The organism is Flavobacterium sp. 3HN19-14 (genome assembly GCF_051373205.1).
Taxonomy (GTDB): Bacteria; Bacteroidota; Bacteroidia; order Flavobacteriales; family Flavobacteriaceae; genus Flavobacterium.
In genome coordinates this window covers 1,672,471-1,728,293 of the sequence record NZ_JBPPZT010000001.1, presented here as the reverse complement: position 1 = coordinate 1,728,293, position 55,823 = coordinate 1,672,471, and the positions used below count along the sequence as shown (strand labels likewise).

Sequence of the window (55,823 nt, the reverse complement as noted above, 5' to 3'; positions counted from 1 at the left end):
TGCTTTAATTGTTGGCCGAAATCTGCTGCTGCTGCACTTTTTTGCGCACTGTGGGACAATTCATTGAAAATGACGGCTCGTTCATTTTTGCCTTCTTTAAATTCAATATTATTTTTCAGGCAATCGGCTTTGGTGCTCAGGTAATTGTAATAAGTGAAAGTGTTGACATAGCTAATAGCGTAGCTGCCATATTGTTTTTTCATGGCGAATAGCTGAATACTTATCAGCAAAACGCTGCAAAGCATCAAAATTGCGCCTCTGTTCCAAAAAAGGTGTTTTATTTTTCTGATAAAATAAAGCAGCAACAAAATTACCAGTTCGGACGATATCGGCTTGACCAAAACCATTAAAAGCAACAACGCAATTGTGCATGACAAATAGCCGATCCTGTTCGTATTAAAATATTGCTGCACCAGATAAAAGGCGGAAATCAGCAAAAAGACAAAAATACTTTCTGACAGCAAATGAAATGCAAAAAACAAATTGCTGATGCAAAATATAAACAGCAATCCGGCGATGAATGCGTTTTTTTCGTCCGAATGCATTTTTGCAATTCTATATACAAGCAATACCGTCGAAAACCAGCAGCACAGATTTACTGCTACTGCCCATTTGAAAACAGCATCCGCAGAACCGCCAAACAATAAAGGAAATCCGTTAATCAAATTGATAAGAAACGGACGATGGTCATTGAAAATGCCTTCCTGATATAACTGCTGTGCCGCAAAAAGATACGATTTGCTGTCGTTAAAAACATATTGCTGATTCATGATTTGCATGATGCAGACAAGCGTAATCATCCAGAAAAATGCAATTCCGAAAAGCAGCCATTCGTTTTTTACAAATAATTTCATTAAATTTAATTTTGCATTTCGCATGCCTAAAGTAGCTAAATTGTCGCAGTAATTATGACAGCAGAACAAAAATTCCAAAATGTCGATGCCTACATCGATGCATTTCCTGAAAACGCAAAGGCGGCGATGGAATTACTCCGGAAAACAATCAAAAACGCAGCTCCGGATGCAGAAGAAGTAATCAGTTATGCAATGCCCGGCTATAAGCAAAATGGTGTCGCGATTTGGTTTGCGGCTTATAAAAATCATTATGCGATTTACGTCAGGCCTAAAATTCACGAGGCATTTGCTGCTGAACTCGCACCTTATAAACAAACAAAATCGGCGGTTCATTTTTTGTATGGCAAACCGCTTCCCGAAAAACTTGTTACCGATATTACCCAATTTGCGGTTGCAGAAAATCTTAAGGATTTCTTGTTGAAGAAAGCCTCAAAGGCAAAGAAAAAAATTGATAAAAAGTAAGCCGGACGCTCTTATAATATTAAATTTCAATACAACACTAAAAACAATTTCATGGAAACAGACAAAACAAAAATTACCATCAACGCAACTGTGAATGCACCTGTCGGCAAGGTTTGGGAATCCTGGACGAAACCGCAACACATCACAAAATGGTGCAACGCCTCTGACGATTGGCATGCACCGAATGCCGAAAACGATTTGCGCGCTGGCGGCAGATTCACAACGCGGATGGAAGCCAAAGACGGCAGCATGGGTTTTGATTTCGGGGGAACTTATGATGAAGTCCGCCAAAATGAGTACATCGCTTATACAATGGACGACGGGCGCACAGTAACTATCGATTTCAAAGTCGAAGACGACGCAGTTGCGATAACTGAAACTTTCGAAGCCGAAAACCAGAATCCAATTGAAATGCAGCGCGGCGGCTGGCAGAACATACTTGATAATTTTAAGAAATATACCGAAAGCATCGCTTAAATAAAATCCCTGTTCGTGCAGGGATTTTTAGTTGGCATTTGCTTAACTTCGTACAATATCCATTTCCATGAAATTACTATTGGCCATCGGAGCAGGCAGTTTTTTCGGCGGCATAATGCGCTACCTGCTCTCGCAATTCATCCAGTCGAAAATGACGACTGCTTTTCCGTCCGGAAACTTTTACTGTTAATATCATCGGTTGTTTTTGCATCGGATTGGTTTTTGCGCTTACCGATCGCGGCAGCCTTTCAGCAGAATTGAAGCTCATCATTGCCACCGGATTGATTGGCGGTTTTACGACTTTCTCAGCTTTTTCGATGGAAACAGTGAATCTGTTGCGTGACGGACAGTTTCTGGTTGCTGCAGGTTATGCTGTTTCGAGCGTATTAGTCGGGCTTCTTGCAACTTTTCTGGGAATATCAGCAGTAAAATTCTTCTGATTATGGCTTACAACGAAAATACGGTACAGCGCATCAGAACAATTCTGCAAAAAAAAGAAGTCGATTTTTTCGAGAAGAAAATGTTCGGCGGCATTTGTTTTATGGTCGATGAAAAAATTTGCTGCGCCACCCGAATCGACAAAAACAACGGCGAAGATTTATTGCTCTGCCGACTCAGCGAAACAGATTATGTGATGGCTTCAAAACGAGAAGACGCCATCCCGATGGGCAATGCCGAACGGAAAATGAGCGGTTTTATTTTCATCTCTGAAAGCGGTTTCAAAACCAATTCAGAACTCGTCAATTGGATCCGGCTTTGCCTCGACTTTAATCCTTTCGCGAAAGCGTCTAAAAGAAAAAACCAAAATCTGCCTCATGAAAATTTATATTTCGTCGCTGCTATTTTTACTTATCACTTGTTTCGAAGCTAAGGCGCAGCAGGAAATGCTGTTGTATGAAGGTAAAATTCCGAACAGCAAAGCATCGGTTGACAAAGAAAAATCAGAAATCAATAAAGACGGTTTTTTAATCCTCAGTGACGTTTCTGTGCCGACGATTACGGCTTTCGAGCCGAAAATTTCAAAACCTAACCATACAGCTGTGATTATTTGTCCGGGCGGTGCTTACGGAATTTTAGCTGCCGGGCATGAAGGCGCAGATGTAGCGCAAAAACTCAGCAATTTAGGCATCACTGCTTTTGTCCTGAAATACAGGTTGCCGAATGACAGCATCATGATTGACAAATCAATCGGCCCATTGCAGGACGCGCAAAAAGCGATTCAGATGGTACGTGAAAATGCTGCAAAATGGAATATCGATCCGGCAAAAATCGGCATCATGGGATTCTCTGCAGGCGGACACCTCGCTGCATCGGCATCGACGCATTATGAAAAGGCATTGATTGATAATCCAAAAAATACTTCGTTGCGCCCCGATTTTTCGATATTGATTTATCCGATCATCAGTTTTACAGACAAACTCGCGCACATGGGCAGCCGTGACAATCTGATTGGTGAAAAGCCTTCAGAAGAACAAATCATGTATTATTCGAATGAATTGCAGGTAACTTCACAAACACCTCCCGCATTTTTAGTGCATTGTACAGACGACAGCCTCGTTCCCGTTGGCAACAGTATTGCTTATGACAGGGCATTACGCCAAAATGAGCTCAGTCAGTGAATTATTCCTGTATCCGAAGGGCGATCACGGTTTCGGAATGCACAACAAATCTACGACTGATGAGTGGACTGATTATCTGAAAAAGTGGTTGAAAGTCAATCGTTGGCTTTGATTCTACAGAAATCCGTTGAGAAACTTTATCTTTGAAAATAAAACCATCCATTTTGCTGAAAGAAACTTTTACTGAGCTGCTTACAAAATATAATGCAACACCTGATATCATAAGCAAATTCTCAGCGGAAATCGAAGAACAATATTCGGGTAAAAAGAAATTCTACCATACGCTGGCGCATCTTCAGCATTTGTTACAGGAATTGAAAGCTGTTAAAAGTGACATCAAAAATTGGGATGTAATGTTATTTTCGTTGTATTATCACGACATTATTTACAACGCTGTAAAATCCGACAACGAAGAACAAAGTGCGGAACTTGCAGGGAAAAGAATGCAATCACTTGGCATTTCAGCCGAAATAATCCAAAAAAGCAAGTTACAAATCCTCGCAACCAAAAAGCATGCAGAAAGTGCAGATTCCGACACCAATTATTTTACTGATGCCGACCTCGCGATTTTAGGCCAGGATTGGGAAACATACGAATCTTATGCTGCCAGTGTAAGAAAAGAATATGCGATTTATCCCGATATGGTTTATAATGCCGGCCGCCGAAAAGTACTGAAGCATTTTTTGGAAATGGACAAAATTTACAAAACGAAACATTTTCAGGAAAAGTTTGAAACGCAGGCAAAACTCAATATTTTTAAGGAATTGCGATTTTTATGATATTTAATTACAACTATGAAAAATCTATTTTACATTTTATTATTGTCTGTTACGGCACTTCAACCAATTTGTGCACAGACCCAAAAAGTTGTCGTTTCACCAAAAGGCGAATATGCAAAAATTGATGTCAAACCACAATTTGAAACCATCAAAGCGCTTAATGACGACGACAACAATATCCGCAATAAAGCGATGGATGCCGTTGCCGCCAATCCGCATGGTTACAATCCGGCGGTGCTTTTTGCTTATTCTAAAATACTTTTTGACAGGGACAAAAAAGATGACGCTATGTTTTGGTTTTACACAGCGCAATTGCGGGCGCGTTATGATGCCAATCTTTGCCTTGATGAAACTGCTAAAAGTGCGGCTTCAGAATTAAGCAATGTTTACGGAACTGGAAATCAACAAATACGCCGTCGAAGATCTCCCAAAACTTGAAGCTACTATTGCGAAAGTCGTCGCTTTTGTGAAAGACAATGAAGAAAAATACGACCACCGATGGATCAATTTTCATGGCATGGACGCGTTGCTTAATGGCATGGATGAAAAAGCCGAAACTAAGAAAATGACGGAGCCGAAATCGAAATGGGCAAAAATCAAAACGAAAACTATCGCTGAATATGCAGAAGGATTTCAGGGGTTTCTGAAGCAGATGAGAAAATAAAATATTTTGCTTCTTTTCGCAATCGCATTCTTAATAACTATTGAAAAAATATTTTGTACCTCCTTTAAATAACGATTACTTTTGCGTCAGTTTTAACTCTAACACACAACATGAAGCGCAACACACAACAACTCAACAACCTGGCCATCCAGGTGCGAAGAGACATTCTTCGTATGGTACACGCCGTCAACTCGGGACATCCGGGCGGTTCTCTTGGCTGTACTGAATTTTTCGTAGCCCTTTACCAAAACCTCATGGACAGGCAAAGAAGGTTTTGATATGGACGGTATTGGCGAAGACATTTTCTTCCTTTCCAACGGTCACATTTCTCCTGTTTTTTACAGCGTTTTGGCAAGAAGCGGGTATTTTCCGGTTTCGGAATTGGCGACTTTCCGTCACATCAATTCGCGTTTGCAAGGACATCCGACAACCCACGAAGGTTTGCCGGGCGTTCGCATCGCTTCGGGTTCACTCGGACAAGGATTATCGGTAGCCATCGGCGCTGCACAGGCGAAAAAACTCAACAACTGCAACCATTTGGTGTATACCTTGCACGGTGACGGCGAACTACAGGAAGGCCAGAACTGGGAAGCCATCATGTATGCTTCTGCGAAAAAAGTCGATAACCTCATCGCGACAATCGACCTTAACGGAAAACAGATTGACGGAACTACGGATGAAGTTTTATATATGGGAAGCGTTCGCGCAAAATTTGAAGCATTCGATTGGGAAGTGCTTGATATTAAAGAAGGGAACAACATCGAAGCCATCATCGCCGGAATGACCAAAGCCAAATCGAAAACCGGAAAAGGAAAACCGGTCTGCGTTTTATTGCACACAGAAATGGGCAACGGCGTAGATTATATGATGTACAGCCACGCATGGCACGGAAAAGCGCCAAACGATGCACAACTCGAAGCGGCTTTGAGCCAGAATTATTCTGAAGGCGAAAGCGATTATTAAAAAGTGACCAGTGGTCAGAAATCAGTGGTCAGTTGCCACGATGACGCCGCTTTGAACTCTAAACTCTAAACACACAATGACAAAATACGAAAATACAGGAAGTAAAGATACCCGTTCAGGTTTCGGTGCCGGATTGACGGAACTGGGCCAAAAGAACGAAAATGTCGTAGCACTTTGCGCCGATTTGATCGGTTCGCTAAAGATGGACGACTTCAAGAAAAACCATCCGGAGCGTTTCTTCCAGATTGGGATTGCAGAAGCGAATATGATCGGAATCGCAGCCGGATTGACCATCGGCGGAAAAATTCCGTTTACGGGAACATTCGCGAACTTTTCAACCGGAAGGGTTTATGACCAAATCCGCCAGTCGGTGGCCTATTCGGATAAAAATGTGAAGATTTGTGCTTCGCATGCCGGTTTGACTTTAGGCGAAGACGGCGCAACCCACCAAATCCTTGAAGACATCGGTTTGATGAAAATGTTGCCGGGAATGACCGTCATCAATACTTGCGATTACAACCAGACAAAAGCGGCGACTTTGGCGATTGCTGATCACCACGGACAGGTTTATCTTCGTTTCGGAAGACCGGTGGTGCCGAATTTCATGCCGGCCGACCAACCTTTTGAAATCGGGAAAGCGATTCTTTTAAATGAAGGTTCAGACGTAACGATCGTTGCGACAGGTCACTTGGTATGGGAAGCGCTGATTGCTGCAGAAGCTTTGGAAGCAAAAGGCATTTCTGCTGAAGTCATCAATATCCACACCATCAAACCATTGGATGAAGCTGCGATTTTGAAATCACTCGCAAAAACAAAATGCATCGTCACTGCCGAAGAACACAATATTTTGGGCGGTTTAGGCGAAAGCGTTGCCAGGGTTTTATCATTGAATAATCCGGCGCCACAGGAATTTGTTGCGGTCAGGACAGTTTCGGCGAAAGCGGAACTCCGGAACAACTGATGGAAAAATACAAGCTCAATCACCAGGCGATTGCTGCCGCTGCTGAGAAAGTTATCCAAAGAAAATAATATTAATTTCACTTCAATAAAAAATCCCGTTTTCAAAAGAGAGCGGGATTTTTTATTGGAACAATTTATAATTTAATTGCTCGAATGGCAATTCTTATCAAGGTGTAATTTCTTACCGCCAGTGCAATTCGGAATATCTGCAAATGGGTATAGCGGACTGTTTTCATCTGCCTGATTTGTCCTGATTTCAAATTTGGTCAGGAAGCTGTCGCCGTCATCATCCATGTCAAGGAAATGCGAAATCAAATCGCCGTCTGTATCATTATTAAAAGGATCACCGTCGGCAACACCATTGGCATCCATGTCTTCATATTTGGTAAGAATTCCGTCCTGATCGTGATCCCTTTCCCTCACCCTGTCTAGCCTTATAGTGAAAGCAATCGGCGAATAGGCGGGAATTCCGGTACGCGACACATTAAAATAACCAAGTCCGGAAGGTATGAAAACCACACCTACACCTGCATCAACAAAAGTAAAAGTACCGTCGTCATGGGAAGTATAACTTGAGGCAGCTTTCAAAACCGTCGTAAATTGCCTGAATCCTGATATCAATGTAACTTCAGCTGTCGTGACCGCCGGATAAGTAGCCCAGAAAGGCACATCGTTTCTGTCGAACTGTGCATTATCTGTCAACGTCCATCCTCTGTAACTCACAAAAGTGGAGTCTGTTGTAGTTGTGCTGGCGCCACCGCCTTCATTCAGGACAACATAATATAGTGGATATATTTCTTCATCTGTTGACGGGCCATCGGTAAGATTGGTAACGCGAACGTCATTTTTAACCATCAGGGAATCAAGAGGATACTGCGTATTATCCCAAATAGAAACACCACCCGGAACCAAATCAGTAATGACCACATCAGTAAGGCCATCAACTTCAACTTTTTGAAGGGAATGCGTCTTTAAATAATCCCTGATTGAATCTAAATCTGCCAGTTTTTGAACGTGGCAGTCCCTTGGCGGAGCAACGGTAACATCGTCGTCATGCTTACAGGAAAATAAACTTACAGAGATAAAAAATAAAATAAAATAAAGCTTAAATTTGTTCATTATTGTACTGATTTTTGAGCGTGCAAGATACAATATTGATTTATTTTTGTATACAATTTAACGGCATTTTTGGAAAAATATGAGAATAGATAAATATTTGTGGTGCGTGCGGTATTACAAGACCAGAAATATGGTTACAGAGGCCTGCAAAAAGAACCAGATTACCGTGAATGGCAACGTTGCCAAGCCTTCCAAGGAGGTTTTTGCGACTGATAAAATCACTTTCCGAAAGGATCAGATTACACGAATTATTACCGTTCTTGATATTCCGCCGAATCGTGTCGGCGCTAAACTCGTTGATATTTACCGAAAGGATGAAACGCCGGCTGAATCATTCGAACATCTTGAATTACTGAAACTCTCTAAAGACCATTATCGCAAAACCGGTGACGGACGCCCGACAAAAAAAGACCGCCGTGATCTGGAAGATTACAGCACCGATTTTATTGACGAAGACGAAATATAATCCCTAAATTTACCGCATACAACACCATTATGAGCAGGAACATCATTTTGACCCATCAGGAAATCGAGCATAAAATCACACGGATTGCTTATCAGATTTACGAGACTTTTGTCGATGAAAAAGAAATTGTTTTGGCCGGAATTGCTGACAATGGCTTTATTTTCGCTAAAAAAATCGCTGCTGCTGTCGAGAAAATTTCGCCAATCAAAGTTTTGCTTTGCGAAGTGAAAATCAACAAGCAGCAACCCCAATCGCCAATTTCTACTTCATTAAAAACTGAAGATTATAAGGACAAAGGTTTGGTTTTGGTAGACGATGTGCTGAATTCAGGAACGACTTTGGTGTATGGCGTAAGGCATTTCCTTGATGTGCCGCTGGGTAAATTTAAAACTGCAGTTCTGGTTGACCGAAACCATAAAAAATATCCTGTAAAAGCTGATTTTAAAGGCATTTCTTTGTCAACTTCGTTATTAGAACACGTTCAGGTTGACTTTGGTAACGAAGAAAATTCGGCCTGGTTAAGCTAATAAATCTGTGATTTCGTTGACGATTGCTGACAGCGATTTTCCGTCTATGTTTATTTTATATGTCGCCTGATTGTAGTAATAACTGCGATCGAAAAGGTGTTTAGCAATAAATTTCCCCAATTCATTTTCACTGAGGCCGGCAATAAGCGGCCTTTTTGTTTTTGATTTTGAAAGCCTTTCACAAAGCGTTGCAACCGAACCTTTCAGGTAAATCGAAATTATCCCGTTCCCATTGAGCAATTCGTGATTATTCGCATAGCATGGCGTTCCACCGCCAAGGCTGACAATCGCGTCATCCTGCGAGGCGGCAACTGCTTTGAGCATTTCATGTTCGAGTTTCCTGAAATGAATTTCGCCTTTGCATTGAAAGATTTCAGGAACAGTCATTCCTGCCTTTTTTTCAATTAAATGGTCTAAATCTACGCTGTTTAAACCGGTGCTTTCAGCCAGTAAACGGGCAATTGTTGACTTGCCGGACCCATATAACCTACTAAAAATATTTTGCTCATCGAAATAAAACCTTATAAATTAAGGCATTAAGGGTAATTGTGAAAAAAAGACAAATTTAAAGGAAAATTGCTTTGAAAAATAAATAATAACGCCTTATATTTGCACCCGCGTTCAGGAAATGAAAAATGACTCGATAGCTCAGTTGGTAGAGCACAACACTTTTAATGTTGGGTTAGTGGTTCGAGCCCCAGTCGGGTCACAAATTGACCAGTTTCATGAACGCAAAGACTCGATAGCTCAGTTGGTAGAGCACAACACTTTTAATGTTGGGTGCTGGGTTCGAGCCCCAGTCGGGTCACGAAAAGTCGGGCATTTGCTTGGCTTTTTTTATTCACGGCCACGTGGAGAAACTGGTAGACTTGCCATCTTGAGGGGGTGGTGCTGTAATGGCGTGTGGGTTCGAATCCCATCGTGGTCACTTAAGAATATAAGCCCGGCACCTGAGTGCGGGCTTTTTTAGTTTTATATTTTGTGTTGTGCATAGCAATCCCATCGGGCTTACACTTGAATACAAGCAACTATAAATCAATAAATTACAATGGGCCGTTATTTTATTAAGTACATTTTCAAAATTTTTCACTTAATAAATTATACCTTTCGGTATATTTTTATATCTTTGTCTATATGAAAGAAATTTTATCAAAAAGCGAACGCACAAGACAATTTATCATTGAAAAAACCGCAGCTGTTTTCAACGAAAAGGGCTATGCAGGTACATCACTCACCGATCTGACTACCGTTACCGGACTCACAAAAGGCAGCATTTATGGAAATTTTGCAAACAAGGACGAAGTGGCCCTTGCAGCGTTCGACTATAATTTTAACCGCGTTACCAATTATATAAAAGAGCGTATATTAGGTACAGAGCATTCGATAGAACGGCTTTTGGTTTACCCGAAAGTGTATCGTGACTTTTTGGTAATCCCATTCCTGAAACCCGGCTGCCCAATCTTAAACACCTCAACAGAAGCAGACGATACGCACCCTCAATTGCGCGCACGCGCGGCTAAAGCCCTTGAATTCTGGAAAACTTCAGTTGAAAACCAGGTAAAAGAGGCATCACGCGCGGTGAAATTAGACCGGATTGTAACCCTGAAGACACAGCGGTAATTTTAATGTCGCTGATTGAAGGTGCTGCGATGCAGGCGAAAACTACAGGGAAGCCAACAGAATTGTGGATTACTATGCGCTTCCTGGAAAAATTTATTAATGATTTGAAAGTGTAATTTTTTTGATTATTAATATACCGAACGGTATATTTTAAGATTTAGCAGCAACATACCTGAGTACGAGTAAAATAACCTATCCGAGATTTTAAAAAATACCACAATGAAAATCCAGAAATTAAATTGGGCAGGCATAAAGTTAGCATGCGGCAGGAAAACCATCCTGATTGACGCCGTAGAAGACTTTAAACCTTATTTTGCCGTTTTAGGCGACCCAAAAACGCCTGTTATTCGGTTTGCAGACACAACACAGGCAGACTATATCTTATTCACCCATCTTCACCTCGATCATCTTGATATCGGAGTTATCGATAAATGCCTGAAGCCCGATGGAAAAATTATTGGGTATAAAAAGCTGGAAAAATCCATCGCTAAATTCAACAGGCCTGTGGTATACCTCGACAATGACGAAACCTTCCGGGACAATGACATAGTAATAAAATCGGTGTTTTCGCTTGACGGAATTGGCGAGCAGCAAACCGCCTGGATTGTTGCCTATAAGAATACCAAAATTTTTCACGGCGGCGATACGATCTGGCACAATCAGTTTTGGAAGCTGGGAAGGGAAAACCCCGACATAGATTTTGCATTTCTTCCAATAAACGGAGCCATCGTGAATTTCGGGATAATTGGATTGGAATACAGCACCATCCCTGCATCGCTTACGCTGGAAGAGGCATTTAACGCGGCTAAATTATTGCACGCTAAAGCGCTAGTCCCTATTCACTACGGAAAATTCTCAACGCCATTTTATCAACCAAAAGAAGTTGACGATGAAGATTTTATAGTTATGGCAAAAAATATCAAACAGCCTTATCTGATTTTGGAAGACGGAAAATTCATTAACAAACAAAAAGGAAACGATGCAATTCAATTTAGCTAAATCATTAGAAATTATCGAAAAAACACCCAATGTTCTCTTCACAATGCTTTCGGGTTTGTCGGAAGAATGGGTTAACGGGAATGAAGGCGGCAACACATCGACCGGCAAAAGAAGTCGTAGCCCATCTGATCGTTTGCGAAAACACAGATTGGTTGCCGCGGGCAAGAATAATGCTGTCAGACAAAACCGACAGGACGCTTGAACGCATCGATATGACGGCCGATTTTGCAATTGCAAGAGACAATTCAACGGAAACACTGCTTACTGAATTTAAAATGCTCCGCGAACGCAGCATTACAGCATTAAAAGGCTTCAATCTTCAGGAAAATGATTTTGAGAAATCAGCCTTTCATCCACTGATCCTTGAAGTGAACCTGCGGCAACTCATCGCTGCCTGGGTGACCCACGACCTTAGTCATCTTGCACAAATTTCGAGGGTTATGGCACAACAGTATAAAGGAGAAGTAGGTACATTCAAAGAATTCTTAAAAATAATTAAATAAATACGATATGAAAAAAATTGGACTTGTTGGCGGTATAAGCTGGACATCAACAGTAGATTATTACCGCTTTATCAATCTCGAAACGAACAAAAAGCTGGGCAGCTTAAATTTTGCCGACTGTATCATCTGTTCTGTAAATTTCGAGCATTTCAGGAATTTTAATGCGCAACATGATTGGGATGCCACATACCGGTTACTCACAGATGCGGCATTTAGTTTAAAAGATGCCGGAGCAGAATTGTTAATGCTTGGCGCCAATACGGCACACATCGTTGCAGAAAAAATTGCCGGTACCGTAGGCTTGCCTTTAATTGATATCCGCGAAGCAACCGCAGCTGCAATAAAAAACAAAAGATTGAAAAAAGTCGGACTGCTTGGTACCGTCTACACTATGGAACTCGACTTTTATAAAGACAAACTTTCAGAATATGGCATTGAAGTAATTATCCCCGAAAGTAATGCTGACAGGCAGTATATTGAAAACTCACTGGTTTATGAATTGGGCAAAGGCATTATTCTGCCTGAAACAAAAGCAGTTTATAAAAAAATAATCGACAAATTACTTCAGCAGGGCGCTGAGGGAATCGTATTGGGCTGTACAGAAATCCCTCTGATCATATCCCAGGATGACTTTGATGTTCCGGTTTTTAATACAACATTAATTCACGTGCAGGCAGCAGTAGACCATGCCCTCCAGTAATTCAATAATAGTATGAATATAGCAAAGTTATTTAGAAAAAAGCCCATTTCCGCTTACAGTGAAGACATCAAGACGAGCCAACTAAAAAGAACGCTTGGCAAATGGGAGCTCACTGCCATTGGTGTCGGGGCGGTAATTGGCGGTGGCATTTTTGTTTTAACCGGAGTTGCAGCCAATCAATATGCAGGCCCAGGCGCTGGCGTTGTCGTTTGTATTGGCGGGAATTGGTTGCCTGCTTGCAGCGTTATGCTATGCTGAGTTTGCAAGTATCTTACCGGTTTCGGGTTCTGCCTATGCTTATTCATATGGAACAGTAGGTGAATTCTTCGCCTGGATAATCGGATGGAACCTCATACTGGAATATTTAATGGGCGCTACAACGGTTGCCGTCAGCTGGTCTAAATATTTTGTAAAGTTGTTGCAGCTTTCAGGCATTCACAATTTACCGGCCTGGCTGATCAACGATCCGGTAACCGCACGCGGGGAAGCTTTGGCGGCCGGGGAAAGTCCGCCGTTTTTTTCAATCAATCTTCCTGCAGCCATAATCGTTTGGGTAGTCACCTATGTCCTTGTCCGCGGTATAAAAGAATCTGCCAAGACCAACAATATCATCGTTGCTATTAAAGTGGCGGCAGTCTTGTTTGTCGTCGTAGCAGGAATCGTCTATATCAATCCTGAAAATTGGCTGCCGTTTATCCCGGAGCGCATAACAGACAGTTCGGGAGCCAGCCATTTCGGTATTTCAGGCGTGGTAACCGCTGCAGGCCTTGTATTCTTCGCTTTTATTGGATTTGACGCGGTTTCTACCCAGGCACAGGAGGCAATCAATCCCACAAAAGATATCCCGTTTGCCATAATAACCTCGCTTGTAATATGTACAACCTTGTACATACTTGTTTCGTTTACCCTCACGGGAATGGAAAAATATACCGCAATAGATCTGGGCGCGCCGGTCGCATCGGCATTCAGTGCTGTTGGCCTGCATTGGGCATCGCTCCTGATCACGATTGCTGCAGTGGTTGGACTTATATCGGTTATGCTGGTCATGCTTCTTTCGCAAACAAGGATTTTCCTGAATATGGCAAAAGACGGCCTGTTACCGAAGAAAGTTTTTGCGACCATACATCCGCGTTTCAGGACGCCATGGATAAGCACGATTCTGCTTGGTTTTATTGCTTCGTTACTTGCGGCTTTCACACCAATTGAAAAGGCTACAAAAATGACGAGCATCGGTACATTGTTTGCTTTTGCAATGATTTGTATCGCAGTGCTTATCCTCAGGAAAAGACAGCCCGATATCGACAGGCCTTATAAGGTAAAAAACTTACCTGTTATAGCGGTGTTGGGGTTTTCCTTCAATATATTTCTGATGTTCAGCCTGGATGCATCAACCTGGTTGCGCTTCTTATTGTGGAGTCTTGCGGGTATAATCGTCTATTTTCTTTATGGCATTAAAAAAAGTAATCTTAATGGCGTTAAATGATGAGTAATGAAGCAATATAAAATCATACCCGCAGTCGATGATGATCTGCCAACGATTTACAATCTTTTTGAACAAGCGATACAATTCCTGAAGGTTAATAATTATATCGGCTGGAAAAGTTATGACAAGGCGTTTATCAAATCAGATATCAGGCACGGGCTTTTATTTAAGGTAACATGCGGTAAAGAAATTTGCTGTATCTTCAGTATCTGTTACAGCGATGAACTGATTTGGCGTGAAAGAGAAGCGGGCGATGCCATTTATCTGCACCGTATCGTATTGAACAGAAGCTTCACCGGAGAAAAGTTGTTCGGCAAAGTTTTGGAATGGGCGATCTTGTTTGCAAAAAGCCGGAAGCTTAAACACATACGGATGGACACGTGGGCAAATAATGAAAAAATCATCGCTTATTATAAAAGTTATGGCTTTTCATTCATTGAAAATTATGTAACGCCAAATACCGAAGAGCTGCCTGTCCAGCACAGGAACCTCAACGTGGCATTGCTTGAATTTACATTATAACAAGAACATATGACGACAGAAATTTTGCGATCTTTGTTTACCCGTGACCTTAACCGGTTATACGATGAAATAGCGTTATACGAAAATGAGCAGGCATCCTGGAAAACACAGAAGGAAATTGCCAATTCCGCCGGCAATTTATGCCTGCATTTGATCGGCAATCTAAACACCTATATCGGAAAGGAAATCGGCCATACCAATTATATCCGAGACCGGGAATTGGAATTCTCATCGAAAGATATCCCGCGTGCAACATTACTTGAAAAGGTAAAATCTACGATTGAGGTTGTAAACCTTTCGCTGCAAAAAATCGATGACCTGGTACTAAAAAACGAATATCCTGTGCTGGTCTTTGATGAAAAAACATCGACAGGTTATTTGCTGATACACCTGGCCACACACCTGGCCTATCATTTAGGGCAGGTTAATTATCACAGGCGATTGCTCGATAAGGCTTAATTGTTCAAAATATAAAATTGACCCTATGGATTTTCCGTTTGAAAATGACATTATCCTCGAAAATGAGTTTGTAAGCTTAAGGCCGATGTCGGTTGATGATATTGACAACCTGCTGCCTGTTGCAACATCAGATAAAACACTGCTTCAATTTTCTCCAAAGCAGGTTTATACCAAAAACTTGCTGGCAGAATTCGTGGCAACAGCCATTGAATCAAGGCATAATGGCATCCGGTATTCTTTCTGCATATTTTCCAAGACTGATAATTGTTATGCAGGAAGTACGGCATTCCTGAATATTTCCGACGCCGATGACAGGATAGAGATTGGGGCAACATGGATCGGCAAAAAATTTCAGGGCACAGGATTAAACGGCCAATGTAAATACCTTTTGCTCCAATACGCATTCGAAACGCTACAGGCCACAGGGTAGAGTTCAGGACTGATGCGCGAAATATGCAATCACAAAAAGCCATTGAAAAAATGGGCGGGAAGTTTGAAGGCGTGCTTCGGGAACATATGCTGATGCATGACGGATTCAGGCGCAATACATTTTGCTACAGCATCATTAAAAATGAATGGGAAAGTATAAAAACCCGATTGAGGAAATTGAATGAAAATCAGCATAAATTCTAAATAAATGAGACAATTTTTAACACCCATATTACAGCTATTCCTCATAACTTTCTGGAATGCCCAAATGCCTGCGCAAACATCAGGCAAGCCCATAACCATTGGTATAACAGAACAATTTCGTTCCGCAATTTTAGGAGAAACCAGGACAATCAACGTTTATCTGCCCGAAGATTACAATGTGAGCGATACCGTGAAATATCCGGTAGTCTACATTCCTGACGGCGGTATTGAAGAAGATTTCATGCACATTACCGGCATCGTCAGGTTTAACACACAGCCGTGGGTCAACCGTTTTCCAAAATCAATTGTCGTTGGCATTGAAAACACCAACCGGAAAAGGGATTTTACATTTGAGGTTCCAAACCTTGATTTTTTAGATAAGGTTGGTTTCAGGAAAGAGGACATGCCAAGTTATGGGGGTTCAGCAAATTATATTTCCTTTCTGGAAAAAGAATTGCTGCCTTATATCAAAGAGAAATATAAAGCTGGCGGAAACCGTACCATCATAGGCGAATCTTTGGCAGGCTTGTTAGGTGCGGAAATTTTATTGCGCCGCCCGGAATTATTCGACACTTATATAATCATCAGTCCAAGCCTTTGGTGGGGCGATGAAAAGCTATTAAAAGATGCTGGTAAATTATTAACTGCCAATTTGAAAAATCCGGTAAAAGTTTGCATATCCGCACCCAAAAAAACCGAAGACAGGAATATGTATCGTGAAGCAAAAGCTTTTTACAGGTTATTGAAACAAAACCCGGAAATCATATCATTTTTTGATTACCTGCCCGATGAGCTCCACTCCACCGTAATGCACCAGGCAGTTTATGACGCTTTTAAAAAACTATACCCGAAAACAGCGTATTCAAAATAGCGGTTTTTATTAAGATAAAATATTGAAATAAAAATATTCCTGACAGCAGTTTTCGTGGTCAATCTGTTGGCAAGCCTGATGATAATCAAATCAGGTCTCAGTCCAAAAAGAATATCATAAAAATATTGACTATTTTAATTGTATTTACTTCATATATAAATTGTTAAGGCATTAATCGGTTTTTTTTAGTTATTATTGTATATTACACAATGATATTATGGGTTTATTACCAACAAGAAGCTCCGGTTTTAGATTAAAAGCAATTATGCTGTTGCTTCTGGTTGGCTGCTTTGCTGTAAAAACTTCCGGCCAGGGCTTCAAGTGGCTATATTCCCCTGTATCAGTAGATAATGAAATACATGACCCATTAGAATGCCATATCCGTCTTTTGACAACAAACAGCAATAATGAAATTTATGCAATAGGAGACCATCATGGCCAGCATGATTTTGGAGACGGGCAGCAGGGAATGATTCACTACAGCAGGCTCCTTAATGTCAATAGTTATTTTATCTCAAAACTCGATGAAAATAAAAACGTTTTATGGATAAAATATTTTGATATTGCAACTAATCTGGGTTTTACCGCAATTGTGTTGGGTGATAACGGTGATATATATATCAGCGGAAGTGCAACGGTCGACCATAATGAATCAGTGAATATTGTATCATTGTACCTGAATCCGAATCCGACAAATCCGGACATCCCAAATGCCTATTCGCCCACTCATGAAAATTTACCGGCCGACCATGTTTATGGTTTTGTCATTCAATTAGATGCCCAGGGAAATTACATTAACAGCGTTATTTTCCCGGATATTTCTTTGTGCGGAATGGTGAAAGATCATGATAACAATTTTGTGGCCGTTTGTGGCCGATATTATCCCACCGCACCTTTAGCTTTCCAGGATTTGAACAGGGCCACGCCATCAAATTCGACCATAATCTCAATACACTTTGGGAAAAGCATTTCGACAACCCAAACCCCGATTCTCAGAATAGCTTTTCCAAGGTTACCTGTGATAGCCAGAACAATTTATACTGCTCGGGTTCTTATCGCAAAACTTTTGCATTTGGTAATTCCGTGCTGCAGCAGGATTTGACAAACGCGCCCGACATTTCAAATTTCATATGCAAATTCTCCGCTGACGGTACCGAAGAATGGATTGTCGAATTGTCTGATAATTTCATTTCTGATCTGAAGGCAGATGCTTCGGATAATCTTTATTTTCTTACTTCGTACCAAATTGGCGCTCCTGTCCAGTTCGGCAATGCAACAACCGGTAATTTGCCGGTCATGAACGATTTTGAATTGGCTTTATTTAAGATAGACAGCAACCGCAACCTCATCTGGGATTTTCCGATATTCGGGCTGGAAAGACAGAAATCCAATGAATTCGCCATCAATAGCTTAGGCGAAGTGATTGTTCCGGTAACATCTGAAAGAAATACCGAACTGCATTATGCTAATCAAAATACTACAATCGCAACAGGAACATCAGCAGTCACATTATTTAAGATAAAACCCGATGGAAATTTATCTGATTTTAAGCGGCTTTATGATGTAACTACAACAGAGGAAAGCGTGTTTTCTCTCCCAATTTGTACCGATTCGCATGATGACATCATCCTGGAGGTTATTTTACAACCCCAACCGACTTCGACCCCAACTTTTATGAAGCGCATATCGAAACGCCATCTACTTATTTCCATACCGTAAATGGTGTTGAACAGTCTCATTATGAAGAGAAAGGCTTTATATTAAAACTTGAAAATTGTGATGCACTTCCCCTGTATGACGATCATTATGATTTCTGTGCAGGCGAATATCCGAATCCTGCAATTGGCGATATAGAACAAGCTGGGTCAAACGTCAGCTGGTATGCTTCTTCAGTCTCGACAACAAAATTGAATCCCGATTTCGCATTGGTTGACGGAGCAACTTATTATTACGATAATCCTGTGGAAAACTGTTCAAATCTCGGTAGATTTCCATTACAAATACAAATATTGCCTTCACCTGCCCCACCTGTAGTCACAAATTCACAACCTTGTTATTTCCAGAACATGAGATTGTCAGATGTGGATGTAATTGGCCAAAACCTGAAATTTTATACTGCCGATACAGGCGAAATTATTCCGGCTGACACCTTTATTGTGCCTGGAATTACGTATTATGTAACGCAAAGTACAGCGCTTTGTGACAGTGCCAAAGTTCCGGTGATTTTTTCTGATGGTCAGGGTTCCGGAATAACAGAATATTCTGTTGGTTTCTGTGACGATCGCAGCAACAGAAGGATTGATTTATCGGATTACAATGGATATTTCCTGGCGAGTGATGCTTCACAGTCAGATTATACATTCAGCTATTATAATTCTTACGAAGATGCGAATGCAGATGCAAATCCGATAGCTGGCCTGCATAACTATCCGGTCGGTCAGCAAACGGTTTATATCAGGATATTTTCAGGGCAATCTTCGTGTTTTCGGATTGCCACGTTAAAAATTGAACTTTTCAGTCCGCCCGTTATAGATGAAGTTCAAATCGTTGATTTAGCAGAAAATAATTCAATCACGATTTTACCTTTCGATGCCAATTATTCTTATTCTTTAGACGGGATAACATTCCGGAACAGCAATTATTTCGAAAATGTAAGCGCAGGCGAATACAAGCTGTACATCAAAAACGGAGATTGTCTGGGAACGCCCAAAGAAGTCTACGTACTGGATTACCCAAAATTCTTCACGCCCAACGGCGACGGCACAAACGACACCTGGAAAGTCAAATATTCCCAATTGCAGGTTTCATTCGACATAGAAATCTACGACAGATACGGTAAAATAATCACTATCCTGGATAAAACCAGCGCAGGCTGGGACGGCACTTACCAGGCCACGAACTCCGGCCGACGATTATTGGTTCAGGATCATCCGCGTGACCAATAAGGAGATTATTTACCGGGCCATTTTGCTTTGAAAAGATAAATCTGCAGTGAAGAAAACGAACTCCATTTCTGTATGTAGCAATTAATGATTGCTCAATTGCTTTATCTCGTTGATACGGTTTTAACTTCAAGGTTTTAACATATACGCATTCAATACGCTTTATGTACGCTTTATCATCGGCTTTACTTAATCTTGGCGGTAGCCTTAAATCAGGTATTTCTACGCTGAAAAAATCGGGTTGCAACAGTTAATTTTGGAGTATTCAAATCTTAAACCACTGAAAACCATGAGCACTTCTTCAAAAAAAATCCTGTTTGAAACAGATTTAGGTTCGGAAATTACTATCACATCGGGATATATGGCCGTGTACCAGATTACCGGCGATACGCCAACCGTTGTGAAATCGTCATTTCTAACGCAAACTAGTACTGAACTTGAGTTTGACGTCGATTCAGAGGCGTATTACTATGCCGTTGCCAGAATTGATGCTTATCAGAAAGGCAGTAATACGCCCGTAAAAATTGATGGTGAGGCAAGGGGATTTTCGTTGCTTTCGGTATTCAACGGGCAACAAGAAAAAGTATCAATCGGCGCCAGATCGACTGTGGCTTCTGCGTTCGCGTTTAACAAAATGATGACGCTTCCGCAGAATATCTATATCGCCGAAACGCCGGGAACTTCGGTGGCTTATGGCATGAAAAACAATTTCATCAAAGACGACGGAACGCTTTCAGAAGTCATTTCCAATTCGCCGAACGCGCTTGAAACCAACAGTTATCCGATGTTCAATTATCTTTCGGCGCTGGTTTATTATTGTTCAATCAATGATGATATTTATGCACGATTCCTTGATAAAACGACGCATGATTCTTATAAAATGATGGGTGGATTGCTTCATTTGATACAGCATCCTTTCGATAATGTTGCCGATATTTACGACCTCATCAGCGATGATCCTGAAGTATTTTCGCCATCACTTAAGACGATGAAATTAAGCCATATTCCGGGAAAACAGAGATCTCCGATTCCGAATCAATGGACATTGACCATAAAAGTAAACCGCTCCGGAGCAGACAATTTCCTGATGAGCGGCCTTGCCTACATCGTTTTTGACAAAGACAACAAGGCCTGGATTACCAATAATTTCCGCGCAGGAACGCCGAATTCAGGAACGCATTGCATGGTATTGTATCCTGACGGAAAACCGGTGGAATTCTCGCCGCTGACCGGTGGCGGCCTTTTGGGCACCGGTTTTGGCGCTGCAGTCAATCCAGCCGGAGACCGCATTGCTATTGGAAGTTATGGCTGGGGTCCGAAAGAATACAATCCGCAATTCGGGAGTGTGGCTGTCTTTAGTTCTGATGGCGAAGTAAAATGCCCATCAAATGGCTTTACGCCTTTATTATCGCGTGTTCAGGGCATGTGCTATGACAGCAAAGGCAACCTTTGGATGGCTTCTGTCGGAATGCAGAATCCGATGGCACCCGGCACTCCGTCTCCGGTTTTCAATTTTGCCGATGCCGACAGTGCCGTGGTCGTTTATCCCGGCGGAACACCTGAAGGTGCGAAAGCTTACCACAATTTTCTTGACGCACCGAGTCCGTACCACGGCACTTTTGACGTTGCAATAGATTCAGAAGATAATATTTATGTCGCCAATATGGGCCATAATGACGCCGATAAAAATCCTTCTCCGGTTTCTTCGGTTTATAAATTCGCTTATCAAAACGGCGAAATCGTAAAACTGGCGCACTGGCAAAGTTCGACCAACGAATCTTTACGGCAGATTTGGGTGCATCCGAGCGGAGAAGTTTTAGTCGGAAGTATCGTCGAAAACCGCATTATCCGTTTGAAAAGCGACGACCTTACTGAAATTACGCCGAGTTATACTGACAAAGTCAATTCGCCCTGGGCGTAACGGTTGACAATAACGGAACGATTTATTCTGCTGCTTTCGGACAGGAAAAATATAGAAAAACTTCGGAAAGCCTTGATATGGAACTGGCCTTTCGGGATTACGATTATTGAACAGGGATATACTGACAATTCGCTTTTTATGACACTTCCAACGGGCGGCGATGAAGTGATGCTCGCCAACGGATTTCCATTGTATGGTACGCGTTACATTACCGTAACCGATAATGCTACCGATCCGGCAACAGAAAAACAGGTCGCAATCGAAACACCTTGTTATGAACCGCTGATGCGACTGACCGCATGCACACCTGATCGCGCCGGCAATGTCTGGGCGGCGAATAACTGGAAACCTTCGGCTTATACTGACATTCATTCTGATCCGGGAGGCGATGGTGCTGTGATATTTGTAGGCGTTGCGGCTCCGGCGAAGTAAATCGTAATTAATGATAATGCCCTGATCGCTTTTGCATTTCCAAAACTTATCTTACCTTTAAGAAAAGATTTTTTATGGATTTTGGAAAAGTACCCGATCCGGGCATTATTGATTTTACCCTGCCGCCAGATGCACCGCAAACCAGGCAATTGCTCGAAAAACACAAAACAGACGCACCTTTCGAAGTATATGTGGGTTGCGCCAAATGGAACCGCGCCGAGCTTAAAGGATTTTATCCGCGAGGCACGAAAGACGAGTTGGCTTATTATTCCACGCAGTTCAATTCTATTGAGTTGAATGCCACATTTTACGGCATGCCCAAATGGGAACAGGTCGAAACCTGGCGCAAAAACACCTGCCAATTTCAAATTCTTTCCTAAAGTAACCAACACAGTCAGTCATTTTAAAAGATTGTTGAATGTCAGAGAGCCGATTGCCGATTTCTGCAACGCCGTCAGTAATTTCGAAGACAAACTCGGCATGGCTTTTCTGCAGCTTAAAGACGATTTCAAACCGAAAGATTTTGAGAGGCTTACTACAGCCTTGAAAGATTTTCCCGCCAATTTTCCATTAGGAGTTGAAGTGCGCAATGCCGAATGGTTCAGCGACGCTAAAATTCTGGATGCCTATTGTTCGCTTCTCGAGGAGCATAACATGGCCAACATCATCGTTGATACCGCCGGAAGACGCGACATGCTGCACATGCGATTGACGAGTCCGGTAGCATTTATAAGGTATGTTGGCGCGAATCATCCATCTGATGTTACACGACTTGACGAATGGGCGGAACGCATCGAAAAATGGCGTAAAGAGGGACTTCAGAAATTATATTTCTTCGTACACCAGAATGTAGAAATTGAATCGCCATTACTGGCAGATCATTTTATCCGCAATCTCAATCAGCGCTTTGAAATCGGGCTTACGGTTCCGGCGAAACAGGAAACCCAAAAAAGTATGTTCGACGGGTTGTAATCTTATTTAGCATCACTATAACATTTTTTGTTTATTATTTTTTTATATTTGTTAAACAAAATGATTTCATGAGCAGGATAAAGAATGTTTTCAGTATAAAAGACCTCGAAAACCTTTCGGGCATAAAAGCGCATACCATCCGGATTTGGGAGAAACGTTATAATGTTCTGGAGCCGATGCGGACAGACACGAATATTCGCGTTTATGACACCGCTGCACTTCAAAGGCTACTCAATATCACGCTGCTGCACAATCACGGTTACAAAATTTCAAAGATTTCGAAATTTGAACCGGAGAAATTTCCGGATTTGGTGAAAGGGATTGTTTCTGAAAAAAGCGCCCACACCCACGCCGTCAATGCCTTTAAAATGGCAATGATGAATTTTGACCAGCAGCTATTTTTCTCCACTTACAATACTTTGCTAGCCGACAAATCATTCCGGGAAATTTTCCGGAATGTTTTTATGCCGTTGCTTGAAGACCTCGGGATTTTATGGCTTACAGAAACGATTACTCCTGCACACGAACATTTCCTGAGCAATCTCATCAAACAAAAACTGCTTACCAATATTGAGAAACTGCAAATCATCAAGCCGGTAAAAACCGACAGGACTTTCGTGTTGTATCTCCCGATGGATGAAATTCATGAACTCGGGTTGTTGTACCTCAACTACGAAATCATGCTCAACGGCTACAGATCGGTTTATCTCGGTGAAAGCCTGCCGATTGACAACCTGAAGCAAATCAAGAATTACTTTGACAACATTACGTTCGTGAGTTATATGACGATAACGCCTCCAACCAATGAACTTAACGATTATCTTGACGAAATAAACACCGAAATTCTTACCGATGATACTGAATTGTGGCTCTTCGGCAAAAAAACCATGTTTATTGACAGCAGAAAATTATCGCCAAAAACTACCGTATTTAGCAGCATCGCTGATTTAGCCGACAAACTTTAATCAGCGCATCATGAAACAGGATATTAAAATTATCGGTTCGGGATTTTCGGCACTATCTGCAGCCTGTTACCTTGCAAAAGATGGAAACAATGTCACTGTTTACGAAAAAAATGACAGCATTGGGTGCCGTGCCAGGCAATTTGTACGCGACGGATTCACGTTTGACATGGTCGAGTTGGTATTGGATGCCCGATGTTTTTGAACGATTTTTTTCAGATTTCGGCAAAAAACCTTCCGATTATTACGAGTTAATAAAACTTTCACCCGCCTATCGTGTTTATTTCGGAGCCGAAGATTTTGTCGAAATTGCTGACAATCTTCCTGAAATAATCAGCACTTTTGAAAATATCGAAGAAGGAAGCGGCTATGAATTACAACAATTTATGGCACAGGCGAAAAGCAATTATGATATCGCCATAAAAGATTTGGTTTACCGCCCGGGCGTTTCTCCGCTGGAATTGATTATACCCGAAACGATTTCTAAACTAAACCAATTTTTCGGAAATATCAGCAAAGATATCCGCAGGAAATTCAAAAATAAAAAATTGGTGCAGCTATTAGAATTCCCTGTTCTGTTCCTCGGTGCTAAGCCTTCCCATACGCCTTCGTTTTATAATTTCATGAATTATGCCGATTTCGGGCTTGGCACCTGGCATCCGAAAACCGGAATGCATGATGTCGTGAAAGCACTGGAAAATCTGGCAATTGAACTTGGCGTAAAATTCGAAACCAACACCACAATCGATAAAATCATCGTTGAAAATAAAAATGCCGTCGCTTTAACTGCAAATGGAAAATATATCGCAGCAGATGTCATTTTAAGTGGCGCAGATTACCATCACACAGAAAATTTATTGGAACCTGAATTTCGCGCTTATTCAGAAAAATACTGGGAAAGCCGCGTCTTTGCTCCTTCTGCCCTGCTCTTTTATGTCGCTTTTGATAAGAAAATCGAGAATATTACGCACCACGCCTTATTCTTCGATGTTGATTTTGATGCACATGCCGCGACAATTTATGATGATCCAAACTGGCCGGAATCGCCGTTGTTTTATGCCAATTTTCCATCAAAAACAGATGAATCGGCAGCACCAAAAGGCAAAGAAACCGGTTTTTTCCTAATCCCGTTAGCGCCGGATATCGTAGATACTTTAGCATTGCGTGAATTGTATTTCGAAAAAATCATCACGCGTTTTGAGCAACTGACCAACCAAACCGTGAGAGACAGCATTGTATTTAAGGAATCTTTCTGCAAAAATGATTTTGTGAGTGTTTACAATTCGTATAAAGGAAATGCATACGGAATGGCGAATACGCTCTTACAAACCGCTTTTTTAAGACCAAAATTGAAAAGCAGTAAAGTCAAAAACCTCTATTTCACAGGACAGCTTACCGTTCCGCTTGCAGTTCCGCCCGCGCTGATTTCAGGAAAACTCGTTTCGGAACTGATCAAAAAACACGAACCAAAAACATCTCCGGCAATATGAAATCTATTTTTGACAACATATCGTTCGATTGCAGCAGGAACGTCACGAAAACTTACAGCACTTCATTTTCGTCGGCTGTGAAGATGCTCGCGCCCGGAATCCGACAGGACATTTATAATATTTATGGATTTGTTCGCTGCGCCGATGAGATTGTCGACAGCTTCCACGATTATGATAAGGAAGCACTTTTCAATTTATTCGAAGACGATTTGAAGCGTGCGATTGATAACAAAATCAGCCTGAATCCGGTGCTGAATGCATTTCAGTACACCGTCCATAAATACAGTATTCCAAAGGATTTGATTGATTCATTCATGGAAAGCATGCGATTCCGACCTTACCAAAAAATCGTATCAGACAAAAGAAGAATTCGAAAAATACGTTTACGGTTCTGCCGATGTGGTCGGACTGATGTGCCTGACAGTTTTTGTGAAAGGTGATGAAAATAAATATAATGTCTTAAAAGAATCCGCGATGCGATTGGGTTCAGCTTTCCAAAAGGTCAATTTCCTGCGCGATTTAAAAGCCGACCACGAAGATTTAAACCGCACTTATTTTCCCGGAACCGACCTGAATGCACTCGACGAGACTTCAAAAATTAAAATAATCGATGAGATTGAAACCGATTTCAAAGTGGGTCTCGAAGGCATCCGGAATTTACCGCTCGAGGCGAAATTCGGCGTTTACACCGCTTATGTATATTACAAAAAACTGCTGTCGAAGTTAAAGAAAACGCCTTCTTCTGAAATTAAAACGACAAGGATACGCGTTTCTGATTACCAGAAAATCAGCCTGTTTGCAAAGTGTTATGTTAATTACCGCTTAAACTTTTTATCATGATCTGGATTCACATCTTGGTATTTCTCGGTATCTTTTTTTTCATGGAATTCATGGCGTGGTTCACCCATAAATACATCATGCACGGCTTTTTGTGGTATTTGCACGCCGACCATCATCGTAAAGACCATGATTCGTGGTTTGAAAGAAATGATGCTTTTTTCCTATTCTATGCCGCAGTCAGCATTGGATTTTTCCTGCTTTGGCGTTTTGACATCCTTGAAATCGGATTGACCATTGGCTTATCGATTTTCGCATATGGACTGACGTATTTTATCGTTCATGATATTTTCATTCACCAACGCTTTAAGCTCTTCCGCAATGCAAATAATGCATACGCCAGTGCTGTCAGGCGTGGCCACAAAATGCATCATAAACATCTTGGTAAAGATCACGGTGAGTGTTTTGGGATGCTGATTGTGCCTTTTAAATACTTCAGGCAGGAGTTTTTGTTAAATTCCAAATCTCAAAAAACAAATTCCAAATGAATTCCAAATTTCAATTTTAAAACACGTGAATTTTGAAATTTTTAAAATTGAATTTATTTGTTTTTTGGAATTTGCAATTTGGAATTTCATTTGATTAGCTTTGCAACATGAAATGGCTGCTCACCATCTTTTCAATTTACCTCATCTCACTGACTGTGCTTCCATGCCACGACAGCGCCGAATGCAGCGTTGGTAAAACCAAAATCGCAGCCAGCCACAGCCATTCTGACGAAGATGAACAATGCTCGCCATTTTGCAGCTGTGCCTGTTGCGGCGTACAAATTGCACAATTTTCACCGCACGTTTTCCTCCTTCGGAAAAATGAACCTGTAATTATTGACAGGCAACCTTCTTTTTATGTTTCTGCTTTCGCAGAAGAAATGTCGTTTTCGATCTGGCAGCCGCCGAAATTAAGTTAGACCAAATGCTTTGGTTACAAAATCACATCCTGCTACGGATGTCAATTTTCTATTGAACTTAATTTATTACGATGAAAAAAGTACTGACTTTTTTTGCGATTGTATGCAATATAACGCTGCTTTTCGCACAACAACCTGTTGAGCAGGACACGATTAAAAAGAGGCCGAGGAAATGGAGGAAGTCATCATCCAGTCTAACAGAACGAGCCGCACGATTAAAAATACACCCACAAGAGTCGAAACGATCGACGAGGAAGAACTCGAGGAAAAAGCCAATATGAAAGCGGCGAATGTTTCGATGGTGTTGCACGAAAGTACCGGATTGACAGTGCAGCAAACCTCAGCGACTTCTGGAAATGCCAGCATTCGCGTGCAAGGACTCGACGGCCGCTACACACAGCTTTTAAAGGATGGTTATCCCAATTTCGGGAATTTCGCAAGCGGACTCAGCATTCTTGAAATTCCGCCATTAGATTTGGCGCAAGTGGAAGTCATCGAAACTGCCGCTTCAACTTTATATGGCGGCGGCGCGATTGCGGGCGTGGTCAATTTTATTTCAAAAATGCCGAAAGAAGAAGCGGAATACAATTTCATGCTGAACCAATCTAATGTGGGACAGACGAATTTCGGGTTGTATTCCTCACACAAAAAAGGCAAATTCGGTTACACATTTCTGGGACTGATCAATTTCCAGAATGCTTATGATGTTGACGATGACGGATTTTCCGAACTTCCGGATTCGGATAATTTTACGGTCAATCCACGGTTGTTTTTTTATCCGAATGAATCGCTGACATTGCAATTGGGCAACAGCTTTACAAAAGGCAAAAATACCGGCGGCGACATGCGCGTCATCGATGGTAATCCCGGAATTGACAACGTTTATTTCGAAAAGAACAAAACCATCCGGAATACGACAACTTTCGAGCTCAATAAAAAATTCGAAAGCGATTCTGATTTCAAATTGAAACAAAGCCTGAGTATTTTCGACCGTGAAATCAACATTCCGAATTATGACTTTTCAGGCGCGAATACGAATAGTTTTACTGATGCGTCTTATCTTTTCAACCGAAAAAAACATACCATCATTAGCGGCTTGAATGTTGTTTTCGATAAATTCAAACAGGAAAATGTAGCATCGGTTTATGACCTTGACAATCGCTCGTTTACAACAGGAATTTACGTTCAGGACACTTGGGACATCAGCGATTTATTTAAGATAGAGACCGGAATCCGTGTAGACAATGTCAATTATGAAAACGTAAATTTCAACAGAAACCAGAATTTTGTATTGCCTAGAATTTCGGCTTTGTATAAAATCACAAGTGCTTTTTCAACAAGAATTGGCGGTGGATTGGGTTACAAAATCCCGACTGCATTTACAGAACAAACCGAAACAATCCAATACCGAAATGTGCTGGCATTAGACAATGTCACTGCAGAAAAAGTATCGGCGGAACAGCAGATTTCAATTACAGATCAAGAATTCTTGACGAATTGTCATTCAGTGTGAACCAGATGTTCTTTTACACTTCAATCAACAATCCATTGGTTTTGCAGAATGACGGACTTGGAAATGTATTTTTTGTAAATGAAAAAGATCCGGTTGTGAGCCATGGTTTTGAAACGAACCTGAAATTTATTTACCGTGAAGATTTCAAGCTGTTCGTAGGTTATACTTTTACGGATGCCAAAGCGAAGTACCTTACATCAAATCAGTTTTTGCCGTTATTGCCGAAGAACAAACTGAACATGACGTTGTTGTATGAGAAGGAACGCAATTTCAAATTCGGACTCGAAGGTTATTTTACCGACAGGCAATATTTGTACAATGGCACGCAGACGCCTACTTTCTGGGAATTCGGATTTTCAGCGGAGAAGACATTCAACAAAATCACGTTTTTTGTCAATTTTGAAAACTTTACAGATGAGCGGCAGAGCAATTACAAGAGTGTCGTGAATCCGCCCAAAAGCAATCCAACTTTTGATGATATCTGGAACCATACGGAAGGGTTTGTTTTTAATGGTGGAATCAGGTTGAGATTATAGATTTTAGATTGCAGATTTTACGTTCTTGACATTACAATATAAAATCTGAACTCTAAAATAAAAAAGCGTCCCGATTTGGGACGCTTTTCATTTACTTAACCTTTAAAAAAGTAAAATCACGATTTATTTCAGTAACTGTTGTAGTGGTTTTAATTGATCCAAATCGATATTGGAGCTTTTGAGAACTGTCATCAGTGTCATGATGCCATTCGGATTCATATCTTTCCCTAAAATCCTGACTACGCCGAAGCCGTTGTCCCTGCCATAAGCGAAAAGCACGAACTCATCAATGTGCTTTTCATCGCCGACAAAACTTACAGAAGCACCCATTTTCCCGGAACCGAATTTCATCAGCTCCTGGTATTTTTGTCCTTGAGGATTTCCTTCACTTTTGTTTTTTCAACGTCATATTGCGCCACATTCGTGGAATCAAGCTTGAAAGCGAGTACGTTTATTTTCTCGAAAGAAGCCAGTGCTTCCGCCTGTTCAACCGTTAGTTTCGACTTGTCCAGCTGCAGGATTCCGGGTGCGACATCAACGACGATGAAGTTTTTGTTTTCGGTGTTTTCTACAAAATATTTCTGCAGTGACGGACCTGAATTACAACCCGTTAAAAACAGGCCGGAAATCAGTGCAAGGATATAAATCTTTTTCATTTTGGTTTTATTTTGCGCCCTTACTGGCTTTTTCAGGCTGTCGCCGCCGGGAAGGTTCATTTTATCAGTCAGGGTCGACAATTCATTAAGGTCGAAATTCCCTGTTAAAGATAGTAAAACCGTTTGGTTATTCTTGCCTGCGCCTTCGATAAACATCAGCAATTCTCTAACCTGACTGTCTTTTGAACCCGATTTGATCATGATTTTGACGCTTTGTCCTTTGTCGTTAACGCGCATCAGTTCTTCTAAACCGGCAGATTTGATGTATTTGTCGGCAGTTGCTTTCATATCGGCAGCATACTTTGAATTGTCGGTCGTGAATACTCTTAAATTATCGAGTTTCTTAACAAGATTCATGTATTGCTGCGATTCCTTGTCTTTGCTGTCAAGGCCGCCAATCATGCTGAACATTTTTTTGGTAACGACTACCGTTGTGATTTCTTCTGGCCGTCGAATTTATCGAAAGCAGATTGTCCGAAAAATAATACAGGCATTAAAGCCAACGCGATTGTAAAAACTAATTTTCTCATTATTCCTATTCTTTTTTTGATTGATTTAATTGAACACTTTACTCCTTGCAGCCTCGTATTCATTGAGGTACTGCACACCTTTTACGCCTGCATTTACATTACTTGAAACCAGCGACAGCGCTTTTTGTGTGGCTGCGAACGCTTCTTCGGGGGTATCATAAGTGCCCAAATCCTCTGATGGCGTATTGCTGTAATTAAAGTAAGTAAATGTCCCGATGCCCAGCAAAACAACTATTGAGGCGGCAATTGACAGCCACGCACGGTTGCGTTTTTGGTCCGATCCGTCGGGATTGTCAATTTTTGCTGCGGCTTTTGCTCTTTTGCGGCGGCGAAGAAACCAAACATCGGTTTGTATTGCTCCAGATGCTGCGCAACATCCGGTGAAGCGAAATAAGCTTTTAACTCCTTCTCTTCGGCAATCGAGGTTTCTCCTTCAAAGTATCTTTCTAATAGTATTTCTATTTTATCTGATTCCATAACTGTGCGTTTTGATCATAAATTCCCTTATCGTTTTCCGTGCCCTTGAAAGCGCGACGCGAATCGCGGTTTCGTTCATATCGAGGATTTTGGCGATTTCCTCGAATTCACATTGTTCGATGTCGCGCATCTGGACGATGAGTTTTTGCTGTTCGGGCAATTGCTCTATTATTTTTTCTGCCCAACTTAGGCTATCGACATCTTCCATTTTCTGCTGTAATCCCGCTTCACCGTCCGTAAAATTATTATGGACGATTTTGAGGTTTCCGGCTCTTTTCGACTTCAATTGGTCGAGGCAATAATTTTTGGTCATTGTCATCGCCAGTGCCTCAACGCTGTTGTAATTGCCGAGGCTTTCGTTCTTATTCCACAATTTCACCAGAACTTCCTGCGTCGCATCTTCAGCTTCTTCTGTACTCACCAACAATCGTTTGGCAAGCCTGAAGAGTTTATCCCTGAACGGATTGATTAAGTTGACGAATTCGTTTTGGTTCATGATGGGTTGGTTGAACTGGTCGTATATAGGCAAGACGAACCACATTATTTTTTGTTACAAAGAAAATTAATTAGATAATCGGATAATGAGAAAATTAGATAATGGGCCTAAAAATTGAGCACTCTTAAATTTTCTAATTATCGGATTTTCTCATTATCTAATCAAACTAAAGTCATTAAATTTACGTTTCTAATTAAAATTGCTACAATGAAAAATACTTATAAACTACTTGTGCTTTTCGTGATTGCCGCATTCGGTTTTGTAAGCTGCGAAGACCAGGACGATAAATTAAACGTGCCTTCGGACTTACAGGTGCAGAATTTCATCTGGAAAGGACTCAACCTCTATTATTTATGGCAGGCAGATGTTCCTGAACTCGCAGACAACGCTTTCAGCAATCAGGGACAACTCAACGTTTTTCTTCAATCTGAAGGAACTCCCGAAAATCTGTTTCAGGATTTGTTGTACAAACCCGTGAGTAAATTCCCCAATGGCGGCGCAGTAGACCGTTTCAGCGTCCTGGTTGATGATTATGTGTATCTCGAAAACCTGTTCCAGGGTGTCTTTAAAAGTCACGGCGCAGAATTCACCGTATACCGCAAAACCGAAGGAAGCAACGACCTTATCGGCGTCGTGCATTATATCATTCCGGATTCAGACGCGGCTACAAAAAATATCCACCGCGGCGATATTTTTATGCGATTAATGGCGATCCATTAACGGTTGACAATTACAGAAAACTCTACAATGACGATTCTTATACTTTGAATTTTGCCGATTATGACGGTGGAAATTTCACACCGAACGGCGCATCAGTAAACCTTACCAAAACCGAACTGACAGAAAATCCGGTGTTCATCAAAAAGGTTATCCCGGTTGGCACGCACAAAGTGGCTTATCTTATGTATAACGGTTTCACCGCCAATTTCGACAGCCAGCTCAATGCCGCTTTCGGCGAATTTACCGCAGCAGGCGCAACCGATCTGGTACTCGATTTACGATACAACGGCGGCGGTTCCGTGAAAACGGCAACAAGATTGGCCAGCATGATTACCGGGCAGTTTACCGGGCAGCTTTTTGCAAAAGAGCAGTGGAATGCAAAGTCAGGTGGATTTTGAAGAAAATAATCCGGGAACGCTCGTCAATAATTTTACCGATGCCATCGATAACAACGTTGCCATCAATAAATTAAATTTGAATAAAGTATACATCCTGACCACACACGGCACAGCTTCTGCAAGCGAATTGGTTATCAACGGATTGAAACCTTACATCAACGTCGTGCAAATCGGAGATGTGACGATTGGTAAGAATGTGGCTTCGATTACCATTTATGATTCGCCGACTTTCGGAACCGAAGACCGCAACCCGAACCACACGTATGCAATGCAGCCGCTGGTTTTGAAAACGACCAACAAAGATGGCTTTGGCGATTATCAGGACGGATTACAGCCAACCGTTTTACTGAAAGAAGATTTAGAAAATATGGGTGTTTTAGGCGATATCAACGAGCCTTTGCTCAGCACAGCACTCGGATTAATCTCGTCAAGCGGAAGAATGCTCAAAAGAAATTCGGAGAAAGTTTTCCAGGATTTCAGGACTTCAAAAAGTATGATGCGTTTCGGAAATGATATGTATGTCGATACGCCGAAGATTTAGGTAAAATAAATTTGAACCATTAAAAGATTTTTGAACCATTAAGAGATTAAGAGCCATTAAGTATTTTTATTACAAATCCCTTAATGGCTCTTAATCCCTTAATGGTTTCAAACAAAAAAGGCTTTCAATTGAAAGCCTTTTTCTATTCTCCTAAACGAAATTTAATCGTTGAAGTAAAACCCGTTAGGTGCCAATCCGGAAGTAAATTGCTTCTTAAAAACACCATCAGTCCCGTAAATTTTTACCTCGCCATCAGTATCAAATTGCTTTGCATCGGCTACAAATATATTGCCGTCATGTACAGAAAATCCGTAAAGGAAAGTCGCATTTGAGGCAAATAATGGCGTTTCGCTTACCGTCGTTTCATTCAATCCGACAGCATATACGTTAGAAAGATTCGTGAAATAAATCTTGTTGCCCTCTATATCGAGGTTTTGCGCATCGGTCAAGGCAGCAGGAAAAGTAACGGTATTGGTAATTGTATTGTTCGACAAATTCACTTTTACAATTTTCGCATTATCGCTGTCGCTGCATAGCACATACAGATTGCCGTCTTTTTCTTCCATCGAATTTGGCGAAAGTCCCAAATCAACAGTTGCCGTAATTGCGCCGGTTGCAGCATTGATCACTGTCAATGAACTTCCGTCACCGAAGCTTCCATTCGCCACATAAATTTTTCCATTTTTCGCATAAATGCGTTCTGCAATTGCGTGTACCTGAATCGGCGCTTCAACTGCCAAAGTCTCCAAATTGATTACGGTAAGAAAATCATCTGTCAAGTCGCCGAAAGTGTTAAGGTTCGTAACATAAGCTTTTCCGTTCACGACAACGCCGTATCTCGGCACTATAAATCCGGTTTCGATTTTATCAATCAATTTAAAAGTATAGCGATTCACAACGGTAATTTTATTGGAGCCATTCGAGATGATAAACGCCCGATCGCCGTCAAAGAAAACCGATTGTACGTAGCCACCAATGTTATCGCCGGGATTTTCTGCGCCATAAACATCCTGTAAAGTCGTGGTCATATCATCGCCGATGTAAGTCACAGAACCAGTCGTGAAATTCCCTTCGTTCAACACCAAAACGCCGTTATCGTAATCGCCAAGCGGTGCCGATGTTCCGTCGTCATCGTTACAGGAAGTAAGGGCAACAGCGCTGAATGCAGCAAAAAATAAAAAATTTCTGAGTTTCATTATATTAAAAATTTAAGGTTAGATACACATTAAAATTGCGGCCGGGCAAAGGGCGGTTTTCTACGCTTTCGTAATTTTCGTCCCAAAGATTCATGACGCGAAAGCCTATTTTATAAACATTGGTTTTCCCAAAATCATAATCGGCGCTGATGTTGGAAACATTGTACATATCGACGGTTTTCGCCGGGTTGTTATCGGCTTGCGTAAACACTTCTCCGGTGAATAAATGCTGGTAATTGGCTGAGAATTTCTTAAATCCGTAACCTATTGCAGCGGTGATTTTATGGAATGGGACGTAAGTCAGTTGCTTGTCAAGTTGTTTATTTTTTGAATCTGTATAGGCATAAGTTCCGCTGAATTCGATGTTATTTTTACCGAAATGCTTTTTCCAATTCAAAATGGTTTCCAAGCCGTAAACTGAAACTTTCGTTGTATTCACAGGTGAAAAAATCCCGCTGCTGTTCGGAATCCAGCGAATCATATCAGAAATTTCACTGTGATAAATAGCCGCTGTCAGTACAAAATTCCCAAATTTAAACGCATTACCGATTTCGCCCTGATAGGAATTCTTGGGTTTTAACTCAGGATTCCCGGCGCCTTCCCAATACAAATCATTGAACGTCGGAATGCGGAAGTTGCGTGATAAATTCGTTTTAAGCGTATAAAAACCAAATGCATAACTGCCTCCGATTGAGAACAAAAGCGGACTTTTATAATTCGACGTAGCTTCTTTCCTTACACTCAATTCATAAAGGAATTTATCCGTCAAATGCTGTTTGAATAAAGCAGAAATGGTTGCAATCTGTCGTCTTTCGTGTAAAATATCCGAACCTTTTCCATCATTTTGCGTAAAATCAGCAATCACATTAGCGCTCGTTCTTTCATTGAAATGATAAAGGAAATCATATTTCGCAATGAAAGTTTTCATTTTCCCGAACGAAAAATCATCTGAATCGATATCAGCGAAATAATTGTATTCTTCCGTCAGATAAGCTAGTTTTATTTTTGAAACAAAATGATCCTGATACAAATCCCATTCCGCCAAATGCCGCGTATTAAAATCAGAATATTTTGTTCTCGAATCTGACGGCGTTGCCAATGAAAAATGCCTTTCGTCATCAAAAACCTGGCTATACAATTTCAGGAAATTCTTTGGATTGAGTTGGTAACCGAAAGCGAGATTGTAACTTTTGTTGTGAAATTGCCCGTTTTCATTCTTCATTCCGGCTTTCGGATACGGATAATCATTTTCGGAATTGTTCGCCGAAAGACTTCCCTTCAAACTGAAATTCCCGTTTGAAACATCGATTCCGTAATGTAAAGCTGACGTTTCGAAACTGCCATATTGCGCGTTGACTTCATTTCTGAAGTGCTTCCCAAAATCAAGATCATTGTTCAAATGGATTGTTCCACCGACCGCACTGCTGCCGTAAATGACGCTTCCGCCGCCGGCTTTCACCGAAACCGAACTAAAATCAAAAGTCGTAATCGTGTTGAAATCAGTTTGTCCTGTCGTTTGGGAATTGATATTGATGCCGTTCCAGATTACTGCGGTTTGCGCAGCGGTCGTTCCACGAAATGATGGCGAAGAAACCATTCCGAGTCCGTTCTCTTTAAAATAAACAACCGAATTGTAATTGAGAAGCGCCGTCAGCGAAGGCTGGTTTTTCTTAATAATCGAATCGCTGAGTTTCAAAACCGATTGCGAATTGCTGAAATTCTTGAGTTGCGTATCAGAAATGACCACTTCATCCAGACCAACAGGAATTTGTTGCGCGAAAATACATTGGCACATCAAAACGAAACCTAATAAAAACAGCTTTCTACAAGTCATAATCTCAGAATCTTTTTCCCGAAGATTCGATATTCGTTATGAAAAAGGCAGGTTTCCTGGCTTGCGTCTTGTTGTTGACCTTCCCATCCTGATTGTAGATTTCAGATTGCAGATTTCAGATTACACGGAATCTAAAATCTAAACTCAGAAATCTGCAATTACAACGAACAGTGGTATGCAGATAACAACAAGCTTGGATAGCTTACAGTTGCGGGAACAGCTTTGGTTTTGAACCAAATTCCCTTTTAATGTGATGCTGAAAAAAATCAGAATGCACAACCTAATTCGGTGCAAATATAAGTTTATCGGTTAAATAAATGGAGAAATGTTTTAAAAAAGCAGATTACTTCTACCTTTGCGTTTCTTAAAAACTTTTCCATGAGTCATTTGTTGCGTTCGATTGTGTTGGTTGCATTTGTGATTTCCTTGTCAGGATGTAAGAAAGACGGGCATTCCAAAAAATTTGCAGATGCGAAAGTTGAAAACGCTGTGCAATATGCGTCAGGGCTCGCCATTTATAAACATGAAGGCTTTTCAATTGTAAAGATTAAGAATCCGTGGCCGAATGCATCAAAAGATTTCACTTACATCTTAAAAGAAAAAACCGGTATTATTCCTGACAGCCTGAAGTCTTTTACAACAATTAACGTTCCGATTCAGTCGATTGTCGTCACTTCAACAACGCATATTCCGTCACTTGAAATGCTTGGTGTTGAAAATACATTGAAAGGTTTTCCAAATACCGATTACATTTCCTCAGCAAAAGTAAGGGCCTTAATCGATGCCGGAAAAGTGCGTGAACTCGGTTCCAACCAAACCCTGAATACTGAAGTTTTAATTGATATTGCGCCTGACGTGATTATCGGTTTCGGAATCGACAATAACAATCCGACGCTCGATAATTTACAAAAAAGCGGATTGAAAGTGATGCTCAACGGCGACTGGAACGAGCAAAACCCACTTGGAAAAGCAGAATGGATTAAGTTTTTCGGCGCCTTATACGGAAAGGAAAAATTAGCCGATTCCATCTTCTCCGGAATCGAAAAAGAATACAAAGCGACTGTTGAAATCGCCAAAAAAGCTACGACAAGACCGACAGTTTTAATCGGCGCGATGTATAAGGATATATGGTACATTCCCAACGGCACTTCATGGGGAAGCCGGTTTGTAAAGGATGCCGGCGGTGACTATCTCTGGAAAGACGCACGCGGCACCGGAAGTTTGTCTTTATCTTTTGAAGCCGTTTTTGACAAAGCGCAGCACGCCGATTTCTGGATCAACGAATCTTCATCATTAGAGCAAATGAGCGCCGAAAATCCGCATTATGCTCAATTTGACGCATTTAAAAACAAGAAAGTATATAGTTTTACGAACCTCAAAGGCAAAACCGGCGGCATCGTTTATTATGAATTAGCGCCCAATCGCCCGGATTTGGTTTTAAAAGATATGCTGAAAATTTTACATCCGGAGTTGCTTCCTGATCACCAATTGTACTTTTTTACGCCTTTGAAATAATGCAGCAATCAAGGCGAAATACAATTTTATACGGACTGCTTTTTACTGCTGCGCTGGCCTTATTTGTATTGAATGTGAGCCTCGGATCGGTTGTCATTCCGGTAAAAGAAGTTTTTAAAAGCCTTTTCGGACAGCCTGTTGCAAAAGAAAGCTGGGATTATATCGTTGTCAATTATCGCTTGCCAAAAGCGATTACAGCAGTTTTTACGGGAATTGGATTATCAGTCAGCGGTTTGCTGATGCAGACCTTATTCAGAAATCCGCTTGCCGGGCCTTATGTACTTGGTTTGAGTTCAGGATCCAGTCTCGGTGTTGCTTTTTTGATTATGGGCGCCGGATTTCTGCCAGGATTTTTAGGAGCTTTTGTACTGTCTTCTTACGGAATTATTCTTGCTTCATGCATCGGCAGTTTTTTGGTTCTACTGGCGGTTTTATTCGTCTCACAACGACTTCGTGACACAACTGCTATTTTGATTGTCGGTCTGATGTTTGGCAGTTTTGCAAGCGCGATTGTAGGCGTTTTGACGTATTTCAGTACAGCCGAACAATTGCAGAAATTCACTTTTTGGTCGTTGGGAAATCTCGGCAATTTATCGTGGACATCCATTTTGATTTTATTGATTTGTGTAGTCATCGGTCTCGCCTTAAGCATTATCTGCCTCAAACCTTTGGACGCATTGCTTTTAGGGGAAAATTATGCCAAAAGCCTCGGACTCAACTTCAACAAGACAAGATATATTCTGATTTTCGCAACCAGTATTCTCGCCGGAAGCATAACCGCTTTTGCAGGACCGATTGCATTTGTCGGACTGGCAGTGCCGCATATCGCTAAATTGGTTTTCCAGACAAGCAGCCATGTCGTCTTATTTTTCGGGACGGTTTTGTCGGGCGCAATCATCATGCTGGTTTGCGACATCATCTGCCAATTTCCCGGAAGCGATGTGATTTTGCCGATTAACGCCATTACATCAATCATTGGTGCGCCGGTCGTGATTTGGCTTTTAGTAAAAAAACGCAATGTAATGCACTGATGGAAATATTAAAAGCAAGCGATTTAAGCATCGGCTACAGCCATAAAAAGCAGCAAAAAATCATTGCGGCAAACATCAATCTGTCTTTGGAAACCGGTCAATTAATTGCGCTGATTGGTGAAAATGGTATTGGGAAATCAACTTTACTGCGCACAATTACAGGCATACAACAACCATTATCCGGAAAGGTTTTACTAAGTGAAAGAGATATTTCTGATTACAATCCGCTTGAACTGGCGCAGCAATTAAGTGTTGTTTTGACCGAAAAGTTGCCTCCAAATAATTTAACCGTTTATGAGCTTATTGCGCTGGGCCGACAGCCTTACACCAACTGGATTGGTAAATTGACCGAAGAAGATATTTCTAAAATTAAAACTGCAATTGAACTGACAGAAATCGGGCATTTGTCTTCAAAGAAACATTACGAAATCAGTGACGGTCAATTACAAAAAGTGTTGATTGCACGCGCCATTGCTCAGGACACGCCCTTGATCATTCTTGATGAACCCACTACACATCTTGATTTACGGCATAAAATCTCACTACTGCAATTGCTTAAAAAATTGAGCCTCGAGACCGGAAAATGCATCTTATTTTCAACGCATGATATCGAGGCTGCATTACAGATTTGCAATAAAATGGTTGTGATGACTTCAGGAAATATCGTTCAAAAATCGCCGCAGGAATTAATCGCCTCCGGCCTTCTGAATCAAATTTTTGCTGACGGGAATATTATTTTCGATACGGAAAAATCCAAATTTATATTTAAAACGCTTTAATATAAATAGGATATCGAGTATCTTTAGGTAGAAAATATGCCGCCATGAAAAAAGATTCCTCTTATTATTCCTGCTTTTAACAATTGCCGCCTGGTCGCAACCGAAAGTTGAACTTACGCAAAATGGATTTGCTGCGGTTGAAATCCCGAAACCTGACAGGCCAATGGAAGACCTTATGGCACTTGCCGACGAATGGGGTTATTTTTACAATAAAAAAGGGCATGACACTTATAATGTGACCGCTAATTCCCTGACCATTGACGCGATGCGGAAAAATGCATTTTACTTCATGAACGTTGGGCAGCAGATTGTTTTCAAGATAAAATACAGCCTGAAAATTGAGTTTGTAGATAATAAATGTGTGCTGAAATTTACAGTCCTTGAAATTTACAACAACGATAAAATCCAGAAATCAGGCATTTCAGATTATTTTGCTTCCGACGGAACACTCAAAGATGATTATGAAGAAGTTAAACCTTCACTCGAAAAAACTGCCAACGAAATTCTGGCATCTTTTACAAAATACATCAACAGATAATTAAATCAGCCTTTCAGCAAATTAATGCTCACCGTTGCAAGGTCTGAATCGGGAAATCTCCTGAAATAATGCATGTCCGGAAACAACCCTGATTCCGCACAGATTTTGTGCAAAACGGGAATTTCTACAATATACTGATCTGAAAATCCATGTGTTGCGTCATAAGCTGTTGCGGCCGTTTTTCCCATGTTCCCAGCAGTTAATTCAGGAGCAATTGTATGTAATTCAATCAGCAGCAAGCCAAATTTCTTAACGAAAGGCGACCATTTATTCAAATGCCCGAGCAGATTGTCTTCCACAAGATTATTGCTCAGCCTTTTGCCGCGATAGGCGAATGCACCTGTTGAATCGCTGATTCTTTCTTTAGTAATTGTTTGCGGTTCCTCCCAAATGCGGTTGTGGTCGAGAAAAGTGCGCACATTGAGCAAATCTGTGAGTTCGATATTGTAGTTTTCTTTTAAATCTTCTGCCAATAAATCCGGTCTGCCGATGTCGCCCCAAATCACTTTTGCCCAGATGTCGGCTTTGATTAAATTAGCGCGTGTGACTTTCAGTGCTGCCTGATTGTAATCGGCGCCAACTAAGAATAACGGATGGTCATCGAGCATTTTGCCGCGTAAAGTCTGCCTGTCGATGACTTCGAAAATATGTTGTAGAAAAGCGCCGTTTCCGCAGCCCATATCGAGGATTCCCTTCGGTTGTTCGTGAATTGGAAGGTTGAACAATTTGACGATGATTTCATCTACGACCTTAAAATAAGTATCGTGCGCACCGCCACTGCCCCAGACGTTCATCTCGCGATCAACGTGTATTTCGTCTTCGCCGTCTCCGGTATTTCTTAATACTGATGCATTTCCGAAAAGCAAATCGTCCATTTTGGCGAAAGTCGGCAGATAAGAAACCGTTACGCCATATGAAGTCGCCTTTTTGGCAAAGAACAAACCAGCTTCCGTAAATTGATAATTGCCTTTCTTTTCAGTAAACCATCCCAAAAACACAAAGAAATCCAGTATTTTCTGAAACTGATCAGGCGATTTATGAAATTCTTCGGGACGAAATGATGTTTCCATGAAATATTTATGGAACATGCCAATCATGCCCAAACGCACTAAAGTTGGCCCGACCAAATGCCCTTCAATGTGTTTTAAAACCTGATGCTGTACTTCTGAAACAAGCGGATTTTCAGAAAATACAATTCCGTAATGCTGCTTATATTTTTCAAAAATAGCATTAAGCTTTTCAAAAGGGGCTTCTTCAAAAATACGCGGATGGAATTGCATCGAAAACCGCAACAAATCAACAACATCATCATATAAATCAAATAATGGAAAAGCGATGGCACTTTTTTCGTTGACCGAAATCATAATTTCATCCGTCGCATTATCCACTTTATAATCTAAAAATCCCTGGAAGCAAGGACACGAAGTGCGACATTGAGGTAACCTTCATTGGCTTTAAATTCTGAAGTTAAGTTTGAAAGGCTTACTTGTTTTTTATCCAGAATGAAATCCAGGATACCTTTTTTCTTTAGTGAGAATGCCGTTGGTGCCATTACCAATCCGTCAAGATGGCGAAAAATCGTGCTGCGTAAAATTGATTTATCAATCATAAAACCTATAAATTAATGTCGGATTCGTAAAAAATTAAAAATCTACCGCACCAAATATAGGAATTTTCTATTCAAAACCACGTTGCCAGATTTGCCTTTTGGCTTCTCCAATGGCAAATGCAACTGAGTTGGCGAGATTATAACTGCGCACCAATGGTGAAATCGGAATGGTCAGGTGATTGTCGAAAAGCGCTATAACTTCTTTACTTAAACCGACGCTTTCCTTGCCAAAAACGAGCCAATCACCATCGCGGAATTCATTTTCAAGATAGGATTTTTGGGCGTGTGAACTGAAAAGGAAAACACGCGATTTATCAGGAATTTGTTCCATCCATTCTGCAACATTCTGGTATTCCTTCCAATCCAGATGTACCCAATAATCAAGCCCGGAACGTTTGAGATTCTTATCTGTAATCTGAAAACCAAACGGATGGATCAGGTGCAGGCGGTTTTCGGTGCCTACGCACAAACGGCCGATATTTCCGGTGTTGTTGGGTATTTCGGGTTCTACCAAAACTATGTTAAGCATATTGACATTAAATTTTGTTTGCCACGAATTTCACAAATTTACACGAATTAATTTGTGCTAATTCGTGAAATTCATGGCTCATTATTGTTTTTGTGGGCTGCAATTATTATTTACAATTCAAATTCCAAAACTTCTTTCACTTCTCCAGATTGTAATCCATCAAGTTTCACGTTACCAACCCGAACACGTACCAGTCGCAAAGTCGGAAACCCAACCGCAGCGGTCATTTTTCTGACTTGTCGAAATTTTCCTTCGCTGATTGTTACTGAAATCCAGCTTGTTGGGCCATGTCTTTCGTTGCGGATTTTTTTACCCCTTTGGGGAAAATCGGAATTTCATCTAAAATAAAAACTTTAGCCTGTTTGGTTTTATATTTTTTGCCGTTAAAACCAATCAGGACGCCTTTTTCCATTTCTGCTACAGCTTGTTGATTGATGACGCCGTCAACCTGCACATAATATTCTTTCGTTACTTTTTTGCTTCGGACGATTTCGCTCATCATGCCATCGGTTGTCAGCAGTAACAGGCCTTCGGAATCTTCGTCGAGACGACCGATTGCCATGGTATTCTCTGGAAAATCATATAATTCACCTAATAATTTCTTGTTCCGTTTCAGTTCATAAACGAATTGGCTCAGGTAACCATAAGGTTTATAAATGATGAAATGTCGGTGTTCAGGCATGGCTGCAAAGATAGTTAATAGAACTGAGTAGTGAGAATTGAGTAAATGAGATGTTAACGATTGTTTCTCAATGCTAAGTTAAATGACTGGCTTTTATAAGGTTTTCTGCGTAATTTCATAAGCATACATTCACATAAAATTACATCATCATGGAAAATAAAGATTTAGGCTCGAAAAAAATAAACAATGAACAGGAAGTAAATGAAGGCTTCAGCGGTGGAAATTTACCAGAAAATTATAATCCGTCAGGCACGAAACTCCATCAGGAACTCGAAAAGAAAAATGACGGTGACGAAAAAATTGTCAATCGTGCGCGAAATATTGACAAAGGCGATCGTAACTGGAATGAAAATGAAAGCCTGAGCCGTGACGTTAACAGTTCTGAAACCGAAAAAAATGTTGAAAACCGCGACCGGAATTACGATGAAAATCCTGAAAGATATGATGAATCCCATCCTGATAATCATCACAATCGCGGCAATTTAAAACTCGATGAAGAATAATTAATTGGCTGTAGCAAAGTAATTGCCGTCAAAATTTTTATATTTGTGACATAATTCCTCGGACTATGATAGTATCTGGAGTCCTCCCTTTCTAACGAAACAGGACAAATTACCTTTCGATTTTTTTATATGGAATGGCCATTTGCCGTTCCGCATTCTCCATTTTAATACTTATCATAATGTCACAAAATACCAAACTAAAGGGTAAGATTTCCCTTTTATTTTCTGTAATCAAAAAATCACTTCAGGGAAAAGAACTCGATTTCACCACAGGCAGCATCAGGCTTTCCGTCATATTATTGGCCATTCCGATGATGATGGAAATGATGATGGAATCCGTTTTTGCACTCGTCGACCTCTACTTCGTCGGCCATTTGAAAGAAAGCAGTTTCGCCGTACAAACCGTCGGCCTAACCGAATCGGTTTTAACAATCATTTATTCGCTAGCCATAGGGATGAGCATGGCAGCAACGGCAGTCGTAGCGCGCAGAATTGGCGAAAAAGATCCGGATGCAGCGGCAAAATCCGGGATGCAGGCCATTGGCGTTGCGATATTTGTTACCTTAATAATAAGTTCATTCGGGATTTATTTCGGGAATGATATCTTATTACTAATGGGTGCGTCACCGGCAGCCGCTTTACACGGAACGCCATTTATCCGTATCATGATGGGAAGCAGCATTTCAATAATGTTGCTGTTTTTGATCAACGGGATTTTCCGTGGTGCCGGAAATGCTGCGATTGCGATGAAAAGCTTGTGGATTGCGAATTTCAGTAATATTATTTTATGTCCGATTTTCATTAACGGATTTGGTCCGATTCCGGCCTTTGGCTTGACTGGCGCAGCAATCGCGACGACCATCGGACGCAGTATCGGCGTGTTGTATCAGTTATTCCATCTTTTCAATGGAAAAATATATTGAAAGTCACTCTGGCCTATTTGAAACCCGATTGGGAACAGATAAAAAACCTGATCAATATTGCATCGCCTGCAGTTTTACAATTCGTAATCGCTTCATGCAGCTGGATTTTTATGGCACAACTGGTAGCGAAAACAGGCGGCGACAACGGTTCGGCTGGATATCAAACGGCAATGCGACTGATGATGTTCTTCCTTTTACCTGCCTGGGGATTGAGTAATGCAGCAGCCACTTTGGTCGGGCAAAATTTAGGCGCCAAACAAGTTGAACGTGCTGAAGAATCAGTATTGAAAACCGCGAAATACAATGTGATTTACATGGGATTTGTGATGCTGGTTTCATTATTGGGTGCAGAAATTCTCGTTGATTTTTTCTCCAATGACCCTGAAGTACAACAGGTAGCCGTGAAAGCAGTTCGTATTATCGCCTGCGGTTATGTCTTTTACGGCATCGGAATGGTGATGATCAATGCGTTCAATGGCGCAGGTGATACGAAGACACCAACTTATGTGAATTTATTCGGGTTTTGGTTTTTCCAGATTCCGCTTGCTTACTTATTGGCCGATTATTTTGGGTTGGGCACGTTGGGTGTTTTTATCGCAATTCCGGTTTCGGAAACTGCAATCACAATAGCGAGCTATTCACTTTTTAAGAAAGGCCGATGGAAAACGATTAAAGTTTAAAATGCTGATTGTAAATATTTTGAAGCACTGTCGATGGGTGGTGCTTTTTTATTACACTTAAGCAATCTTTTCGCAAAATCGCGTTTGTAATTATACAATAATATCTTAAAATCATGTAAATGAAATCTTAAAATTGGGAGTAATTTAGTAAAAAGTTTCACACCTAAAAACCGAACGTCATGAAAGTACTATCATTAATATTATCCGGAACCGTTTTTGCAATCGCAGGTTACTTTTTCGTGGTCGATTTTAGAAATTCCACTGAAATGAATTACCTTATATATATGAGTTTATTGGTTGTCTTGATGCTGATCTGCGTAGTCGGCGTAATGATCAACCTGCCGTTAATCATCCGCGAAAGAAGAAAAATGCGCATGCTCATTTACAACAGTTATTCTAAGAAACGTATTGCCAACAAAAGCTTCGACAGGCAATTCGAAATCCTGTAAAGGATACCTTTATATATGTTTTGTTTAAAAACGGTTCACTTCAGGTGGCCGTTTTTTTTTAAGTTTTTCTACGGCATTCCCGTAATCGGGTTTTGATTTCTTTGCGTACATTTGGAAGTATAAAATACAACCGAATGGACGGCACGATTATCACAATTATTACTTTCATCATTGCACTTGTTATTGGAATTTTTATCGGGAAGCTGATATTTTCCGCTAATTCCAAAGCCGATAAAATCAGCCTTGAAGAAAGACTCATCGCCGCAACCGCGCAATTAAATACCGTGAAAGACCAATGGGCTGACGAACGCATTTCTTATGAAAAACGACTGTTGCAAAATTTGCACTGACCGGGAATTAATTCGCTCCCAAAAAGACGATTTGGCCATCCAATTGTCGAAAAAAGAAAGTGATTACCACAATTTATGGGAACGCAGTGCCGAGCAAAAACAGGAAGTTGAGCAGTTGCAGGAAAAATTCACGAAAGAATTTGAAAACCTTGCCAACAAAATCCTTGAGGAAAAAACCACCAAATTCACCGAGCAGAACAAAGAGAATCTTAAAAATATCCTTTCACCATTACAGGATAAAATTCATCTATTTGAGAAAAAGGTCGAAGATACACACAAGGAAAGTATCGATTATCACGCCGCCTTACGCCAGCAGATTCTAGGCCTTCGTGAAATGAACGAACAGATGAGCAAAGAAACCATCAACCTGACCAAGGCACTTAAAGGCGATAGTAAAATGCAGGGCAATTGGGGCGAATTAGTACTTGAATGCGTCTTGGCAAAATCAGGTTTGGAAAAAGACCGCGAATATTTCGTGCAGCAAAGCCACGTTTCTGTAGACGGCAACCGCGTTTATCCTGATGTTGTCATCAATTTGCCTGACGGAAAAAGATGATTGTCGATTCGAAAGTGACTTTGACTGCGTATGAGCGTTATATTAATGAAGAAGATGATTCCCTGAGAAATGTTTATTTGAAGGAGCATGTCAATTCTATAAGACGTCACGTAGAGCAACTTGGCGAGAAGAATTACCACGATTTATATCAGATTGAAAGTTCGGATTTTGTATTGCTTTTTATACCGCTTGAACCGGCATTTGCGATTGCGCTCAATGAAGACACTGCCTTGTATAATAAAGCTTTTGAAAAAAATATTGTAATTGTAACACCATCTACATTGCTGGCGACTTTGCGCACCATCGACAGCATGCTGGCCAACCAGAAGCAACAGGAAAACGCCTTTGAAATTGCACGTCAGGCCGGTGCATTATACGACAAATTTGAAGGTTTTGTAACTGATTTGGTGCTGGTCGGCAAAAAAATGGATGAAGGAAAAAAAGCCTATGAAGAGTCGATGAAAAAACTATATACCGGAAACGGAAACCTCATCACAAGTGTTGAAAAACTCAAGAAAATGGGCGCCAAAGCCAAAAAATCACTGCCTGAAAATATCATCCGCAGGGCAGAAAACGAAGAAATCGAAAGTTAAATTATGGGAGCATTCAAAACCGTAAAATCGTCAAAAGTCACTATTTCTGAACTGATGCTGCCTTCGCATTCTAATTTCAGCGGAAAGATTCATGGCGGTTATATTTTATCACTCATGGACCAGATTGCATTTGCCTGTGCTTCAAAATTTTCGGGATTTTATTGTGTAACGGCTTCGGTTGATACTGTGAATTTCCTGAATCCGATTGAGATTGGCGAATTGGTGACGATGAAAGCCAGTATCAATTATGTGGGTAAAAGCTCAATGATTGTAGGCATTCGCGTAGAATCTGAAAACATTGGAACTGGAAAAGTCAAACATTGTAATTCTTCTTATTTTACGATGGTTGCAAAAGACGCAGATGGGAAAAATACCGAAGTTCCCGGACTAATCATTTCAAATTATGACGAAGTGCGTCGTTTTTATAATTGCCTTAAACAGATTTCTCTGAAAAAAGACCGCAATCTTCACGAAGAAATTTTCGATTACAAAACAATAGAAGCTATTGAAGCGCTAAAAGATTACAAAGTTCATTTGAATTTACCCTGATTTTGTAGGATAATTTTGTGATTTGTGAAATCTGAAAAAACATTCTGCGCATAAAAAAAAATTGTTTTTTGAATTATCTCCTTTATTTTGATTTTACCATAATATATATAGCCAACTTTTTGTGAAAGTTATTAAATAATTGCTATTTTTGGGCAGCATTTTTTATTCCTATGAAATACAATTACTTATCAATTACAACCCTTTTGTTACTGGTTTTCGCGATGGTTTCCTGCAGCGACAAAGACGACGAAGAATACATTCCGGTTTCTCCTGTCACAGTCGACCTTACAACAGTTCCATACCAAAAACTTTCTGATTATCATTTTTTCGATGGCGACATAAAAAACCTTTCGCCTTCTATGAATGTAATTCCTTACGAACCTGCCAGCGGGCTTTTCACCGATTATGCAGAAAAGAAACGTTTCGTATGGATGCCCGCCGGAGTTAAAGCAACTTACACCGCAGACAACAAAGTCCTCGAATTTCCTGTAGGAACGGTGCTGATCAAGTGCTTTTATTACACCACGGTGCAACCCGGAAATACCACCAGAATCATTGAAACCCGCCTGATGGTAAGAAAATCAGATCGCTGGTATTTTTATGAATACCTGTGGAATGCCGAGCAAACTGAAGCGAATCTGGTTCAGGCTGCCGATTTTGAAAATGGCGGTGTTGAGACTTTCAGTTTTAAAAAGCCAAACAATGAAGTAATCACGATTGACTACAGAATTCCTTCTGAATCAGAATGTTACGCCTGTCACAAAATCAATGAAGTGCGTACACCAATCGGAATCAAACCACAAAACATCAACCACAATTTTGCATACAGCGACGGAAGTAAAAACCAGTTGCAGCAACTTTTAGACCAGGGTTACCTGGAAAGCTTTCCGGCTACCATCACATCGACAGTTGATTATCACGACACATCGCAACCGATAGATTTGCGATTCAGGTCTTATGTAGATGCCAATTGCGCGCACTGCCACCAGGATCAGGGGCGCTGTGATTATCGTGCCCTTCGATTTAATTTTGCAGAAACGCTAAATCCGGCAAATCTCGGTGTTTGCGTGGTTGCTGATGAACCTATTTCATCATCATTACAAAAACTGGTTTCACCGGGAAATCACGGCAAATCTGTACTGAACTACAGAGTAGCTTCAGTTGAAGAAAGCCAAAGAATGCCATTACTCGGCAGAACGATTGTTCATGACGAAGGACTGGCATTAATTCAGGAGTGGATTGATTCCCTTACAGACGAATGCAACTAACTAAAAATATAACAACTATGAAAAAAATTACAACTATCCTGTTCATTTTGACCGTAGCGATAGTAAGCGGACAAACAAGCTGCGAGAATCCGATATCAGTCGGGCTTAACACCACGACCACCGCACCTAGTTTTACAGCAGAAAACGGAACGCCACCATCGAATGTCTGCGGAATGAATAACGGTGCGGCTACCAAAGGGAAATGGTACAAATTTAGCGCAACCGTAACTGCAAATGTTACCGTTTCAACCATTTTAGCACAAAACAGCCCAAATATAGACACACGTGTCGTGGTGTTTAGTGGCGACTGTGCAGCATTGGTTTGCGTTACCGCCAATGATGATTTTGATGGAGGTACCCGTTGCAAAGTAACATTTGATGCAACTTCGGGCGAGACTTATATGATTGCTTTTGACAATAAGTATTCGAATTCCGGTTTTGACTTTTCAGTTACCGAAACTCCTCCTCCAGCTCCTGACATGCTTTCATTTACTTCACAAACTATTGCCGGAATTACCGGCGATTACAACAACTGTGTTGTAGACATGAACGGCGATTATATGGACGACATCGTATCGGCAATCGACAATACACATTTAGCGATATCATACCAGCAATTAGACGGCTCATTCAGCACAACCACGTTTACCGTTGCAAATACTACGGTACAACCATCATGGAGCATCGCTGCCGGAGATTATGACAATAACGGCTACAACGATTTGATTTATGGTTCAGGCAGCGGTGTGACTTTTCTTAAGGCTAATGGTAACGGCACGGCTTTTACGGTAGATAGAAAACCACAATCTTATCTCGTACAACGCACGAATTTCGTAGACATCAACAATGATGGGAAACTGGATGCTTTTGCTTGTGATGACAATGCGCCAAACAGATATTACATCAACAACGGTACAACAATGACGCATACTCAGGGCGGTATTGGTGATTTTCCTACCGGAGGAAATTATGCTTCGACCTGGTTTGATTATGATAACGACGGCGACATCGATATGGTTCTGGCAAAATGCGGACAAGGCGGCTCAGGCGTAGGTGGAAACATTGATCAATTATTTAGAAATAATGGTAACGGAACTTACACAAACGTTGCAGCCGAAGCCAATATGGCTGCTCCGGAACAAAGCTGGTCGTGTGCAGTTGGCGATTTTAACAATGATGGCTGGATGGATGTTATTGAAGGAATCAACTCGATTTCAGACGGTAATACAAACGTTAAAAGGAATAATGGCGACGGTACATTTACAAGCGTTACCGCAGGTTCAGGCTATGATTTGATTACATCGATGGGTAGGGAATTTGTTGCGGCGGATTTTAATAACGATGGTTTTCTCGACGTTTTAGGTGCAGGAAATACGATTATGTTCGGGGATGGAAATTTCCATTTTACACCAAACCCAAATACTTATGCTGTAGATCCTTACGATAGGCCTATAGGCGATTTAAACAATGATGGATTTCTTGACATCCAAAACGGAACATCTGTATTATTCAATAACGGAAACGAAAATAACTATATAAAAGTCAATCTTGAAGGTGTTCAAAGCAACAAAAACGGAATTGGCGCGCGTCTTGAACTTTATGGTGCGTGGGGAATGCAAATCAGGGATGTGCAGAGCGGAACGGGTTTCCGCAATATGAGTTCGATAACAACGCATTTTGGCATCGGAACAGCTTTGGAAATCAGCAAACTGATTGTAAGATGGCCAAGTGGTGCCGTTGACGAAATCATGAACCCAGCCATCAACCAATCGCTGACTGTAGTAGAAAATTCTTCGCCTTTGGCTGTACACAATGCTCAAGTTGGTGAATTTGTGATATATCCGAATCCTGTTAAAGAAACCATCAACCTTTCAGGTAACATTACAGGTATTGAAACTGCAGACATTTTTGACCTGACAGGAAGATTGGTTGCAACTAAAGCAATCAAAAACCAGATGATTTCCGCGCAAAGTTTATCAACCGGAACTTACATCTTAATATTGAAAGACAACAATGGCAAAAAGCACACTCAGAAATTCCTGAAATCTTAATTGCCTTTTAAAATCAAACAAAAATCCCGCCTTGTTGAAGCGGGATTTTTTAGTTTATATTCTGGCTTAAATATTTGTTGATTCTTAAAAAACTCTTATCAGGTTAAATCCGAAAAAGATATCGCCTTTGCTCCAGTCGCCGGTAGTTTGGCCTAAAAATCCTGCTTCGTGAATGCCCTGCGAATTGGTAAAGTGCATTTGAAAAACGTGCCCGCCGGTATCAAGGTCAACACCAATCGAAAGCGGGTTGTTGTATGGCGAACCCGAAGCCCTGTTCAGGTGCGCAGCATAATCGACATTAACCGACCAGCGTTTTGCAATTTTATACCTTCCTCCTACTCCAATCGCATACTGGCTGTTATCCTGCGCATCCAGGTCGACAAAATTTTCATGAAAGAAAGTCGGTGCCACTTCCAAAGATAATTTTTCAGAAAATTTCCTCGAAATCAGCAACTGCGCCACATACGTCATCCTGTCTTCAAATCTCATATTTGGGTAATTAGATTCTTTTAAAGTATTGTTGAAAGCCAAGCTGGTAAATCCAACAATCGCAATCGGAAAACCATTTTCTATCTGGGAATGCAAATTGAATTTTCCCGAAACATCGTAAGCAAGTTCGCTTCTGGCAACACTTACCGTCGCCCAATCATTCAAACCATATAAAAATTTGATTTGAGTGACCGCATTATCAAGTCCGAAGAAACCTTCGAAACCGGTTTTAATCGAAGCAAAACGGTGCGCAACAATAAAATAGAAATCGCCTTTCGCCGCTAATTTTGTAGATTCCAGATTAACGATCTTTAGGCCTTTGAAAGCCGACGCGACTTTTTCTTTTGTGGCGACAGAATCAATTCCTGACAACAAATCCTCCTGTGCGAAAGATAAAAGTGGCAACAACAATAATAATAGTAAGGTAATTTTTTTCATAGCATATTTGAATTGGGTTAATTTAGATTATTTGATTACCGAGGCCTGATCCATTTTGAATTCTTCGAGAATATCGTCATAAGTAAGCAATCTTCCCTTGATTTTGATTGATTTGCCGACAGCGATTTCTTTCTTGGTCGAATCGTTGAAGGTTACTGATAATTTTTCGTCAATGACAATTCCGTTTTCAGCATCGTCTATTGTAGAAACCACACCTTTTACTTCAATGGTTTTGTCCATATATTTCTTATTGAACATCGTATCATTTTTGGCATATTCCTCCTGAAGTTGCTTTACAGAAACCGTAAAATCAGCCGTTTCTGCTGTAATATCACGGTGCGGTTTGTACATTGCATACAAATAAACACTGGCCGCAACAGCAATAACGAACACGGCGATAAGGATAATTTTTTTCTTCATTACAGCAATTTTTAAGTTTAAAGTATAACCAATTTCTTACTGGTTCAATTTTTGTATTACAAACATAATTATTTATTTAGTACGACTTTATTTAACTTTATTATTTATTTTTGATAAAAATCCGAAAGATTCTTCCTAAAAAAGAATAACGCAATACCAAAACTGCTATGAAAAAAATTTTACTTACAACCGCAATTTGCCTTGTCCTGGCAAGCTGCGCCAATGACAGCACGGACGATCTTGTCGGCGTGCCTGTAGCCGATGTTACCTACACGGCAAACATCCAGCACATTATTGAAACGAATTGCTATTTCTGTCATGGGGCTACGCCGCAGAATGGCGCGCCAATGTCGATGACTTCCTACGAAGCAGTTAAAGAAGCAGTGATGAACCGTAACCTAATCGGTAAGATTTCAAAAGAAAATGGAGAAGACGGACTCATGCCATTGGGCTGGCTGAGATTACCACAAGCCACAATTGACCAGATTATCGCATGGCGTGATGCCAATTTCCCTGAATAAAATTGCACCCAATTATAAATCAAATTACTATGAAAAAGTTATTATTATTCGGAATCCTGATTGCGGCAACTTCGGTTTTTGCACAGGAAAAGCTTGTTACAAAGACAGGCAAAATTACATTTGAAGCTTCAGTTCCTGCATTTGAAGAAGTAAAAGGCGTCAACAGTGGTGTTACTTTCGTATTGAATCCGAAAACCGGAGAAGTGGCCAGCCAGGCTATGCTCAAAGGTTTCAGGTTTAAAGTGGCATTGATGGAAGAGCATTTCAATGAAAATTATGTGGAAAGCGACAAATATCCAAAATCGACTTTCAAGGGAAAAATCGACAATTTTGATGCGGCAGCACTTATAAGCACTGCAAAAGATTATACGATTAAAGGAAAACTCGATCTTCACGGAAAAACAAAAGACATCACAATCACTGCTAAAATCCGTAAAACGGACGCCGGAATTGAAATTATCTCTAATTTTATTGTAAATGCAGATGACTTCGGGATTGCAATCCCATCAGTTGTAAAAAGCAAAGTTTCTAATAAGGTGAATGTGAAAACTGAGTTTACGGTTAAGTAGTGCATGAGTACCTGACTAAAATTAAAGTTTCTTAAAACAGAAAATCCGCAGCTGCGGATTTTTTTTATTTTAACGCAAAACGAAAACTTTGTAACTCTGAAACTTTGCCACTTCGCACCTTAAAAAACTCAGGCACTTTCTCCCTAAATCTCAACTTTATAGAATGAATTGAGCCGGTTCAGGTGCAAAATCGTCGAAGTTTTATCTTCATTTTCAGTATACATCAATTCAAATTTTGCGCCATAAACAAATTCATTCAATGTGTAGGATGTGCGCGCAGCAACCGTATTGCTGAACATTTCATCGAAAGTCTTAACATAAACAATAATTTCGCCTTCAGCGTCTTCAAAATCTTCTTTCGAAAAATTATAAAACGGACTGCTTTCATTTATAGGGTGCACTAAAGTCCAGCTCAGCGTCAGGGCGTTAATTTTGCTCATTTCGAGTCCAAGCGAAAAGAATTTGTTGGTCATCTTTCCGTTTTCTTCAACAATCATTCCGAGCGTAATTTTCGCTTCAGCATCTGTAAAATTCGTATTCTTATATGGCGTCATCCGAAGCATCAACGCCTTTCCATTCTTATATGGCCCAATTACGGCATTGTGTGAAAATTTAATATACGCTTTCGGGCGGCTGAATCTTCCGAAAAACAATCCGGTTGCAATGGCAAAACTCAGTAAACCTACAAGTGCTTCTGTTGCCGCGACCGCACTGGTGAGGAAACCATTCGGACTGATATGCCCGTAACCAACCGTTGTAAAAGTCTGTGCACTGAAAAAATAGGCTTTCCCGAATTTTATCCATTCTGAGCCTGTGGTCTCAATTCCATCGAGGTATTGTATGCCGACACCGTAATAAATACACGCGAAAATAAAATTGACAAAGGTGTAAAATGAAAACAATATCAGGAAGAATTTCCAGCGCGGCATTTCGAGCATGGTATGGTACCAGCTGATGCGATTTATTAATCCAAGTCCGCGTTTTTCAATATTCGCCGAACCGTCTTTGTTGACGAAACGACCGCCGTAACTGCCGGGATTTGTTCCGAATCCTGTGTTATTATCGGCTATAGCTTTGGCGTTGATTCCTTTGTTTATCTTCATTACTTTATATTTACCGAACCTTTCAGGCGCAAATCTTCAGACGATGCGCCAATAATGATTTCAAATTCTCCGGCATCATATCCGAATGTTTTTTTCTCAACTTTGTAATACGAAAAAGCTGACGCATCGAGCTGTACCGTAACCGTTTTGGTTTCGCCTTTTTTCAGGAAAACTTTCGTAAAGCCTTTGAGTTCTTTTAATGGCCTTTCAACTGGCGCGTTATTTTGGTGTACATATACCTGCGCCGATTCTGATCCGTCATATTTTCCTGTATTTTTGATATCGAAAGTTACTGTTACATTGGCAGTTCCGGCTCCGGAGATTTTCAGGTTGGTATATTCGAAAGTTGTGTATGAGATTCCGAAACCAAATGGAAACTGAGGTTTTACCTTTGCCTTATCGTAATATCTATAGCCGACATTTAAGCTTTCTTTGTAAAATACGCGCTTATCGCCGTCTGCATCGTAATAATTTTCTGAAGTCGGATTGTCTTCCCATTTCTTCTCGAAACTCGCCGGTAATTTCCCGGACGGATTGACATCGCCGAATAAAATTTCAGCCAAAGCAGTTCCGCCTTCCTGCCCGGATACCAGGCGTGAATGAGGCCTTTTACGGATGGAAGCCATTTTTGCATATATACATTTCCGCCGGCATTAAGCACAACAATTGTTTTCGGATTGGCTTTCGCGACAGCATTGATCAACGCTTCCTGATAGGGCGGCAATTCGAACGTGCGATCAAAACCTTCGCCTTCAGACGATTCATTGTGACCAATTGAAACTATGGCGACATCGGCAGCTTTCGCGGCTTTAACCGCTTCAGAAAAATCGACGATTTCGTTATAAACTGCAAATGCAATTTTGGCATCGCCTCCATTTTCGTAAAATTCAAGGTTGACTTTGTATTCTTTTCCGGCCTCAAGTTGTTTTTCAATTACGCGTAATGTTGCAGCATGATCTGACCACATGTCAATGATTTTTTCGTCGTTGAAAGTGAGCCTGAAACCATCGTCTCCGCGAACGGCAATTTTATACAAAGCGGTCTTCTGCGGACGTACAACCCCTGTAAAACGAATTGAAAAATGGTCTTCAGGAATATTCTTTATTTCAGGAGCGCCCTGCCAATCGTGATTAATATCTGCATCAACAACAGTATTTTCAGGTTGCCCTTCCAGGTTTTGATTCGCAAAATAAAAAGCTTTGAGTCCGTGAGTTTCAGAACCAGGTTCTGTAAAAAATGGCGATTCTGAAGTATGCGATTCCATAGTCGGCACTGCGTTTTTTACATGTATGATTTTCGCCGAAACTTCTTTTTTGATACCATCAAGCAAAGATGTGAAATGAAAAGGATGTGTAAATGAACTCCCGCCGGCTGCGATATTTCCATCAGAATTTGGTCCGATTAACGCAATCGTTTTGGTATTTTTCGATAATGGCAAAATGTTGTTTTCATTTTTAAGCAGTACGATTCCACTCCTGGCCAGTTCAAGCGCTATTTTTTCATTTTCAGGATTAGGTTTTAATTCGGCAACAGCAGTATAGGGCGCATCATAAAAACCAAATCTGAAAATAATCCGGAGAATGCGGCGTACTTTATCATTGATGACTGCTTCTGATAACTGGCCACTTTTTACTGCCG

At 40.9% G+C, this 55,823-nt stretch carries 59 protein-coding genes, 3 tRNA genes, 12 pseudogenes and 1 riboswitch (2 of these 75 only partly in view); of the genes and pseudogenes, 56 read left to right on the top strand and 18 right to left on the bottom strand.

Annotation, left to right across the window (positions count from 1 at the left end; all coding sequences use genetic code 11):
- Nucleotides 1–854: the 5' portion of an ArnT family glycosyltransferase gene (locus ACSLFW_RS09280; protein ID WP_436555515.1), read on the bottom strand. The gene continues 388 nt to the left of window position 1, outside the view; the window shows 854 of its 1,242 coding nt (coding positions 1–854); it begins with the start codon at nt 852–854; its stop codon lies off the left edge, out of view.
- 54 nt (nt 855–908) lie between these two features.
- Between ACSLFW_RS09280 and ACSLFW_RS09275 the strand changes: the two genes are divergently transcribed.
- The 12 genes and pseudogenes from ACSLFW_RS09275 (at nt 909) to ACSLFW_RS09220 (ending at nt 6,847) form a co-directional block, all read left to right on the top strand.
- The gene (locus tag ACSLFW_RS09275; RefSeq protein WP_436555514.1) at nt 909–1,316 is read left to right on the top strand and encodes an iron chaperone; all 408 of its coding nucleotides are present in this window, start codon (nt 909–911) and stop codon (nt 1,314–1,316) included.
- A gap of 51 nt (nt 1,317–1,367) precedes the next feature.
- Nucleotides 1,368–1,793 carry an SRPBCC family protein gene (locus ACSLFW_RS09270; protein ID WP_436555513.1) on the top strand — a complete coding sequence of 142 codons (426 nt, stop codon included), beginning with the start codon at nt 1,368–1,370 and terminating at the stop codon, nt 1,791–1,793.
- Nucleotides 1,794–1,860: 67 nt separating this feature from the next.
- Nucleotides 1,861–1,983, top strand: coding sequence for a hypothetical protein (locus ACSLFW_RS09265; protein WP_436555512.1), 123 nt, complete (start codon nt 1,861–1,863; stop codon nt 1,981–1,983).
- Between the two features lie 25 nt (nt 1,984–2,008).
- On the top strand, nt 2,009–2,233 hold the full coding sequence (locus tag ACSLFW_RS09260) for a fluoride efflux transporter FluC (protein WP_436555511.1): 225 nt from the start codon (nt 2,009–2,011) through the stop codon (nt 2,231–2,233).
- Between the two features lie 2 nt (nt 2,234–2,235).
- Nucleotides 2,236–2,664 carry a TfoX/Sxy family protein gene (locus ACSLFW_RS09255; protein ID WP_436555510.1) on the top strand — a complete coding sequence of 143 codons (429 nt, stop codon included), beginning with the start codon at nt 2,236–2,238 and terminating at the stop codon, nt 2,662–2,664.
- Complete coding sequence (locus tag ACSLFW_RS09250; RefSeq protein WP_436555509.1) at nt 2,609–3,412, top strand: alpha/beta hydrolase; 804 nt, start codon at nt 2,609–2,611, stop codon at nt 3,410–3,412. The genes ACSLFW_RS09255 and ACSLFW_RS09250 overlap by 56 nt, the downstream gene beginning before the upstream one ends.
- Nucleotides 3,396–3,524: a hypothetical protein gene (locus tag ACSLFW_RS09245; protein ID WP_436555508.1), complete on the top strand. Its 129-nt coding sequence runs from the start codon at nt 3,396–3,398 to the stop codon at nt 3,522–3,524. The genes ACSLFW_RS09250 and ACSLFW_RS09245 overlap by 17 nt, the downstream gene beginning before the upstream one ends.
- Nucleotides 3,525–3,555: 31 nt before the next feature.
- Complete coding sequence (locus tag ACSLFW_RS09240) at nt 3,556–4,191, top strand: HD domain-containing protein (RefSeq protein ID WP_436555507.1); 636 nt, start codon at nt 3,556–3,558, stop codon at nt 4,189–4,191.
- Nucleotides 4,192–4,206: 15 nt separating this feature from the next.
- Nucleotides 4,207–4,629 carry a hypothetical protein gene (locus ACSLFW_RS09235; RefSeq protein WP_436555506.1) on the top strand — a complete coding sequence of 141 codons (423 nt, stop codon included), beginning with the start codon at nt 4,207–4,209 and terminating at the stop codon, nt 4,627–4,629.
- Nucleotides 4,574–4,855: a hypothetical protein gene (locus ACSLFW_RS09230; protein ID WP_436555505.1), complete on the top strand. Its 282-nt coding sequence runs from the start codon at nt 4,574–4,576 to the stop codon at nt 4,853–4,855. Before ACSLFW_RS09235 ends, ACSLFW_RS09230 begins: the two co-directional genes overlap by 56 nt.
- Before the next feature lie 110 nt (nt 4,856–4,965).
- Nucleotides 4,966–5,818: pseudogene (locus tag ACSLFW_RS09225) on the top strand (transketolase).
- 76 nt (nt 5,819–5,894) lie between these two features.
- Nucleotides 5,895–6,847 (top strand): annotated as a pseudogene (locus ACSLFW_RS09220) (transketolase family protein).
- Nucleotides 6,848–6,919: 72 nt separating this feature from the next.
- On the opposite strand, the gene ACSLFW_RS09215 reads toward ACSLFW_RS09220, so the two are convergent.
- Complete coding sequence (locus ACSLFW_RS09215; protein ID WP_436555504.1) at nt 6,920–7,897, bottom strand: hypothetical protein; 978 nt, start codon at nt 7,895–7,897, stop codon at nt 6,920–6,922.
- A 79-nt stretch (nt 7,898–7,976) separates the two neighbouring features.
- Between ACSLFW_RS09215 and ACSLFW_RS09210 the strand changes: the two genes are divergently transcribed.
- Both ACSLFW_RS09210 and ACSLFW_RS09205 read left to right on the top strand, forming a co-directional pair.
- The gene (locus ACSLFW_RS09210) at nt 7,977–8,363 is read left to right on the top strand and encodes an RNA-binding S4 domain-containing protein (protein ID WP_436555503.1); all 387 of its coding nucleotides are present in this window, start codon (nt 7,977–7,979) and stop codon (nt 8,361–8,363) included.
- Nucleotides 8,364–8,392: 29 nt separating this feature from the next.
- Complete coding sequence (locus tag ACSLFW_RS09205) at nt 8,393–8,890, top strand: phosphoribosyltransferase family protein (protein WP_436555502.1); 498 nt, start codon at nt 8,393–8,395, stop codon at nt 8,888–8,890.
- On the opposite strand, the gene ACSLFW_RS09200 is transcribed toward ACSLFW_RS09205, so the two are convergent.
- Nucleotides 8,882–9,340, bottom strand: a complete 459-nt coding sequence (locus ACSLFW_RS09200) for a shikimate kinase (RefSeq protein WP_436557415.1) — start codon at nt 9,338–9,340, stop codon at nt 8,882–8,884. The genes ACSLFW_RS09205 and ACSLFW_RS09200 overlap by 9 nt on opposite strands.
- 187 nt (nt 9,341–9,527) lie before the next feature.
- On the opposite strand from ACSLFW_RS09200, the gene ACSLFW_RS09195 reads away from it, so the two are divergent.
- The 26 genes and pseudogenes from ACSLFW_RS09195 (at nt 9,528) to ACSLFW_RS09070 (ending at nt 29,192) form a co-directional block, all read left to right on the top strand.
- Nucleotides 9,528–9,599: transfer RNA gene (locus ACSLFW_RS09195), tRNA-Lys, on the top strand.
- 27 nt (nt 9,600–9,626) lie between these two features.
- Nucleotides 9,627–9,698, top strand: a tRNA-Lys gene (locus ACSLFW_RS09190).
- A gap of 37 nt (nt 9,699–9,735) precedes the next feature.
- Nucleotides 9,736–9,818, top strand: a tRNA-Leu gene (locus tag ACSLFW_RS09185).
- A 206-nt stretch (nt 9,819–10,024) separates the two neighbouring features.
- Nucleotides 10,025–10,626: pseudogene (locus ACSLFW_RS09180) on the top strand (TetR/AcrR family transcriptional regulator).
- A 103-nt stretch (nt 10,627–10,729) separates the two neighbouring features.
- Nucleotides 10,730–11,509, top strand: a complete 780-nt coding sequence (locus tag ACSLFW_RS09175) for an MBL fold metallo-hydrolase (protein WP_436555501.1) — start codon at nt 10,730–10,732, stop codon at nt 11,507–11,509.
- A gap of 80 nt (nt 11,510–11,589) precedes the next feature.
- Nucleotides 11,590–12,012, top strand: coding sequence for a DinB family protein (locus tag ACSLFW_RS09170; RefSeq protein ID WP_436555500.1), 423 nt, complete (start codon nt 11,590–11,592; stop codon nt 12,010–12,012).
- Nucleotides 12,013–12,019: 7 nt separating this feature from the next.
- A complete protein-coding gene (locus ACSLFW_RS09165) occupies nt 12,020–12,712 on the top strand; it encodes an aspartate/glutamate racemase family protein (protein ID WP_436555499.1) in 693 nt (230 codons plus the stop codon).
- Nucleotides 12,713–12,730: 18 nt separating this feature from the next.
- A pseudogene (locus ACSLFW_RS09160) lies at nt 12,731–14,195 on the top strand (amino acid permease).
- A 6-nt stretch (nt 14,196–14,201) separates the two neighbouring features.
- Complete coding sequence (locus ACSLFW_RS09155; RefSeq protein WP_436555498.1) at nt 14,202–14,717, top strand: GNAT family N-acetyltransferase; 516 nt, start codon at nt 14,202–14,204, stop codon at nt 14,715–14,717.
- Nucleotides 14,718–14,726: 9 nt separating this feature from the next.
- On the top strand, nt 14,727–15,176 hold the full coding sequence (locus ACSLFW_RS09150; protein ID WP_436555497.1) for a DUF1572 family protein: 450 nt from the start codon (nt 14,727–14,729) through the stop codon (nt 15,174–15,176).
- A gap of 25 nt (nt 15,177–15,201) precedes the next feature.
- A complete protein-coding gene (locus ACSLFW_RS09145) occupies nt 15,202–15,606 on the top strand; it encodes a GNAT family N-acetyltransferase (RefSeq protein WP_436555496.1) in 405 nt (134 codons plus the stop codon).
- A 23-nt stretch (nt 15,607–15,629) separates the two neighbouring features.
- Nucleotides 15,630–15,809 (top strand): GNAT family N-acetyltransferase, encoded by a 180-nt coding sequence (locus ACSLFW_RS09140; RefSeq protein WP_436555495.1) that lies wholly within the window; start codon nt 15,630–15,632, stop codon nt 15,807–15,809.
- Between the two features lie 64 nt (nt 15,810–15,873).
- On the top strand, nt 15,874–16,680 hold the full coding sequence (locus ACSLFW_RS09135; protein ID WP_436557414.1) for an alpha/beta hydrolase: 807 nt from the start codon (nt 15,874–15,876) through the stop codon (nt 16,678–16,680).
- Between the two features lie 265 nt (nt 16,681–16,945).
- Nucleotides 16,946–17,782, top strand: a complete 837-nt coding sequence (locus tag ACSLFW_RS09130; RefSeq protein ID WP_436555494.1) for a hypothetical protein — start codon at nt 16,946–16,948, stop codon at nt 17,780–17,782.
- Nucleotides 17,779–18,399: a hypothetical protein gene (locus ACSLFW_RS09125; RefSeq protein WP_436555493.1), complete on the top strand. Its 621-nt coding sequence runs from the start codon at nt 17,779–17,781 to the stop codon at nt 18,397–18,399. The genes ACSLFW_RS09130 and ACSLFW_RS09125 overlap by 4 nt, the downstream gene beginning before the upstream one ends.
- A gap of 188 nt (nt 18,400–18,587) precedes the next feature.
- The gene (locus ACSLFW_RS09120) at nt 18,588–19,625 is read left to right on the top strand and encodes a T9SS type B sorting domain-containing protein (protein WP_436555492.1); all 1,038 of its coding nucleotides are present in this window, start codon (nt 18,588–18,590) and stop codon (nt 19,623–19,625) included.
- Between the two features lie 286 nt (nt 19,626–19,911).
- Nucleotides 19,912–21,543: a hypothetical protein gene (locus ACSLFW_RS09115; RefSeq protein WP_436555491.1), complete on the top strand. Its 1,632-nt coding sequence runs from the start codon at nt 19,912–19,914 to the stop codon at nt 21,541–21,543.
- Between the two features lie 72 nt (nt 21,544–21,615).
- A complete protein-coding gene (locus tag ACSLFW_RS09110; RefSeq protein WP_436555490.1) occupies nt 21,616–21,975 on the top strand; it encodes a hypothetical protein in 360 nt (119 codons plus the stop codon).
- Between the two features lie 74 nt (nt 21,976–22,049).
- Nucleotides 22,050–22,947: pseudogene (locus tag ACSLFW_RS09105) on the top strand (DUF72 domain-containing protein).
- 68 nt (nt 22,948–23,015) lie between these two features.
- Nucleotides 23,016–23,912, top strand: a complete 897-nt coding sequence (locus tag ACSLFW_RS09100) for a MerR family transcriptional regulator (protein ID WP_436555489.1) — start codon at nt 23,016–23,018, stop codon at nt 23,910–23,912.
- A 10-nt stretch (nt 23,913–23,922) separates the two neighbouring features.
- Nucleotides 23,923–25,399 (top strand): annotated as a pseudogene (locus tag ACSLFW_RS09095) (phytoene desaturase family protein).
- Nucleotides 25,396–26,239, top strand: a pseudogene (locus tag ACSLFW_RS09090) (phytoene/squalene synthase family protein). The pseudogenes ACSLFW_RS09095 and ACSLFW_RS09090 overlap by 4 nt, the downstream one beginning before the upstream one ends.
- A complete protein-coding gene (locus ACSLFW_RS09085) occupies nt 26,236–26,724 on the top strand; it encodes a beta-carotene hydroxylase (RefSeq protein WP_436555488.1) in 489 nt (162 codons plus the stop codon). The pseudogene ACSLFW_RS09090 and the gene ACSLFW_RS09085 overlap by 4 nt, the downstream one beginning before the upstream one ends.
- A gap of 107 nt (nt 26,725–26,831) precedes the next feature.
- Entirely contained in the window at nt 26,832–27,143 is a 312-nt protein-coding gene (locus ACSLFW_RS09080) for a DUF6660 family protein (protein ID WP_436555487.1), read from the top strand.
- 172 nt (nt 27,144–27,315) lie between these two features.
- Nucleotides 27,316–28,656: a TonB-dependent receptor plug domain-containing protein gene (locus tag ACSLFW_RS09075; protein WP_436555486.1), complete on the top strand. Its 1,341-nt coding sequence runs from the start codon at nt 27,316–27,318 to the stop codon at nt 28,654–28,656.
- A complete protein-coding gene (locus tag ACSLFW_RS09070; RefSeq protein WP_436555485.1) occupies nt 28,641–29,192 on the top strand; it encodes a hypothetical protein in 552 nt (183 codons plus the stop codon). The genes ACSLFW_RS09075 and ACSLFW_RS09070 overlap by 16 nt, the downstream gene beginning before the upstream one ends.
- 123 nt (nt 29,193–29,315) lie before the next feature.
- On the opposite strand, the gene ACSLFW_RS09065 is transcribed toward ACSLFW_RS09070, so the two are convergent.
- The 5 genes from ACSLFW_RS09065 to ACSLFW_RS09045 form a co-directional block, all read right to left on the bottom strand.
- A complete protein-coding gene (locus ACSLFW_RS09065) occupies nt 29,316–29,543 on the bottom strand; it encodes a DUF4252 domain-containing protein (RefSeq protein WP_436555484.1) in 228 nt (75 codons plus the stop codon).
- Nucleotides 29,543–30,250 (bottom strand): DUF4252 domain-containing protein, encoded by a 708-nt coding sequence (locus tag ACSLFW_RS09060; RefSeq protein ID WP_436555483.1) that lies wholly within the window; start codon nt 30,248–30,250, stop codon nt 29,543–29,545. The genes ACSLFW_RS09065 and ACSLFW_RS09060 overlap by 1 nt, the downstream gene beginning before the upstream one ends.
- Before the next feature lie 153 nt (nt 30,251–30,403).
- On the bottom strand, nt 30,404–30,604 hold the full coding sequence (locus ACSLFW_RS09055) for a hypothetical protein (protein ID WP_436555482.1): 201 nt from the start codon (nt 30,602–30,604) through the stop codon (nt 30,404–30,406).
- A 5-nt stretch (nt 30,605–30,609) separates the two neighbouring features.
- Nucleotides 30,610–30,855, bottom strand: coding sequence for a hypothetical protein (locus tag ACSLFW_RS09050; RefSeq protein ID WP_436555481.1), 246 nt, complete (start codon nt 30,853–30,855; stop codon nt 30,610–30,612).
- Nucleotides 30,842–31,351, bottom strand: a complete 510-nt coding sequence (locus tag ACSLFW_RS09045) for an RNA polymerase sigma factor (RefSeq protein WP_436557413.1) — start codon at nt 31,349–31,351, stop codon at nt 30,842–30,844. Before ACSLFW_RS09045 ends, ACSLFW_RS09050 begins: the two co-directional genes overlap by 14 nt.
- A 207-nt stretch (nt 31,352–31,558) precedes the next feature.
- Here ACSLFW_RS09045 and ACSLFW_RS09040 point away from each other — a divergent pair, with 207 nt between their 5' ends.
- Genes ACSLFW_RS09040 through ACSLFW_RS09030 form a run of 3 tightly spaced genes read left to right on the top strand, consistent with a single transcriptional unit; the run spans nt 31,559 to nt 33,010 of the window.
- The gene (locus tag ACSLFW_RS09040; protein ID WP_436555480.1) at nt 31,559–32,071 is read left to right on the top strand and encodes a hypothetical protein; all 513 of its coding nucleotides are present in this window, start codon (nt 31,559–31,561) and stop codon (nt 32,069–32,071) included.
- A gap of 44 nt (nt 32,072–32,115) precedes the next feature.
- Nucleotides 32,116–32,469, top strand: a complete 354-nt coding sequence (locus tag ACSLFW_RS09035; protein ID WP_436555479.1) for a S41 family peptidase — start codon at nt 32,116–32,118, stop codon at nt 32,467–32,469.
- The gene (locus tag ACSLFW_RS09030; RefSeq protein ID WP_436555478.1) at nt 32,447–33,010 is read left to right on the top strand and encodes a S41 family peptidase; all 564 of its coding nucleotides are present in this window, start codon (nt 32,447–32,449) and stop codon (nt 33,008–33,010) included. Before ACSLFW_RS09035 ends, ACSLFW_RS09030 begins: the two co-directional genes overlap by 23 nt.
- Before the next feature lie 161 nt (nt 33,011–33,171).
- On the opposite strand, the gene ACSLFW_RS09025 is transcribed toward ACSLFW_RS09030, so the two are convergent.
- The gene (locus ACSLFW_RS09025) at nt 33,172–34,206 is read right to left on the bottom strand and encodes a YncE family protein (protein ID WP_436555477.1); all 1,035 of its coding nucleotides are present in this window, start codon (nt 34,204–34,206) and stop codon (nt 33,172–33,174) included.
- Nucleotides 34,207–34,210: 4 nt separating this feature from the next.
- Nucleotides 34,211–36,040 carry a TonB-dependent receptor plug domain-containing protein gene (locus ACSLFW_RS09020; protein ID WP_436555476.1) on the bottom strand — a complete coding sequence of 610 codons (1,830 nt, stop codon included), beginning with the start codon at nt 36,038–36,040 and terminating at the stop codon, nt 34,211–34,213.
- 29 nt (nt 36,041–36,069) lie between these two features.
- Nucleotides 36,070–36,339: riboswitch (cobalamin riboswitch) on the bottom strand.
- Between the two features lie 79 nt (nt 36,340–36,418).
- Here ACSLFW_RS09020 and ACSLFW_RS09015 point away from each other — a divergent pair.
- The 4 genes from ACSLFW_RS09015 to ACSLFW_RS09000 all read left to right on the top strand — a co-directional run bounded on the left by ACSLFW_RS09015 (nt 36,419) and on the right by ACSLFW_RS09000 (nt 39,903).
- Nucleotides 36,419–37,555 (top strand): ABC transporter substrate-binding protein, encoded by a 1,137-nt coding sequence (locus ACSLFW_RS09015; RefSeq protein ID WP_436555475.1) that lies wholly within the window; start codon nt 36,419–36,421, stop codon nt 37,553–37,555.
- The gene (locus tag ACSLFW_RS09010; protein WP_436555474.1) at nt 37,555–38,586 is read left to right on the top strand and encodes an iron chelate uptake ABC transporter family permease subunit; all 1,032 of its coding nucleotides are present in this window, start codon (nt 37,555–37,557) and stop codon (nt 38,584–38,586) included. The genes ACSLFW_RS09015 and ACSLFW_RS09010 overlap by 1 nt, the downstream gene beginning before the upstream one ends.
- A complete protein-coding gene (locus tag ACSLFW_RS09005; protein ID WP_436555473.1) occupies nt 38,586–39,365 on the top strand; it encodes an ABC transporter ATP-binding protein in 780 nt (259 codons plus the stop codon). The genes ACSLFW_RS09010 and ACSLFW_RS09005 overlap by 1 nt, the downstream gene beginning before the upstream one ends.
- A gap of 163 nt (nt 39,366–39,528) precedes the next feature.
- Nucleotides 39,529–39,903, top strand: coding sequence for a hypothetical protein (locus ACSLFW_RS09000; RefSeq protein ID WP_436555472.1), 375 nt, complete (start codon nt 39,529–39,531; stop codon nt 39,901–39,903).
- A gap of 5 nt (nt 39,904–39,908) precedes the next feature.
- Here ACSLFW_RS09000 and ACSLFW_RS08995 read toward each other — a convergent pair.
- The 3 genes and pseudogenes from ACSLFW_RS08995 to ACSLFW_RS08985 form a co-directional block, all read right to left on the bottom strand.
- A pseudogene (locus tag ACSLFW_RS08995) lies at nt 39,909–41,512 on the bottom strand (class I SAM-dependent methyltransferase).
- A 67-nt stretch (nt 41,513–41,579) separates the two neighbouring features.
- The gene (locus tag ACSLFW_RS08990) at nt 41,580–42,041 is read right to left on the bottom strand and encodes a tRNA (cytidine(34)-2'-O)-methyltransferase (protein ID WP_436555471.1); all 462 of its coding nucleotides are present in this window, start codon (nt 42,039–42,041) and stop codon (nt 41,580–41,582) included.
- 110 nt (nt 42,042–42,151) lie between these two features.
- Nucleotides 42,152–42,723 (bottom strand): annotated as a pseudogene (locus ACSLFW_RS08985) (pseudouridine synthase).
- Between the two features lie 149 nt (nt 42,724–42,872).
- Here ACSLFW_RS08985 and ACSLFW_RS08980 point away from each other — a divergent pair.
- The 7 genes and pseudogenes from ACSLFW_RS08980 (at nt 42,873) to ACSLFW_RS08950 (ending at nt 50,645) form a co-directional block, all read left to right on the top strand.
- Nucleotides 42,873–43,226 (top strand): hypothetical protein, encoded by a 354-nt coding sequence (locus tag ACSLFW_RS08980; protein WP_436555470.1) that lies wholly within the window; start codon nt 42,873–42,875, stop codon nt 43,224–43,226.
- Between the two features lie 179 nt (nt 43,227–43,405).
- Nucleotides 43,406–44,829: pseudogene (locus ACSLFW_RS08975) on the top strand (MATE family efflux transporter).
- Nucleotides 44,830–45,008: 179 nt separating this feature from the next.
- A complete protein-coding gene (locus ACSLFW_RS08970) occupies nt 45,009–45,278 on the top strand; it encodes a hypothetical protein (RefSeq protein WP_436555469.1) in 270 nt (89 codons plus the stop codon).
- Nucleotides 45,279–45,412: 134 nt separating this feature from the next.
- Nucleotides 45,413–46,777, top strand: a pseudogene (locus tag ACSLFW_RS08965) (DNA recombination protein RmuC).
- Nucleotides 46,778–46,780: 3 nt separating this feature from the next.
- Nucleotides 46,781–47,326, top strand: a complete 546-nt coding sequence (locus ACSLFW_RS08960) for an acyl-CoA thioesterase (protein WP_436555468.1) — start codon at nt 46,781–46,783, stop codon at nt 47,324–47,326.
- A gap of 170 nt (nt 47,327–47,496) precedes the next feature.
- The gene (locus ACSLFW_RS08955) at nt 47,497–48,594 is read left to right on the top strand and encodes a hypothetical protein (RefSeq protein WP_436555467.1); all 1,098 of its coding nucleotides are present in this window, start codon (nt 47,497–47,499) and stop codon (nt 48,592–48,594) included.
- 17 nt (nt 48,595–48,611) lie between these two features.
- Entirely contained in the window at nt 48,612–50,645 is a 2,034-nt protein-coding gene (locus ACSLFW_RS08950) for an FG-GAP-like repeat-containing protein (protein ID WP_436555466.1), read from the top strand.
- Between the two features lie 84 nt (nt 50,646–50,729).
- Here the strand turns inward: ACSLFW_RS08950 and ACSLFW_RS08945 are convergent, their stop codons facing one another.
- Both ACSLFW_RS08945 and ACSLFW_RS08940 read right to left on the bottom strand, forming a co-directional pair.
- Nucleotides 50,730–51,572, bottom strand: coding sequence for a DUF5777 family beta-barrel protein (locus ACSLFW_RS08945; protein WP_436555465.1), 843 nt, complete (start codon nt 51,570–51,572; stop codon nt 50,730–50,732).
- A 27-nt stretch (nt 51,573–51,599) separates the two neighbouring features.
- Nucleotides 51,600–51,992 (bottom strand): OB-fold protein, encoded by a 393-nt coding sequence (locus ACSLFW_RS08940; protein WP_436555464.1) that lies wholly within the window; start codon nt 51,990–51,992, stop codon nt 51,600–51,602.
- Nucleotides 51,993–52,159: 167 nt separating this feature from the next.
- On the opposite strand from ACSLFW_RS08940, the gene ACSLFW_RS08935 reads away from it, so the two are divergent.
- Nucleotides 52,160–52,513, top strand: coding sequence for a hypothetical protein (locus ACSLFW_RS08935; protein ID WP_436555463.1), 354 nt, complete (start codon nt 52,160–52,162; stop codon nt 52,511–52,513).
- Between the two features lie 29 nt (nt 52,514–52,542).
- On the top strand, nt 52,543–53,082 hold the full coding sequence (locus tag ACSLFW_RS08930) for a YceI family protein (protein ID WP_436555462.1): 540 nt from the start codon (nt 52,543–52,545) through the stop codon (nt 53,080–53,082).
- A gap of 143 nt (nt 53,083–53,225) precedes the next feature.
- On the opposite strand, the gene ACSLFW_RS08925 is transcribed toward ACSLFW_RS08930, so the two are convergent.
- From ACSLFW_RS08925 to ACSLFW_RS08915, 3 genes and pseudogenes are all read right to left on the bottom strand, one after another.
- The gene (locus ACSLFW_RS08925) at nt 53,226–54,185 is read right to left on the bottom strand and encodes an ion channel (protein WP_436555461.1); all 960 of its coding nucleotides are present in this window, start codon (nt 54,183–54,185) and stop codon (nt 53,226–53,228) included.
- Nucleotides 54,185–54,466, bottom strand: coding sequence for a fibronectin type III-like domain-contianing protein (locus ACSLFW_RS08920; protein ID WP_436557412.1), 282 nt, complete (start codon nt 54,464–54,466; stop codon nt 54,185–54,187). Before ACSLFW_RS08920 ends, ACSLFW_RS08925 begins: the two co-directional genes overlap by 1 nt.
- A 129-nt stretch (nt 54,467–54,595) precedes the next feature.
- A pseudogene (locus ACSLFW_RS08915) lies at nt 54,596–55,823 on the bottom strand (glycoside hydrolase family 3 protein); its annotated part runs 630 nt beyond the window's last position; the annotation flags it as partial.

What these genes read in the sequence shown, in the direction of transcription:
- ACSLFW_RS09040 (WP_436555480.1), top strand. Translation starts at nt 31,559, where the DNA reads ATGAAAAATACTTATAAACTACTTGTGCTTTTCGTGATTGCCGCATTC.
- ACSLFW_RS08945 (WP_436555465.1), bottom strand. Translation starts at nt 51,572, where the DNA reads ATGAAAAAAATTACCTTACTATTATTATTGTTGTTGCCACTTTTATCT.
- ACSLFW_RS08990 (WP_436555471.1), bottom strand. Translation starts at nt 42,041, where the DNA reads ATGCTTAACATAGTTTTGGTAGAACCCGAAATACCCAACAACACCGGA.
- ACSLFW_RS09155 (WP_436555498.1), top strand. Translation starts at nt 14,202, where the DNA reads ATGAAGCAATATAAAATCATACCCGCAGTCGATGATGATCTGCCAACG.
- ACSLFW_RS09010 (WP_436555474.1), top strand. Translation starts at nt 37,555, where the DNA reads ATGCAGCAATCAAGGCGAAATACAATTTTATACGGACTGCTTTTTACT.
- ACSLFW_RS09100 (WP_436555489.1), top strand. Translation starts at nt 23,016, where the DNA reads ATGAGCAGGATAAAGAATGTTTTCAGTATAAAAGACCTCGAAAACCTT.
- ACSLFW_RS09170 (WP_436555500.1), top strand. Translation starts at nt 11,590, where the DNA reads ATGAAGGCGGCAACACATCGACCGGCAAAAGAAGTCGTAGCCCATCTG.
- ACSLFW_RS09005 (WP_436555473.1), top strand. Translation starts at nt 38,586, where the DNA reads ATGGAAATATTAAAAGCAAGCGATTTAAGCATCGGCTACAGCCATAAA.
- ACSLFW_RS09015 (WP_436555475.1), top strand. Translation starts at nt 36,419, where the DNA reads ATGAGTCATTTGTTGCGTTCGATTGTGTTGGTTGCATTTGTGATTTCC.
- ACSLFW_RS09175 (WP_436555501.1), top strand. Translation starts at nt 10,730, where the DNA reads ATGAAAATCCAGAAATTAAATTGGGCAGGCATAAAGTTAGCATGCGGC.
- ACSLFW_RS08955 (WP_436555467.1), top strand. Translation starts at nt 47,497, where the DNA reads ATGAAATACAATTACTTATCAATTACAACCCTTTTGTTACTGGTTTTC.
- ACSLFW_RS09165 (WP_436555499.1), top strand. Translation starts at nt 12,020, where the DNA reads ATGAAAAAAATTGGACTTGTTGGCGGTATAAGCTGGACATCAACAGTA.
- ACSLFW_RS08925 (WP_436555461.1), bottom strand. Translation starts at nt 54,185, where the DNA reads ATGAAGATAAACAAAGGAATCAACGCCAAAGCTATAGCCGATAATAAC.
- ACSLFW_RS09215 (WP_436555504.1), bottom strand. Translation starts at nt 7,897, where the DNA reads ATGAACAAATTTAAGCTTTATTTTATTTTATTTTTTATCTCTGTAAGT.
- ACSLFW_RS08940 (WP_436555464.1), bottom strand. Translation starts at nt 51,992, where the DNA reads ATGAAGAAAAAAATTATCCTTATCGCCGTGTTCGTTATTGCTGTTGCG.
- ACSLFW_RS09030 (WP_436555478.1), top strand. Translation starts at nt 32,447, where the DNA reads ATGCAAAGTCAGGTGGATTTTGAAGAAAATAATCCGGGAACGCTCGTC.
- ACSLFW_RS08980 (WP_436555470.1), top strand. Translation starts at nt 42,873, where the DNA reads ATGGAAAATAAAGATTTAGGCTCGAAAAAAATAAACAATGAACAGGAA.
- ACSLFW_RS09270 (WP_436555513.1), top strand. Translation starts at nt 1,368, where the DNA reads ATGGAAACAGACAAAACAAAAATTACCATCAACGCAACTGTGAATGCA.
- ACSLFW_RS09275 (WP_436555514.1), top strand. Translation starts at nt 909, where the DNA reads ATGACAGCAGAACAAAAATTCCAAAATGTCGATGCCTACATCGATGCA.
- ACSLFW_RS09020 (WP_436555476.1), bottom strand. Translation starts at nt 36,040, where the DNA reads ATGACTTGTAGAAAGCTGTTTTTATTAGGTTTCGTTTTGATGTGCCAA.
- ACSLFW_RS09135 (WP_436557414.1), top strand. Translation starts at nt 15,874, where the DNA reads ATGCCTGCGCAAACATCAGGCAAGCCCATAACCATTGGTATAACAGAA.
- ACSLFW_RS09230 (WP_436555505.1), top strand. Translation starts at nt 4,574, where the DNA reads ATGTTTACGGAACTGGAAATCAACAAATACGCCGTCGAAGATCTCCCA.
- ACSLFW_RS09255 (WP_436555510.1), top strand. Translation starts at nt 2,236, where the DNA reads ATGGCTTACAACGAAAATACGGTACAGCGCATCAGAACAATTCTGCAA.
- ACSLFW_RS09060 (WP_436555483.1), bottom strand. Translation starts at nt 30,250, where the DNA reads ATGATTGGCGGCCTTGACAGCAAAGACAAGGAATCGCAGCAATACATG.
- ACSLFW_RS09065 (WP_436555484.1), bottom strand. Translation starts at nt 29,543, where the DNA reads ATGAAATTCGGTTCCGGGAAAATGGGTGCTTCTGTAAGTTTTGTCGGC.
- ACSLFW_RS08950 (WP_436555466.1), top strand. Translation starts at nt 48,612, where the DNA reads ATGAAAAAAATTACAACTATCCTGTTCATTTTGACCGTAGCGATAGTA.
- ACSLFW_RS08935 (WP_436555463.1), top strand. Translation starts at nt 52,160, where the DNA reads ATGAAAAAAATTTTACTTACAACCGCAATTTGCCTTGTCCTGGCAAGC.
- ACSLFW_RS09245 (WP_436555508.1), top strand. Translation starts at nt 3,396, where the DNA reads ATGAGCTCAGTCAGTGAATTATTCCTGTATCCGAAGGGCGATCACGGT.
- ACSLFW_RS09115 (WP_436555491.1), top strand. Translation starts at nt 19,912, where the DNA reads ATGAGCACTTCTTCAAAAAAAATCCTGTTTGAAACAGATTTAGGTTCG.
- ACSLFW_RS09025 (WP_436555477.1), bottom strand. Translation starts at nt 34,206, where the DNA reads ATGAAACTCAGAAATTTTTTATTTTTTGCTGCATTCAGCGCTGTTGCC.
- ACSLFW_RS09130 (WP_436555494.1), top strand. Translation starts at nt 16,946, where the DNA reads ATGCTGTTGCTTCTGGTTGGCTGCTTTGCTGTAAAAACTTCCGGCCAG.
- ACSLFW_RS09080 (WP_436555487.1), top strand. Translation starts at nt 26,832, where the DNA reads ATGAAATGGCTGCTCACCATCTTTTCAATTTACCTCATCTCACTGACT.
- ACSLFW_RS09205 (WP_436555502.1), top strand. Translation starts at nt 8,393, where the DNA reads ATGAGCAGGAACATCATTTTGACCCATCAGGAAATCGAGCATAAAATC.
- ACSLFW_RS09150 (WP_436555497.1), top strand. Translation starts at nt 14,727, where the DNA reads ATGACGACAGAAATTTTGCGATCTTTGTTTACCCGTGACCTTAACCGG.
- ACSLFW_RS09210 (WP_436555503.1), top strand. Translation starts at nt 7,977, where the DNA reads ATGAGAATAGATAAATATTTGTGGTGCGTGCGGTATTACAAGACCAGA.
- ACSLFW_RS09250 (WP_436555509.1), top strand. Translation starts at nt 2,609, where the DNA reads ATGAAAATTTATATTTCGTCGCTGCTATTTTTACTTATCACTTGTTTC.
- ACSLFW_RS09145 (WP_436555496.1), top strand. Translation starts at nt 15,202, where the DNA reads ATGGATTTTCCGTTTGAAAATGACATTATCCTCGAAAATGAGTTTGTA.
- ACSLFW_RS09140 (WP_436555495.1), top strand. Translation starts at nt 15,630, where the DNA reads ATGCAATCACAAAAAGCCATTGAAAAAATGGGCGGGAAGTTTGAAGGC.
- ACSLFW_RS09000 (WP_436555472.1), top strand. Translation starts at nt 39,529, where the DNA reads ATGGAAGACCTTATGGCACTTGCCGACGAATGGGGTTATTTTTACAAT.
- ACSLFW_RS08930 (WP_436555462.1), top strand. Translation starts at nt 52,543, where the DNA reads ATGAAAAAGTTATTATTATTCGGAATCCTGATTGCGGCAACTTCGGTT.
- ACSLFW_RS09085 (WP_436555488.1), top strand. Translation starts at nt 26,236, where the DNA reads ATGATCTGGATTCACATCTTGGTATTTCTCGGTATCTTTTTTTTCATG.
- ACSLFW_RS09075 (WP_436555486.1), top strand. Translation starts at nt 27,316, where the DNA reads ATGGAGGAAGTCATCATCCAGTCTAACAGAACGAGCCGCACGATTAAA.
- ACSLFW_RS09265 (WP_436555512.1), top strand. Translation starts at nt 1,861, where the DNA reads ATGAAATTACTATTGGCCATCGGAGCAGGCAGTTTTTTCGGCGGCATA.
- ACSLFW_RS09050 (WP_436555481.1), bottom strand. Translation starts at nt 30,855, where the DNA reads ATGGAATCAGATAAAATAGAAATACTATTAGAAAGATACTTTGAAGGA.
- ACSLFW_RS09235 (WP_436555506.1), top strand. Translation starts at nt 4,207, where the DNA reads ATGAAAAATCTATTTTACATTTTATTATTGTCTGTTACGGCACTTCAA.
- ACSLFW_RS09045 (WP_436557413.1), bottom strand. Translation starts at nt 31,351, where the DNA reads ATGAACCAAAACGAATTCGTCAACTTAATCAATCCGTTCAGGGATAAA.
- ACSLFW_RS08960 (WP_436555468.1), top strand. Translation starts at nt 46,781, where the DNA reads ATGGGAGCATTCAAAACCGTAAAATCGTCAAAAGTCACTATTTCTGAA.
- ACSLFW_RS08970 (WP_436555469.1), top strand. Translation starts at nt 45,009, where the DNA reads ATGAAAGTACTATCATTAATATTATCCGGAACCGTTTTTGCAATCGCA.